65 protein-coding genes and 1 riboswitch (1 of these 66 cut by a window edge) are annotated in these 57,671 nt (G+C 28.3%); of the genes, 30 read left to right on the top strand and 35 right to left on the bottom strand.

The annotated features are described in order from the left end of the window. Positions 1-1,833, top strand: partial view of an ABC transporter permease gene (locus KGF36_RS08120; protein ID WP_227854663.1) — the 3' portion only. 714 nt of this gene lie to the left of the window's left edge; 1,833 of the gene's 2,547 nt are visible here — the last part of the coding sequence; its start codon lies off the left edge, out of view; its stop codon occupies positions 1,831-1,833. Positions 1,834-2,062: 229 nt separating this feature from the next. On the opposite strand, the gene KGF36_RS08115 is transcribed toward KGF36_RS08120, so the two are convergent. Beyond that, a complete protein-coding gene (locus tag KGF36_RS08115; RefSeq protein ID WP_255611304.1) occupies positions 2,063-2,551 on the bottom strand; it encodes a prolyl-tRNA synthetase associated domain-containing protein in 489 nt (162 codons plus the stop codon). A gap of 49 nt (positions 2,552-2,600) precedes the next feature. Beyond that, positions 2,601-2,658, bottom strand: a riboswitch (cyclic di-GMP riboswitch). Positions 2,659-2,943: 285 nt separating this feature from the next. Between KGF36_RS08115 and KGF36_RS08110 the strand changes: the two genes are divergently transcribed. The 3 genes from KGF36_RS08110 (at position 2,944) to KGF36_RS08100 (ending at position 4,447) form a co-directional block, all read left to right on the top strand. Then, the gene (locus KGF36_RS08110) at positions 2,944-3,327 is read left to right on the top strand and encodes a PBECR2 nuclease fold domain-containing protein (protein ID WP_227828071.1); all 384 of its coding nucleotides are present in this window, start codon (positions 2,944-2,946) and stop codon (positions 3,325-3,327) included. A gap of 380 nt (positions 3,328-3,707) precedes the next feature. Continuing rightward, positions 3,708-4,091, top strand: coding sequence for a YtxH domain-containing protein (locus KGF36_RS08105; RefSeq protein WP_227828070.1), 384 nt, complete (start codon positions 3,708-3,710; stop codon positions 4,089-4,091). Between the two features lie 2 nt (positions 4,092-4,093). Then, positions 4,094-4,447, top strand: coding sequence for a hypothetical protein (locus KGF36_RS08100; protein WP_227828069.1), 354 nt, complete (start codon positions 4,094-4,096; stop codon positions 4,445-4,447). Between the two features lie 176 nt (positions 4,448-4,623). Here KGF36_RS08100 and KGF36_RS08095 read toward each other — a convergent pair whose 3' ends face one another. From KGF36_RS08095 to KGF36_RS08075, 6 genes are all read right to left on the bottom strand, one after another. Further along, positions 4,624-5,415, bottom strand: a complete 792-nt coding sequence (locus tag KGF36_RS08095) for an N-acetylmuramoyl-L-alanine amidase (RefSeq protein WP_227854662.1) — start codon at positions 5,413-5,415, stop codon at positions 4,624-4,626. A 124-nt stretch (positions 5,416-5,539) separates the two neighbouring features. Beyond that, positions 5,540-5,983 (bottom strand): deoxycytidylate deaminase, encoded by a 444-nt coding sequence (locus KGF36_RS08090; RefSeq protein ID WP_227828067.1) that lies wholly within the window; start codon positions 5,981-5,983, stop codon positions 5,540-5,542. 222 nt (positions 5,984-6,205) lie between these two features. Then, positions 6,206-6,340 (bottom strand): hypothetical protein, encoded by a 135-nt coding sequence (locus tag KGF36_RS20180; RefSeq protein ID WP_009889851.1) that lies wholly within the window; start codon positions 6,338-6,340, stop codon positions 6,206-6,208. Between the two features lie 550 nt (positions 6,341-6,890). Further along, complete coding sequence (locus tag KGF36_RS08085) at positions 6,891-7,691, bottom strand: ABC transporter permease (RefSeq protein ID WP_227828066.1); 801 nt, start codon at positions 7,689-7,691, stop codon at positions 6,891-6,893. Further along, positions 7,681-7,872 carry a hypothetical protein gene (locus KGF36_RS08080; protein ID WP_255287799.1) on the bottom strand — a complete coding sequence of 64 codons (192 nt, stop codon included), beginning with the start codon at positions 7,870-7,872 and terminating at the stop codon, positions 7,681-7,683. Before KGF36_RS08080 ends, KGF36_RS08085 begins: the two co-directional genes overlap by 11 nt. Positions 7,873-7,889: 17 nt before the next feature. Continuing rightward, positions 7,890-9,485 (bottom strand): recombinase family protein, encoded by a 1,596-nt coding sequence (locus KGF36_RS08075; protein WP_227828065.1) that lies wholly within the window; start codon positions 9,483-9,485, stop codon positions 7,890-7,892. 352 nt (positions 9,486-9,837) lie between these two features. Between KGF36_RS08075 and KGF36_RS08070 the strand changes: the two genes are divergently transcribed. The 20 genes from KGF36_RS08070 to KGF36_RS07980 all read left to right on the top strand — a co-directional run bounded on the left by KGF36_RS08070 (position 9,838) and on the right by KGF36_RS07980 (position 25,997). Further along, the gene (locus KGF36_RS08070) at positions 9,838-10,014 is read left to right on the top strand and encodes a hypothetical protein (protein ID WP_227828064.1); all 177 of its coding nucleotides are present in this window, start codon (positions 9,838-9,840) and stop codon (positions 10,012-10,014) included. A 218-nt stretch (positions 10,015-10,232) separates the two neighbouring features. Then, positions 10,233-11,363 carry a 1-propanol dehydrogenase PduQ gene (locus KGF36_RS08065; RefSeq protein ID WP_227828063.1) on the top strand — a complete coding sequence of 377 codons (1,131 nt, stop codon included), beginning with the start codon at positions 10,233-10,235 and terminating at the stop codon, positions 11,361-11,363. 241 nt (positions 11,364-11,604) lie between these two features. After that, entirely contained in the window at positions 11,605-11,955 is a 351-nt protein-coding gene (locus tag KGF36_RS08060) for a BMC domain-containing protein (RefSeq protein WP_169466896.1), read from the top strand. Positions 11,956-11,962: 7 nt separating this feature from the next. Beyond that, on the top strand, positions 11,963-12,412 hold the full coding sequence (locus tag KGF36_RS08055; protein ID WP_227828062.1) for a EutP/PduV family microcompartment system protein: 450 nt from the start codon (positions 11,963-11,965) through the stop codon (positions 12,410-12,412). 145 nt (positions 12,413-12,557) lie between these two features. Continuing rightward, a complete protein-coding gene (locus KGF36_RS08050; RefSeq protein ID WP_227828061.1) occupies positions 12,558-13,133 on the top strand; it encodes a response regulator in 576 nt (191 codons plus the stop codon). Then, positions 13,126-14,523 (top strand): histidine kinase N-terminal domain-containing protein, encoded by a 1,398-nt coding sequence (locus tag KGF36_RS08045; RefSeq protein ID WP_227828060.1) that lies wholly within the window; start codon positions 13,126-13,128, stop codon positions 14,521-14,523. The genes KGF36_RS08050 and KGF36_RS08045 overlap by 8 nt, the downstream gene beginning before the upstream one ends. Before the next feature lie 192 nt (positions 14,524-14,715). Further along, the gene (gene eutA, locus KGF36_RS08040; protein ID WP_227828059.1) at positions 14,716-16,149 is read left to right on the top strand and encodes an ethanolamine ammonia-lyase reactivating factor EutA; all 1,434 of its coding nucleotides are present in this window, start codon (positions 14,716-14,718) and stop codon (positions 16,147-16,149) included. Between the two features lie 17 nt (positions 16,150-16,166). After that, positions 16,167-17,531 (top strand): ethanolamine ammonia-lyase subunit EutB, encoded by a 1,365-nt coding sequence (locus KGF36_RS08035; RefSeq protein WP_227828058.1) that lies wholly within the window; start codon positions 16,167-16,169, stop codon positions 17,529-17,531. 12 nt (positions 17,532-17,543) lie between these two features. Then, positions 17,544-18,425, top strand: coding sequence for an ethanolamine ammonia-lyase subunit EutC (gene eutC / locus KGF36_RS08030; RefSeq protein ID WP_227828057.1), 882 nt, complete (start codon positions 17,544-17,546; stop codon positions 18,423-18,425). Between the two features lie 19 nt (positions 18,426-18,444). Next, positions 18,445-19,098, top strand: coding sequence for an ethanolamine utilization microcompartment protein EutL (gene eutL, locus KGF36_RS08025; protein WP_003423987.1), 654 nt, complete (start codon positions 18,445-18,447; stop codon positions 19,096-19,098). Between the two features lie 9 nt (positions 19,099-19,107). Beyond that, positions 19,108-19,815 carry a BMC domain-containing protein gene (locus tag KGF36_RS08020; protein WP_227828056.1) on the top strand — a complete coding sequence of 236 codons (708 nt, stop codon included), beginning with the start codon at positions 19,108-19,110 and terminating at the stop codon, positions 19,813-19,815. A gap of 2 nt (positions 19,816-19,817) precedes the next feature. Beyond that, a complete protein-coding gene (locus tag KGF36_RS08015) occupies positions 19,818-21,287 on the top strand; it encodes an acetaldehyde dehydrogenase (acetylating) (RefSeq protein ID WP_227854661.1) in 1,470 nt (489 codons plus the stop codon). A gap of 79 nt (positions 21,288-21,366) precedes the next feature. Further along, entirely contained in the window at positions 21,367-21,654 is a 288-nt protein-coding gene (eutM, locus tag KGF36_RS08010) for an ethanolamine utilization microcompartment protein EutM (RefSeq protein ID WP_003423991.1), read from the top strand. A gap of 126 nt (positions 21,655-21,780) precedes the next feature. Continuing rightward, positions 21,781-22,542 (top strand): cobalamin adenosyltransferase, encoded by a 762-nt coding sequence (locus KGF36_RS08005; RefSeq protein WP_227828054.1) that lies wholly within the window; start codon positions 21,781-21,783, stop codon positions 22,540-22,542. 12 nt (positions 22,543-22,554) lie between these two features. After that, a complete protein-coding gene (gene eutD / locus KGF36_RS08000) occupies positions 22,555-23,184 on the top strand; it encodes an ethanolamine utilization phosphate acetyltransferase EutD (RefSeq protein WP_227841651.1) in 630 nt (209 codons plus the stop codon). Between the two features lie 107 nt (positions 23,185-23,291). Beyond that, positions 23,292-24,017 (top strand): TIGR02536 family ethanolamine utilization protein, encoded by a 726-nt coding sequence (locus tag KGF36_RS07995; protein ID WP_227841650.1) that lies wholly within the window; start codon positions 23,292-23,294, stop codon positions 24,015-24,017. A gap of 12 nt (positions 24,018-24,029) precedes the next feature. Beyond that, complete coding sequence (locus KGF36_RS07990) at positions 24,030-24,302, top strand: EutN/CcmL family microcompartment protein (RefSeq protein WP_227828051.1); 273 nt, start codon at positions 24,030-24,032, stop codon at positions 24,300-24,302. Continuing rightward, positions 24,295-24,420 carry a hypothetical protein gene (locus KGF36_RS20175; RefSeq protein WP_255287800.1) on the top strand — a complete coding sequence of 42 codons (126 nt, stop codon included), beginning with the start codon at positions 24,295-24,297 and terminating at the stop codon, positions 24,418-24,420. The genes KGF36_RS07990 and KGF36_RS20175 overlap by 8 nt, the downstream gene beginning before the upstream one ends. 10 nt (positions 24,421-24,430) lie before the next feature. Beyond that, complete coding sequence (gene eutH / locus KGF36_RS07985) at positions 24,431-25,522, top strand: ethanolamine utilization protein EutH (protein ID WP_227854660.1); 1,092 nt, start codon at positions 24,431-24,433, stop codon at positions 25,520-25,522. A 1-nt stretch (position 25,523) separates the two neighbouring features. Then, positions 25,524-25,997, top strand: coding sequence for a cupin domain-containing protein (locus tag KGF36_RS07980; protein ID WP_227841648.1), 474 nt, complete (start codon positions 25,524-25,526; stop codon positions 25,995-25,997). Positions 25,998-26,086: 89 nt separating this feature from the next. Here the strand turns inward: KGF36_RS07980 and KGF36_RS07975 are convergent, their stop codons facing one another. Both KGF36_RS07975 and KGF36_RS07965 read right to left on the bottom strand, forming a co-directional pair. Next, entirely contained in the window at positions 26,087-27,685 is a 1,599-nt protein-coding gene (locus KGF36_RS07975; protein ID WP_227828048.1) for a peptide chain release factor 3, read from the bottom strand. Between the two features lie 403 nt (positions 27,686-28,088). Then, on the bottom strand, positions 28,089-28,688 hold the full coding sequence (locus KGF36_RS07965; RefSeq protein WP_227482658.1) for an ABC transporter ATP-binding protein: 600 nt from the start codon (positions 28,686-28,688) through the stop codon (positions 28,089-28,091). Between the two features lie 169 nt (positions 28,689-28,857). Between KGF36_RS07965 and KGF36_RS07960 the strand changes: the two genes are divergently transcribed. The 3 genes from KGF36_RS07960 to KGF36_RS07950 all read left to right on the top strand — a co-directional run bounded on the left by KGF36_RS07960 (position 28,858) and on the right by KGF36_RS07950 (position 32,332). After that, entirely contained in the window at positions 28,858-30,216 is a 1,359-nt protein-coding gene (locus KGF36_RS07960) for a hypothetical protein (RefSeq protein WP_227828047.1), read from the top strand. Next, entirely contained in the window at positions 30,209-30,841 is a 633-nt protein-coding gene (locus tag KGF36_RS07955; RefSeq protein ID WP_227828046.1) for an OmpA family protein, read from the top strand. Before KGF36_RS07960 ends, KGF36_RS07955 begins: the two co-directional genes overlap by 8 nt. A gap of 327 nt (positions 30,842-31,168) precedes the next feature. Next, entirely contained in the window at positions 31,169-32,332 is a 1,164-nt protein-coding gene (locus KGF36_RS07950; protein ID WP_227828045.1) for a ComEC/Rec2 family competence protein, read from the top strand. Positions 32,333-32,478: 146 nt separating this feature from the next. Here KGF36_RS07950 and lexA read toward each other — a convergent pair whose 3' ends face one another. The 10 genes from lexA to KGF36_RS07900 form a co-directional block, all read right to left on the bottom strand. Continuing rightward, positions 32,479-33,114, bottom strand: a complete 636-nt coding sequence (gene lexA / locus KGF36_RS07945) for a transcriptional repressor LexA (RefSeq protein WP_227828092.1) — start codon at positions 33,112-33,114, stop codon at positions 32,479-32,481. A gap of 102 nt (positions 33,115-33,216) precedes the next feature. Then, positions 33,217-34,344 (bottom strand): tyrosine-type recombinase/integrase, encoded by a 1,128-nt coding sequence (locus KGF36_RS07940; protein ID WP_227828044.1) that lies wholly within the window; start codon positions 34,342-34,344, stop codon positions 33,217-33,219. A gap of 376 nt (positions 34,345-34,720) precedes the next feature. Continuing rightward, the gene (locus KGF36_RS07935; RefSeq protein WP_227828043.1) at positions 34,721-35,566 is read right to left on the bottom strand and encodes a hypothetical protein; all 846 of its coding nucleotides are present in this window, start codon (positions 35,564-35,566) and stop codon (positions 34,721-34,723) included. Positions 35,567-35,595: 29 nt separating this feature from the next. Next, positions 35,596-35,967: an ACT domain-containing protein gene (locus tag KGF36_RS07930; protein ID WP_227828042.1), complete on the bottom strand. Its 372-nt coding sequence runs from the start codon at positions 35,965-35,967 to the stop codon at positions 35,596-35,598. 153 nt (positions 35,968-36,120) lie between these two features. Beyond that, positions 36,121-36,381: a stage V sporulation protein S gene (locus KGF36_RS07925; protein WP_003424039.1), complete on the bottom strand. Its 261-nt coding sequence runs from the start codon at positions 36,379-36,381 to the stop codon at positions 36,121-36,123. Positions 36,382-36,569: 188 nt separating this feature from the next. Then, entirely contained in the window at positions 36,570-37,514 is a 945-nt protein-coding gene (locus KGF36_RS07920) for an acetyl-CoA carboxylase carboxyltransferase subunit alpha (RefSeq protein ID WP_227828041.1), read from the bottom strand. A 20-nt stretch (positions 37,515-37,534) separates the two neighbouring features. Then, entirely contained in the window at positions 37,535-38,389 is an 855-nt protein-coding gene (gene accD / locus KGF36_RS07915; protein ID WP_227828040.1) for an acetyl-CoA carboxylase, carboxyltransferase subunit beta, read from the bottom strand. A gap of 14 nt (positions 38,390-38,403) precedes the next feature. Beyond that, a complete protein-coding gene (gene accC, locus KGF36_RS07910) occupies positions 38,404-39,765 on the bottom strand; it encodes an acetyl-CoA carboxylase biotin carboxylase subunit (protein ID WP_227828039.1) in 1,362 nt (453 codons plus the stop codon). 15 nt (positions 39,766-39,780) lie between these two features. After that, positions 39,781-40,233 (bottom strand): acetyl-CoA carboxylase biotin carboxyl carrier protein, encoded by a 453-nt coding sequence (gene accB / locus KGF36_RS07905; protein WP_227828038.1) that lies wholly within the window; start codon positions 40,231-40,233, stop codon positions 39,781-39,783. Positions 40,234-40,501: 268 nt separating this feature from the next. Then, positions 40,502-40,948, bottom strand: coding sequence for a hypothetical protein (locus KGF36_RS07900; protein ID WP_227828037.1), 447 nt, complete (start codon positions 40,946-40,948; stop codon positions 40,502-40,504). Positions 40,949-41,218: 270 nt separating this feature from the next. Here KGF36_RS07900 and KGF36_RS07895 point away from each other — a divergent pair, with 270 nt between their 5' ends. After that, positions 41,219-41,497 (top strand): hypothetical protein, encoded by a 279-nt coding sequence (locus KGF36_RS07895; protein WP_227828036.1) that lies wholly within the window; start codon positions 41,219-41,221, stop codon positions 41,495-41,497. Positions 41,498-41,643: 146 nt separating this feature from the next. On the opposite strand, the gene KGF36_RS07890 is transcribed toward KGF36_RS07895, so the two are convergent. The 10 genes from KGF36_RS07890 to KGF36_RS20395 all read right to left on the bottom strand — a co-directional run bounded on the left by KGF36_RS07890 (position 41,644) and on the right by KGF36_RS20395 (position 47,954). Next, on the bottom strand, positions 41,644-42,375 hold the full coding sequence (locus KGF36_RS07890; protein ID WP_227828035.1) for a hypothetical protein: 732 nt from the start codon (positions 42,373-42,375) through the stop codon (positions 41,644-41,646). A 148-nt stretch (positions 42,376-42,523) separates the two neighbouring features. Continuing rightward, positions 42,524-43,168: a tRNA (guanosine(46)-N7)-methyltransferase TrmB gene (gene trmB, locus KGF36_RS07885; RefSeq protein ID WP_227828034.1), complete on the bottom strand. Its 645-nt coding sequence runs from the start codon at positions 43,166-43,168 to the stop codon at positions 42,524-42,526. Positions 43,169-43,307: 139 nt separating this feature from the next. Next, on the bottom strand, positions 43,308-43,628 hold the full coding sequence (locus KGF36_RS07880; RefSeq protein ID WP_227435162.1) for a Fe-S cluster assembly protein HesB: 321 nt from the start codon (positions 43,626-43,628) through the stop codon (positions 43,308-43,310). A 350-nt stretch (positions 43,629-43,978) separates the two neighbouring features. Further along, on the bottom strand, positions 43,979-44,665 hold the full coding sequence (locus tag KGF36_RS07875) for an ABC transporter ATP-binding protein (protein ID WP_227828033.1): 687 nt from the start codon (positions 44,663-44,665) through the stop codon (positions 43,979-43,981). 26 nt (positions 44,666-44,691) lie between these two features. Beyond that, complete coding sequence (locus KGF36_RS20420) at positions 44,692-45,018, bottom strand: FtsX-like permease family protein (RefSeq protein ID WP_413840351.1); 327 nt, start codon at positions 45,016-45,018, stop codon at positions 44,692-44,694. A gap of 7 nt (positions 45,019-45,025) precedes the next feature. Next, the gene (locus KGF36_RS20415) at positions 45,026-45,919 is read right to left on the bottom strand and encodes an ABC transporter permease (RefSeq protein WP_413926882.1); all 894 of its coding nucleotides are present in this window, start codon (positions 45,917-45,919) and stop codon (positions 45,026-45,028) included. Positions 45,920-45,933: 14 nt separating this feature from the next. Further along, positions 45,934-46,551, bottom strand: a complete 618-nt coding sequence (locus tag KGF36_RS20410) for an ABC transporter permease (protein WP_413926881.1) — start codon at positions 46,549-46,551, stop codon at positions 45,934-45,936. After that, positions 46,548-46,952 (bottom strand): hypothetical protein, encoded by a 405-nt coding sequence (locus tag KGF36_RS20405; RefSeq protein WP_413894747.1) that lies wholly within the window; start codon positions 46,950-46,952, stop codon positions 46,548-46,550. Before KGF36_RS20405 ends, KGF36_RS20410 begins: the two co-directional genes overlap by 4 nt. 195 nt (positions 46,953-47,147) lie before the next feature. Beyond that, entirely contained in the window at positions 47,148-47,555 is a 408-nt protein-coding gene (locus tag KGF36_RS20400) for a sensor histidine kinase (RefSeq protein ID WP_413840357.1), read from the bottom strand. Positions 47,556-47,600: 45 nt separating this feature from the next. Then, the gene (locus KGF36_RS20395) at positions 47,601-47,954 is read right to left on the bottom strand and encodes a hypothetical protein (RefSeq protein ID WP_413840359.1); all 354 of its coding nucleotides are present in this window, start codon (positions 47,952-47,954) and stop codon (positions 47,601-47,603) included. A 497-nt stretch (positions 47,955-48,451) separates the two neighbouring features. Between KGF36_RS20395 and KGF36_RS07860 the strand changes: the two genes are divergently transcribed. Continuing rightward, positions 48,452-49,312, top strand: a complete 861-nt coding sequence (locus KGF36_RS07860) for a YitT family protein (RefSeq protein ID WP_227828032.1) — start codon at positions 48,452-48,454, stop codon at positions 49,310-49,312. 168 nt (positions 49,313-49,480) lie between these two features. On the opposite strand, the gene KGF36_RS07855 is transcribed toward KGF36_RS07860, so the two are convergent. Beyond that, positions 49,481-50,035 carry a GNAT family N-acetyltransferase gene (locus KGF36_RS07855; protein WP_227828031.1) on the bottom strand — a complete coding sequence of 185 codons (555 nt, stop codon included), beginning with the start codon at positions 50,033-50,035 and terminating at the stop codon, positions 49,481-49,483. A gap of 260 nt (positions 50,036-50,295) precedes the next feature. Beyond that, positions 50,296-51,183, bottom strand: coding sequence for a LysR family transcriptional regulator (locus tag KGF36_RS07850; protein WP_227828030.1), 888 nt, complete (start codon positions 51,181-51,183; stop codon positions 50,296-50,298). A 118-nt stretch (positions 51,184-51,301) separates the two neighbouring features. Between KGF36_RS07850 and KGF36_RS07845 the strand changes: the two genes are divergently transcribed. Continuing rightward, on the top strand, positions 51,302-52,501 hold the full coding sequence (locus KGF36_RS07845; protein ID WP_227828029.1) for a coenzyme F420-0:L-glutamate ligase: 1,200 nt from the start codon (positions 51,302-51,304) through the stop codon (positions 52,499-52,501). A gap of 139 nt (positions 52,502-52,640) precedes the next feature. Here KGF36_RS07845 and KGF36_RS07840 read toward each other — a convergent pair whose 3' ends face one another. From KGF36_RS07840 to KGF36_RS07825, 4 genes are all read right to left on the bottom strand, one after another. Then, a complete protein-coding gene (locus KGF36_RS07840; protein WP_227828028.1) occupies positions 52,641-55,196 on the bottom strand; it encodes an FtsX-like permease family protein in 2,556 nt (851 codons plus the stop codon). Then, a complete protein-coding gene (locus tag KGF36_RS07835) occupies positions 55,193-55,879 on the bottom strand; it encodes an ABC transporter ATP-binding protein (RefSeq protein WP_227828027.1) in 687 nt (228 codons plus the stop codon). The genes KGF36_RS07840 and KGF36_RS07835 overlap by 4 nt, the downstream gene beginning before the upstream one ends. 83 nt (positions 55,880-55,962) lie before the next feature. Then, positions 55,963-56,871, bottom strand: coding sequence for a sensor histidine kinase (locus KGF36_RS07830; protein WP_227828026.1), 909 nt, complete (start codon positions 56,869-56,871; stop codon positions 55,963-55,965). 1 nt (position 56,872) lies between these two features. After that, on the bottom strand, positions 56,873-57,544 hold the full coding sequence (locus tag KGF36_RS07825; protein ID WP_227828025.1) for a response regulator transcription factor: 672 nt from the start codon (positions 57,542-57,544) through the stop codon (positions 56,873-56,875). Between the last annotated feature and the right edge of the window lie 127 nt (positions 57,545-57,671).

Raw genomic sequence — 57,671 nt, 5'->3', positions numbered from 1 at the left:
AGAAACACTGGAGACCATGCTTACGTTTTAAATGATAATGTGTTACGTTTTATGGGCATTTCCGACAACAACTTGTTCAATATGCTTTTGTACTCAGTTGGGGGTATTGTGGTCGCCATCATCATGCTCGGCTCGATTTTTCTAATCTATAATTCGTTTAACATGTCGTTGAACGAACGCACACAGCAGTTCGGAATCCTTTCATCTGTTGGAGCAACAGCAAAGCAGCTACGTAATTCGGTGCTGTTTGAGGGTCTTTGCATTGGTGCTGTTGGAATACCGATTGGTGTTGCGGTTGGTATAGTCAGTATTGGGCTTGTGATTTCTGTTATCGCAAAAAATTTCGCAAATGTTCTCTACACCAACGTCTCTTTGACCTTGACGTTGTCCATCCCCGCAATCGTCGTTGCGGTAGTGGTCAGCATGGTTACCATCTTAATCTCGGCTTATATTCCGGCCAGAAAGGCCGCTAGCAAACCAGTGATGGAGTGTATTCGCCAGACGAACGAGGTAAAAATCGAATCCAAAGCCGTGAAGATATCAAAGCTCGCACAGCGTATTTACGGTCTGGAGGGAACTCTTGCACTGAAAAATTTTAAAAGAAACAAGAAACGCTATCGTAGCATTGTGTTGTCGCTTGTTTTAAGCATAGTGCTGTTCATATCAACTAGTGCTTTGGTAGCAGATCTGAAACGGGTTTCAAATCAGGCGTCAGAGGTTACTGACCAGGACATCATTTTTTCCACACAGGATATGAATGACAGCAAAATGCTACAGCTTTACGATAAACTGAAGACTGCCAATGGTGTTTACGAAGGCTTGTATCAAGAACTTATGACCTATTCATGCGTTGTTAAAGTAAGTGAACTTACAGATGATTACTTGAACTATGAGGGTTCACATTCGCCACATGAAACGGTTGATATGCCAGTAGATATACAGTTTCTTGATGACAGTACTTATCTCAATATTATCAAAGATTTGGGGTTGCCAAAAGAAGAATATACTGGGCAAAATGCAAAAATGATTGCCGTTTCCATGATGGTGGAGGATGACCATACTATTGATATCTTCACAAATTCTTCTACGAATGTTGACCTTACTCCTGAAACCAATGACGATTCAAAGGTGTCCAAGAGACAAAACGTAAACATTACGTTTGTCAAAACCGTGCCACCAGATTCTCCCCCAGGCATCAGAAACTTCAAGATGAGAAAAGCCTCCTTCAGAGTGCTGGCACCTTATTCTGTCAAAGATGCGTTTGAGACTCCAAATGCTTCTACAGGAATTAAAAGTCTGAGCTTTCAATCAAAGAATCCCACTCAGTCAGTTGCAGAAATAGAGAAAATCATCGAGAGTGAGGGGATTACAGCCGAGTACAACCTGTACAATATGTATGGAATGATGGACGAAAACCGCAATTACATCTTCATTGCCAACGTGTTCGCCTATACTTTTATCATTATGATCTCACTGATTGCAGTCGCCAATGTGTTCAACACAATTTCCACAAATATTAAGCTGCGCCGTCGTGAGCTTGCCATGCTTCGCTCTGTGGGAATGTCTGAACGCGATTTCCAGAAGATGATGAATTTTGAGTGTGCCTTTTATGGAATGAGGGCTCTGCTCTTTGGACTTCCTATAGCGGTAATTTCTTCCTGGCTAATTCATAAAGGAATGGTCACGGATGATATAGATTTTGTACTTCCATGGGCCAGCATCGGAATCAGCGTATTTGTCGTTCTCTTTATAGTGTTCATTACAATGTTGTATGCCATTAGTAAGATAAAAAGAGAAAATATTATTGATGCACTTAGGGATGATATGACTTAATAGAAAATTAAAGAAACATCTGTGTGATTGAGTTCAAATGATTCACAATCGTTCCGAAAGGCGATTTAGACATTGAAAATACAGAATTCATAATATAGAAGTAATGTGAATTAGATTAGGGGTTCTTATGAACCCCCTTTCTATTTTTTGTATAAAAAAGGAGATAATTCAAATTTTTATTTTGAGACATCCCCTTTATCTATTTTTTATTATATGTAAAATAATAAACTTATACTTCTACATAGTATATTTCATTTCCATTTTCTTCTATAAGCTTTTTTAAATCTTCAAACTTTAAAAATACAGTAGCAGTATTGTCATTTGGATGTATACCTATTTTATCCATTTTTAATAAATCTTTATCAAATACAATTTTTACAATAGCATCGGTATCATTTAATATACCAAAAGGTGTTACAGCTCCCTTAGTAAGTTTTAGATATTTTTCAAGTCTTTCTTCAGAAGCAAAACTAAGAGGTTTACTATCAATTTTTTGGCGTATATCCTTTAAATCTGCTTTTTTATCCTTACCTAAGACAACTAAAAAGTGCTCTTTACCCTTAGAATCGCGAAGGAATAAATTTTTTACAACAAACTCCATTTGTAGTGTTTTTAATTGTTCCATTTCATCAATTGTATAGACTGCAGGATGATTTACAATTTCATAAGATATATTTAATTCATCCAATTTTTTATATACTTCTTGTTGAGCGTTCATAATTTCCTCCTATTGGTAATTTATTTGATATATAAAAATAATATTATCAAATTTTAGCCCCTATAGCTTTGCGTCACTAGATTTCCCTAGTTTTGCCTAATTTCATTTTAATTCTTACTATTATAATAATTCAGAATATATATTTTTTCAAGTAAAAAATTATATATATATATATAATATAAGCTTTAAAAACTAAAAATTTTCCAAAAATAATTTGAAAATAGAGACTTAGTTACCATTTATAAATCATATAAAAAGAGGTTATATAAAGTCAGATATGAAAAAACTATATTATACTATCTTTTCTTTTTGGAATAAACTATACTTTAAATATAGATATTTAATTTTAATAATTTTAGCAGTAAATTATCTTAGAAAGGAATGTGCTTTATATGTCTACAGACAAAGTTGTTGGAATCATAGATGAAGAATTAGCTGAACTTGCTGGAATTAAATATACTGGTAAAATTTATGCTTCTTCTGGTGTTATAAAACATATAAAGAAAAAACATAGAGGTCAATTAAGTAAAGACATTTTTAACGATATACTAGAAACTATAAAAACAGTGCTCAAATCTCCTGAGTATATAGGAAGTCATCCTAAAAAACCTGGTAAAAGTGTAGAATTTGTAAAAAAACTTGATAATTATATATTAGTTGCTACAGAACTAGATACAAAAAAAGGATATCTATATGTCTCTTCATTATATGCCATAAAAGAAGCAAAATTAGAAAGTAGAATTAGTAGTGGAAGAGTATTACAATATGATGGTTAACATAATATTATTAATTTTTCCTAAAGCATTGAAAAATATTGTCAAATAGCTTATAATATAAATATATATGTAAATATTTATTAATTAGATTTGAGGTTGGAAAAGGCACCCAATACGCTACTTATAGAGTAGTTAATAGAGATGCAGGATACGCCGCCCTGCCAAGTCTAATTAAATTTAAAAGAGAGGATTAATTCCTCTCTTTTTGTTTTTTAAAATTAATTTATTTAAAAGGGTGAAAAAATATGGAGATATTTAGCACAAAAGAAATACTAGAAAGAATTTTTTATTAGTTTTTAAAAATTTAGTTAGAAACTATATCATTATGGAAAAAAATGTATTATAATATGTAGAAATATTATAATAAGGAGCGATTGGATATGAGTTTATCAAAAAAAATAGAAGATAAAAGAAAAGCTAAACAAAGAGCTGAAAAAGCCAAACAAGCTAAAATTGCAACAGCTGGTGTCGTATTAGGAGCTGTTACTGGTGCAGTTGGAGGAGTATTACTAGCACCTAAATCAGGAAAAGAAACAAGAGAGGATATAAAGGATGCATCTCAACAAATTGCTGATAAAATAAACATGAAAACAGTGGATGCAAAAGGTAAAATATCTGAAAAATTAGAAGACAGAAAAGGAAATTTCATTGAATCAAAGCAAAAAATAAGAAATTATATAGATAATAAAAAACGAGTTGAAGATTCTAGCGAGGAAGATAGAGTAATAGACATTATTGAGCCAGTAAGTGCCACTGAGGAATAATAATGAATAACACAATAACAATTAATATTAGTATAATATATGTATTATTAGCTATACTTGGGTGTATCGCTTTAATTTATTTAATTATTGTACTTGCTAAATTACATAAGATTTTAAACAATGTTGGAAATGTATTAAATGAAAATACTCAAAATATAAATACAACTTTAAATAATCTTCCTAGTGTTGTAGATAGTTTTGGAGAAGTAGGCGAGAATATGAAAGATGTAACAGAAGCTGTTACTGAAGTTACAGCAGACTTTCTTGTTACTAAAGATAGTGTCAAATCAAACATGGATGTCATAGTTGATATATTAACTATAATTAAAAATGTTTTTTCAGATAAAAAATATTAATACTATAAGCTTTAGTATTTCTGTAAATTTAAAACCTTACTAAACTAATTTTTTAGAAAATATTTTATAAAGTATGAATAAATAAAGATGTATCTATTGATGAATAAACATAATAAGTAGATACATCTTTTTATTATATTTTTTGTAAAATAAACAATATTTAAATATTATTTATTTTATAATTTACCTATTTGTCTTAATGCTAATTTTACAGTTTCATATCTATCAGCACCATTTATTATTACATCACCTTTTACAAGATTATTAGCTTCTCCACCTACAACATAAACTTTTTTGCCTAAGCCTTGTTTATAGCTAGATGCTTCTACTACTAAAGCATCTTTCAATTGCCAGTATAAAATTTGAGCAGCAACTTTATCAGCGTCACCCTTATAAACTATTACATTTTCATACACTTTATCTCCCCCTTGAGAATTTGATATAGATTTATTTAATATTCCTTCTGCTATTAATTTAGCAACTTTATCTTTATTATTAACATAGTAATCTGTATCTACTTTACTATCTACAAAGCATACTTCTATTAATATTGCTGTTGCGTTAGTGTGATTAAGCCAATAAAGACCTCTAACATCAGCCTTTGCACCCCTATTTTTAAATACCGTAGCTAATTTAGAATTTACTTTTTCTGCATATGTCTTTCCATTATTGCTTTTATATATTGTTTCTGTACCTTCTGGAACTGAAGTTATGACATTTGCATTAAAATGAATTTGAACAGCTAAATCAGTTTCTTGCTTATTTGCTATAGCACATTGGTCAGCTAAATGATTATCTGACTTATCAACCCTTCCTGTATAAACAGTAGCCCCGCCTAATTTAAGCCATTTAACTACTAAGTCACTTATTATTCTTGTCTCTTTACCTTCGTTTATATATCCAACAGCTCCTGTGCCTTTTCCAGTTAAAGTGTGCCCTGGTATTACTACTACCTTCAAATTATACATCTCCTTTATGATTAAATTTAACTTCTATTTAATATATGCGCTATTTAAAATTTTGTTTCTTTTTATACTTTAATTATCTAATATAAAGTATTTTGTAAAATTATAGAATAATAGGTAGTAAGTATTAAAATTGCAGTTTTGTATATAATACATTGCTTGATTGTAATAATCTCAAGGCATATTCATCCATCCTATATCCAGTTTTATAGTAGATATGTTTAATTCCAGATTGAATTATAGCCTTAGTACAATTTAAACAAGGAAAATGAGTTACATAAATAGAACAATCTTTAACTGGTATACCTTCTTTTGCACAATAATAAAGTGCATTTTGTTCAGCGTGAATGGTTCTGATGCAATGTCCATCTCTCATCTCGTGACCAACTTCACTACAGTGATTATCTCCAGATATACTACCATTATATCCAGTAGATACGATTCTATTTTCTGAATTGACGATTATTGCACCCACATAAGCTCTATCACAAGTACCTCTTTCAGCTACTGTCTCACATAATCTCATAAAATACTCTTGCCATGAACATCTATTTTCAAGTTTATTTTCCAAACTAAATACCTCCAAATCTTATATTTAATATATAAGATTTATACCTTAAAAATAGTATTAAAAACAAATTTATTTTATAGCTAAAAGTATAAAAGATAAAATAAACTTCAAATTATTTTTTTAATAATTAAATTCTATTACATTAAACTTTTTTATAAAAATTTCATCATAAAGTATGAAAACTGTCTCAATAAAATCAAGACAGTTTTTTATAATCAAAATTTATAATACAAGTTCATATTTTTCTTTAAACTCTTTTACAGCTTCAGGCCATGCCTTTTGTTCTGTAATACCTTTTTCTTTAGCTATTTTAATTGCAATTTCTCTTATCATTGCAGCTCCTTCTAATATTCCCATTTTCAATCTCCCTTCAAATATCTTTTTGTATAGAATATAAATAGTGCTGAAATTTCTTACATATTACATCTACAATATCTATACAACATATAACTTATGAATTCCTTTTATTTTCATACGCCTTTAACCGACATATAATTATATGCATTAATACTTAAAATTATGAATTTGATAGTAATTATTTTTTGTCTTTCATACACAATTGTGTAAGTTTCAAAATAGGGTAATTGGTATTTTAATTGTTCTATTACTTTACAATATACTCAATAAAAAATAAGATTGTATGACATATCTCCAGATATTATAGAAAGATGAATTGTACTATTGGATTTAGTGTATAAAATCAGTGAAAATCTAACTTGTTTTACTGATTTTATACACTAAAAACTGTAGGTAAATTTGTTTTATATTTCTCACAAATATTCCTACAGTTTCAAATATTAAAGTTATACAGTTATAATTTTTTGATTGTACAATTAAAGTGCTTCTAAAAAACTATCCTATAGTATAAATACTAGGATGATTAAATTTACTAAACAAGATTTTTTATTTATCTAGAATTGTATATTTTTTCGATAATGTTGACTACAGCATACATTGCCCATGCACAAATAGCTAATACAAATACACCCATCATTACCAAATCTAGCTTAAATACTTGACTACCATAAACTATCAAGTATCCTATTCCATATCTTGATACCAAAAATTCTCCTACTATAACACCTACCCAAGCCATACCAATATTAATCTTAGTTAAGTTTATTAAATTTCCTGTATTTGCAGGTAATATAAGTTTAAATAGGATTTGTGATTTGCTAGCTCCAAAGCTCTTTAACATCTTAATTTTTTCTTCATCTATATTAATAAAGTAATTATAGGCTGAAAGTATGGTAACAACAACAGAAATAGTTACAGCTGTTACTACAATTCCTTCTATTCCAGCACCAACCCAAACTATAATTATAGGAGCTAAAGCAGTCTTAGGAAGAGCATTTAAAACTACCAAAAATGGGTCTAATATTTTTGATAATTTTTCTGACCACCAAAGAGCAATTGCTACTAGAATACCTAAAACAGTTCCTATAACAAGACCAAGAACTGTTTCATATACAGATACTCCAATATGTTTAAATAGTTGGCCACTAGATGCATATTGAATAAACAAATTGTAAATATCACTTGGTTTACTGAATAGAAAAGTATTTATAACATTTAAATCAGCTAAAATCTCCCAAATTATAATAAAACCAATTAAAATTAATAGTTGATAAAATAATACATTTCTTTTTTCTCTTTTTACACCTTTAATATAGTTTATATATCCTTCAGATCTTTTATTAAGCCTCATGTGTATCTAGCTCCTTCCATAATATGTCGAAATACTTTTGAAAATCGGGAACTTTACGTGTTTTGAGAGGCGTTTTTGTTCCATCCATATTAAGTTCAATGTCATAAATATTTTTTATAGTAGCTGGTCTTTTAGATAGTATTGCAACTTTATCTGATATGCTTATTGCTTCTGCCATCACTACAGAAGTGCGACCTATCAGACAACAGAAACTAAGTCATCCATGTCAGCACCCATATAAACAATACTAAGAGTACCACTAGAACTATCCCAAACTATAGAATCAACAAGAGTAGAAAGCAATAACTTCTTATTATCCAGATTAGCATTATCAACCATATCATTAAACTTTTCTAAATTACTAACAACAATATCTAAATTAACACTGGCATTTTTAATATCAACACTTTTATCTTCTAAGTTTCTAAACCTAATCCTTAATTCTTCAATTTCATTATTTAAACTTTCAATCTGAGAGATAATATAATCAGAAGCAACACTACCAGTATTTTTAGCAAGCTCCATAACCAAATTCCCAATGCTCTTTTCCTTATCCTCAATAGAATTCCTAAATAAATCAATCTCATTTTTAACGCTATTTGATACATCATCAACTTTAATCTTATTTTCATGAAAAGCATCTATAATAGATTCAACATTACAATTTTTAATTCTTTCAATAATAATATCTTCAACTAAAGGCCCATTAAGATTTTTACAATTACAGGCATCAACACCGAGATTCTTTTTAGTACCACATACATAATAATACTTTAATTCTTCATCAGTTCGTTTACCTTTATAAGTAATTCTCATATTAGAACCACACTTAGAACATTTTAAAAGTCCTGATAATAAAGCAACTTTACCAGTAGCAGTTCTTGGACTCTTATCACGATTAGCATCAAGTAAACCTTGAACTTCAAGCCAAGTAGTAGAATCTATAATTCCTTTATGTTTAGCAATAGCTGCTATAGGTGTAGATGTATTTTTAGCATAAGTAAGTATTCCACATTCATTATCAGGAGTACCGATAACTTCCATATTGTTATTTCTAAGATATTCTACAACAACATCATTAGCTTTCACATAAGCAGGACTTCTAAGTATACCAGATAATGAACTAGGGTCAAATTTACCACCACGAGGACCCTTTATTCCATTGTGATAAACATATTTGTATAATTGAGATAGAGACCTAAGTTCTAGATACTTAGCATAAACTATTTTAACAACTTCCATTTCACCATCACTAACTTCTAACTGATACATGCTTCTTTCTTTTAGGTTTTCATCTAAGTATTTAATCTTTTTACTGCTAAATCCATGAGGAGTTTTGCCACCTAGCCATCTTCCAGTACGAGCAAGTTCATACATATTATCTTTTATACGTTCAGCTATTGTTTCTCTTTCAAGCTGTGCAAATACACTAGATATAAACATCATAGCTCTTCCCATTGGGGTAGAAGTGTCAAATTGCTCTTTGATAGATATAAAAGATATATCTAGTTTATTTAGTTTTTCTATTAAAGTAGAGAAGTCAGATACATTTCTTGATATTCTATCTAATCTATAGCACACAAGATAATCAAACTTTTTTGCTTTCGCATCTTGCATCATTTTCTTAAATTGAGGTCTATCTATATTACCACCGCTAAAGCCTTCATCTTCATATATTAAAAAATCTTTTATACCAACAGACTTAGCATAGTCCATACATAGTTGTATTTGATTTTCTATAGATTCACCTTTACCAGTAAACTTTGATTTTCTTGAATAAATTGCAGCTTTCAAAATTAAAACCTCCTATAAGTTAGGTAGTTATTTATATTGTATTCAATGCTAAAAAAATACCATAACTTTTAACAATATCATAAATCTATTCTTTATAATATATGACTATTTATTTCTTTTATTTCTTTGCTTTTTAAATTCTAAATCAGTTTTATCAGTCTCTTAGATTTTACTTCTATATCACGAAAAATCTAGTAAATAATCAGCAGATACATTAAATTTAGTACTTAGTTGTATCAGGACAAATCTATAACTTCATAAACTAATATAAAAAGTTATAATCTAAATGATTTTATAAGGAAGAATTTTTAAAATTAAGCCTTATAGCAAAAACTTTGTAGGAGGTTTGTGTATGGAAATCAAAGTTATAGAGATTTTTCCTAAAGATGAGGCTAAACTTAATGAAATAGAAATGGCTAAAGCTAGATGGTTTGTAAATATAGTAAGCAAAAAATATTCTAAAGAAGTTTTGGATAAAGCTTTTAATACTTTAGAAGAAGACTTAAAAGTAAGTAAAACTGATGCATAAATTTCGATTATTGATTTAGAAAATTAAAGATTAAATATAAAAAAGAGATATACAAATGAGAAAATATCTAGATGTATTTTATATACTATTAACTTGACATTAGATTAATCAAATAGTATATTTTAATATAACACAATGAAGTGTTAAAAGAGCAAAGGAGCTCCATAGATTTTATCTATGGAGCTTTTTTGTGCATTGAATTTAAGGAGGAGATAAATTTGAATAACTTTGAAATTAAAACCAAAATAAAATTTGGAGAAGGAGCATTAAAAGCACTACAAGAATTAAAAGATAAACATGTATTAATAATAACAGACCCATTTATGGTTAAATCAAAAACAATAGATAAAATAACATTTAACTTAATAAATTCAACATATCAAGTTTTTGAAGAAATAGTACCAGACCCACCAATAGAAACAATAGTAGCAGGAGTAGAAAAATTTAAATCTATGAATCCAGATATAATAATAGCATTAGGAGGAGGTTCTGCTATAGATGCTGCAAAATCTATAATGGATTTTTCTAAAAAAATATTAAATGCTAATGATATAGAATTTATAGCAATACCAACAACAAGTGGAACAGGTTCAGAAGTAACATCATTTTCTGTAATAACAGATAATCAAAAAGGGTGTAAATATCCATTAGTAAGTGATGATTTACTTCCAAATATGGCAATACTAGACCCAGAACTTGTAAAAACTGTACCAAATTTTATAACAGCAGATACAGGTATAGATGTATTAACACATGCAATAGAGGCTTATGTATCCACAAATGCTAATGATTTTTCTGATGCACTTGCTGAAAAAGCTATAAAATTAGTATTTAAGTATTTATTAAAAGCATACAAAGATGGAAATGATATAGAAGCTAGAGAAAAAATGCACAATGCATCTTGTTTAGCAGGTATGGCATTTAACCAAACATCACTTGGTATAAATCATTCTATAGCGCATGTATTAGGCGGAAAATTTCATATACCACATGGAAGAACAAACTCAATATTACTTCCACATGTTATAGAATATAATTCATCAATAATAGGATATACCAACATAGCTTACTCAGATACAGCTATAAAATATGCACAAATAGCAGAATTAGTAGGGTTTGGTAATGGTAATATAAGAATAGCTGTTAAAAACTTAGTAAATGAAATAAAGAAACTGCAAAAAGAAATGAATATGCCAACTAAATTGACACAGTGTAAATTAAGTCTAGAAGATATAATTAATGAAGAGAGAGAAATAGCAAGGCTTGCCATAAAAGATACTTGTACATTAACCAACCCTAAGGTACCAACTGAAGAGGATATAATAAACATATTAAATAATATTAAATAACTACATTTTATTACATGTAAACATAATATTATACAAATAGGGAAAATGTTTTTAAAAATATAAATTATATATTGACAAATATAAAGCAGAAAACTATAATAAAGGTATCACAAAGGTGTGATATTTTAGTAAAAAAGCAATGGAGCTTCTTAGGAATATTAATATTATTCTTATGGAGCTCCTTTTATTTTTAGCAAGTAATTTTTTAATAAACTATACTTAAAGAAAGCAGGGAATAAATTTGGCTGAAGAATCTAAGCAAAGAGTTATTCAAGAATATGTTCCTGGAAAACAGGTTACATTGGCACATATAATAGCCAATCCTAATGAAGATATATATAAGAAATTAGGATTAGTGCTTGATAAAAAAGATGCGATAGGAATACTCACAATAACACCAAGTGAAGCATCAATAATAGCAGCAGATGTTGCTACAAAATCTTCAAATGTATCTTTGGGGTTTATAGATAGATTTAGTGGTTCTGTAGTAATATCAGGTGATGTAAGTTCTGTAGAATCAGCATTAAATGATGTTTTAGAAGTTTTAGGAAATATGTTGAACTTCTCATCTACTAAAATAACAAGGACATAATAATACAATGAAAAATATAATTTTTATGGGAAAAACAGGAAGTGGTAAAACCACTTTGTGCCAAAAACTAGACCAATTGGAATTGAAATACAAGAAAACCCAATCAGTAGAACTTTACAATGATGCAATAGACACTCCAGGTGAATATATGGAAAATAGAAGCTTGTACAATGCATTGATAACAACATCTGTAGATGCAAAAATTATAGCAATAGTATATGATGCTACACAAGAAGAAAATTATATAGCACCAGGATTTGCAAGTATGTTTTGTAAAGATGTAATAGGAATTATAACCAAAATAAATATGTCTACTGAAGATGAAATTAATATAGCTTATGAACGATTATCACTAGCAGGAGCAAGTCAAATATTTAAAATAGATACAATTGATGGTATAGGACTTGAAAAATTGTTTGAATATCTAGAAAAATCTAAAAAAATAGACGAAATTTAGGGGAAAATATTTTTTTAACTCAAAACTATGATAGAATTAAATTAAACAGAGAGTTAAATAAAATATAAATTTAGCATTTTATAAAAACATAAAAATATATATAAAACTATTTTAAGAAGATTTAATCTTTAAGTGAGGTAGGAACATGGGGAAAAAAATACTATTGGTTGATGATGAACCACTGTTAAGGATGGATATAAAAGATGTCCTAGAAAATAATGGTTATGAAATAATAGGAGAAGCATGCGATGGGTTTGAAGCTGTTGAAATGTGTAAAAAACATAAGCCTGATTTAGTTATAATGGATATAGAAATGCCAATTCTTGATGGTATAAAGGCAGGTAAAATAATATGTAAGGAAAATCTAGCAGGTGGAGTACTTTTATTAACTTCATTTGAAGATAAAGAATACATAGAAAAAGCTAAAAGTATAGGTGCTTATGGATATTTAGTAAAGACAGCAAGTGAAAAATCACTTATACCAACTATAGAAATGTGTTTAAATAAAGTAAATGAATTTGAAAGAATGAAAAAAGATTTAGAGAAAGTAAATTCTAAATTAAATGAAAGAAAGTTAATAGAAAGAGCAAAAGGTATACTTATAAGAGAGTTTAAAGTTTCTGAGGATGAAGCATACAATATAATAAGAAAATTAAGTATGGATAAAAGAACTTCAATGATGGAAATTGCTAAAATGATTATAATAGGGTACGATGATTAATACGATAAAAAAAATAGCAATTACACAAACATACTTAAATAAAAATGAAATTGAAAAAATTATAGAAGTATCAAAATCCTTAGATTTAATGGCTAACTTTTATGAGGCTGATGTTTTTATAGATGTATTAAGTAAATGTGATGATGAAGCAATTGTGGTGGCACATGGTAGACCTAAAGAAAAGTCATTATACTGTGAAAATGTTATAGGAAAAAAAGCTCTAATTGAAAATGAACCAGGAGTTATAAAGTGCTTAAAGACTGGAGAAAGAGCACGAGATATTAAGGCTTTAACACAAGAATATAAACTGGTTAAACAGAATATTCAACCAATAACATTGGATGACAAAATTCTAGCAGTATTAATAGTTGAAAAAGATATAAGTAGTGAAGTTAAAAATGAGTTTGACACTAACGAAGATGAAGAAAATAAAAATTCACATCAGTTTATAAAATTGATAGAAAATAATGACTTTTTAGTTGATAATTTAAATTCTGCTATACTTATATTTGATAAAAATGGAAAGCTGAAAATTAAAAATCGTATTGCAACTGACATGTATAAAAGTATTGGGTTTGAATGTGATATACAAGATATGCATTACAATGATTTATACATAGAGCATACAGTGTTTGAAGATATATTGATAGATGAGAATTATGATGAAACAAATGAAGTTTCAATAGGTAATATGTTTTTTAAAATAAAAACCATATACATCAAAGATGATGAATTTAAGGTTTGTAAAATAGTACAAGATATAAGTGATTTAAAACGAAAAGAAGAAGAACTAATTTTAAAAACAGTAGCTATAAGAGAAACTCATCATAGAGTAAAAAACAATCTTCACACAGTAATATCTATAATAAAAAAACAAAGTAGATTGTCTCAAAACGAGGAAGTTAAACAATGTCTAGATAATATAACAAATAGAGTGTTTGCAATTCTTTCAACTCATTACTTATTATCTAAGGAAATCGATAATAATATATCTATATTAGAAGGTATAAATTTATTAGTATCAAATATTCAAGGCGGATATCTGTTTAATAAAGATATCGATATATGTATAACAGGTGAAGACTTTAAAATTAGTGGAGAAAAAGCAACAGCCATACTTTTAGTTATAAATGAAGTACTACAAAACTGTTATGACCATGCTTTCAAGAATAGAGAACGTGGTAATATACAGATATTAGTAAATAAAGATAATGGTTTGAGAAATATCGCTATTATAGATGATGGAATTGGATTTGATAGTGATAATATAAATAAAAATAGTTTAGGAACATATATAATAGATAGTTATATAACTCAAATGCTAAAAGGAAGTATAAAAAGAAAGAGCAGTAAAAATGGAACCGAAGTGTTAATTACTATACCTACATAAATTAATATTAGATAATAACTCATCTACAAGGTAGTAGTTTTAATTGAGCAAAGAGGCTTAAAGTTATTAATAGATTAAGTTAATCAAATATATTTATAAAACTTATAAATATATTTGATTTAACAAATATTTATTATAGCTTTAAGCCTCTTTGCTTGTTTAAGACATACTTAAATTTTAGGAGGTGAGAAAATGAGAGAAGAATTATTAAGTGTTGGTATTGACATTGGGACAAGTACTACTCAATTGATTTTTTCTAAATTAATAGTAGAAAATACTGAATCAAATTTTTCGGTACCTAGGATAAGTATAGTAGACAAGGAAATTATTTATAAAAGTAAAGTTTATTTTACTCCTCTTATTTCAAACAAAGAAATAAATGGACAACAAATAAAAGAAATAGTTGAAAATGAATATAAAAAAGCAAATATATCTAAAGTAGATATACATACAGGAGCAGTAATAATAACTGGCGAAACAGCTAGAAAAGAAAATGCAAATGATGTACTTCATACTTTAAGTGGATTTGCTGGAGACTTTGTCGTTGCAACAGCAGGACCTGATTTAGAAAGTATAATATCAGGAAAAGGAGCAGGGGCTCATATTTATTCAAAAGAACATTCAACTACAATTGTAAATATAGACATAGGTGGGGGAACTAGTAACATAGCTTCATTTAAAAGGGGAGAAGTAACTGATACTGGGTGTTTGGATATAGGTGGAAGGCTTATAAAGGTAGATAAAGCAAGTAAGAAGATAACTTATATTTCGCCTAAAATAGATAAAATCATAAAAGATAATAACTTAAATCTTCAAGTAGGAACTGTAGCTACAATAGAAAATACAAAACCAATAGTTAATATAATGGTTAATTTATTAATGGAAAGTATAGGATTAAAATCTCAAACGCCTTTATTTGATTTTATAATAACTAATAAGTCAATAAGTATAGATGAAAAAATTAAAAATGTTTCATTCTCAGGTGGAGTAGCAGATTATATTTACTACAATGGAGAAGTAAAGAATTATTTTGAATATGGTGATTTGGGAATTTTACTTGGGCAAGCAATAAAAAATTGCGAATACCTTAAAAAAGTAAATGTAGTCAAATCAATAGAAACAATAAGAGCAACAGTGGTTGGTGCAGGTTCTCACACTACTGAAGTAAGTGGAAGTACAATAACCTACACTAGTGAGTCATTCCCAATTAAAAATTTACCAGTTTTAAAATTATCAGTTGATGAAGAGATTGGTACTTCAAAACAGATTAGTCAAGCCATAGAAAATAAACTTAACTGGTTCAAATTGGAAAATGATTTACAGAAAGTTGCTATAGCTATGATAGGCAAGAAAAATCCTACTTTTTTAGATATACAAGAGTATGCTAAAGGATTTGTAGATGGAATGAAACAAATTATAGAAAATAATTTGCCTTTTGTGGTAATCGTTGAAAATGATATGGCAAAGGTGCTAGGTCAAGCAATATATGCATTATTGAACTATAAAAAAGATATTGTTTGTATTGATAGTGTAAAGGTTGAAAATGGAGATTATATTGACATTGGAAAACCTATAGTTGAAGGTAAGGTTTTACCTGTGGTAATAAAAACATTAGTTTTTAATTAATAGAAGGGGGTAAGTAAATGATTTTAAAGACAAAATTATTTGGACGTACTTATCAGTTTAAAGGCTTATATGATGTAATGGCTAAAGCTAATGAAGAAAAATCAGGAGATAAATTAGCAGGTCTTGCAGCACAATCAGCTGAAGAAAGGATAGCAGCAAAAGTTGTTTTATCACATATAAAACTAGAGGATATAAGAAATAATCCTGCAGTAGCATATGAAGAAGATGAAGTAACAAGAATAATACAAGATGCTGTAAATGAAAAAGTTTATGCAGAAATAAAGGACTGGACAGTATCTGAACTTAGAGAATGGTTATTAGATTCAAATACTACAAGTGCTGATATAAGAAGAATATCAAGAGGGTTAACTTCTGAGATTATCGCAGCAGTTGCAAAACTAATGTCAAATATGGACTTAGTTTATGCTGCTAAGAAGATAAAGGTTACAGCCCACTGTAATACAACTATAGGAGAACATGGAACATTATCAGCAAGACTTCAACCTAATCATCCAACAGATGACCCAGATGGAATACTTGCATCGCTTCTTGAAGGTCTAACTTTTGGTATAGGAGATGCAGTGCTTGGATTAAACCCAGTTGATGACTCGGTTGAAAGTGTTACCAAAGTATTAAAAAGATTTGAAGAGGTAAAGCAAAAATATCAAATACCAACTCAAACATGTGTATTAGCCCATGTTACTACACAAATGGAAGCGATAAGAAATGGTGCTCCTGCAGATTTAATATTCCAATCTATAGCAGGTTCTGAAAAAGGAAATGAAGCATTTGGATTCAATGGCGATACTATAGAAGAAGCTAGACAATTAGCTTTAAAACACGGAACAGCTACAGGACCTAATGTCATGTATTTTGAAACTGGACAAGGTTCAGAATTATCTTCAGAAGCACATCATGGAATAGACCAGGTTACTATGGAAGCTAGATGCTATGGATTTGCTAAAAAGTATGAACCATTCTTAGTAAATACAGTTGTTGGATTTATAGGACCAGAATATTTATATGATGCTAGAGAAGTTGTAAGAGCAGGACTTGAAGACCATTTTATGGGTAAATTACATGGATTACCAATGGGTGTTGATGTTTGCTACACTAACCATATGAAAGCTGACCAAAATGATATGGAAAACTTAGCTATATTACTAACAACAGCAGGATGTACATACTTTATGGGAATACCTCATGGAGATGATGTTATGCTTAACTATCAAACAACAGGATACCATGAAACAGCATCACTTAGGGAAATGTTTGGACTAACAGCAATAAAAGAATTTGATGCTTGGATGGAAAAGATGGGATTCTCTAAAGATGGTAAATTAACAGATTTAGCGGGAGACGCATCTCTATTATTAGGATAGGAGGTATTTAGTATGAATGAGAAGGATTTAAAAGCATTAGTAGAACAGTTAGTTGGGCAAATGGTTGGAGAATTAGATACTAATGTTGTATCTGAAACTGTTAAAAAAGTGACTGAAGTTGTAATAGATAATGATGCTTGTATAGATGACATAACAGAAGTTGATATAAGAAAGCAATTACTAGTAAAAAATCCAAAGGACGCAGAAGCTTATTTAGATATAAAGTCTAAAACGCCTGCAAGAATAGGTATAGGAAGAGCTGGTACTAGATATAAAACAGAAACAGTTTTAAGATTTAGAGCAGACCATGCTGCTGCACAAGATGCTGTTTTCTCTTATGTAGATGAAGAATTTATAAAAGAAAACAATATGTTTGCAGTAGAAACTTTATGTAGTGATAAAGATGAATACTTAACAAGACCAGATTTAGGAAGAAAATTCTCTCCAGAAACTATAAATAATATAAAATCTAAACTTGGAACAAATCAAAGGGTTTTGATGTTAGTAGGAGACGGGCTTAGTTCAGCAGCTATAGAAGCAAACTTAAAAGACTGCGTGCCAGCTATAAAACAAGGTCTAAAAATGTACGGAATAGATTCAAGTGAAATTTTATTTGTTAAACATTGTAGAGTTGGTGCTATGGACCACTTAGGTGAAGAATTAGGTTGTGAAGTTATATGTATGTTGGTTGGAGAAAGACCAGGATTAGTTACTGCTGAATCAATGTCAGCATATATAGCATATAAGCCATATATAGGAATGGCAGAAGCAAAGAGAACAGTTATATCAAACATTCACAAAGGTGGAACAACTGCAGTTGAAGCAGGTGCTCATATAGCTGAACTTATAAAAACTATGTTAGATAAAAAAGCTTCAGGAATAGACCTTAAATAAAGTCGAGGGAGTGTAGAATATGAAAAACGATGTAATTCGTCCTAATATATTAGGAATTAAGATAATTTCAAATATAAGTCCAGAAATGGCACAAAAACTAGAACTAAAATCACATCACAAAAGTTTAGGTTTAATAACTGCAGACTGTGATGATGTTACATACACAGCTCTTGATGAAGCAACTAAAGCTTCAGAAGTTGATGTTGTGTATGCAAAATCAATGTATGCAGGTGCTGCAAATGCTTCAACAAAGCTTGCTGGTGAAGTACTAGGGATAATAGCAGGACCAAGTCCAGCAGAAGTAAGAAGTGGTCTAAATGCAGTAGTTGATTTTCTAGAATATGGAGCAACTTTTATAAGTGCAAATGATGATGATTCAATAGCATATTATGCTCACTGTGTATCAAGAACAGGTACATACCTTTCAGAAGTAGCAGGAATAAGAGAAGGTGAGGCATTAGCTTATTTAGTAGCACCGCCACTTGAAGCAATGTATGCGCTGGATGCAGCAATGAAGGCAGCAGATGTTAAGATGTGCGAATTATTTGCACCTCCAACTGAAACAAACTTTGGTGGAGCATTACTTACAGGTTCTCAATCGGCTTGTAAAGCAGCATGTGATGCATTTGCAGAAGCAGTAAAATCAGTTGCAGATAATCCAACAGGATTCTAGGATAATTAAATGGATGCTGTAGGCTTAATAGAAGTAATAGGATATGTTGCTGCAATCGAAGCTTCTGATGCTTGTTTAAAATCTGCAAATGTTAATATCTTAGAAATTGATAAGGTTGGAGCAGGCATTGTTACTTTAACAATATGTGGAGATGTTGGTGCTGTTGAATCAGCTCTAGAAGCAGGTGAAATAGCAGTTTCTAGAATTGGTACATTAAGAGCATCACATATTATACCAAGAATACATAATGAAGTAACCGATGCTTTATTTAAAAATAAAGAACCTAAAGTCTGTGAAGTTTCAGAAGATACAGAGGAAAACTTTGAAATTACATTAGAAATAACTGATAATGTATCGAAAAATTTATCGGAAAAAGATAATGTAATTTTAGATGGCACTGAAAATAGTGAAAATAATAATGAAAAACTATATAGTGATATAAATAAAATTAACAAAGAAATTGAAGTAGTTGATGATAGTTTAACAGAAACTAATGAGGAAAAAATAGAAAATACTAATGATAATAAAGAAGTATTAGAACAAGTCAAAATAGAAAATTCTGATTTTGATAGAGATGATTTATCAAAGAACAGCGTGAAAAAACTTAAAGCTATGGCTAAGAAATTAGACTCTTCAATAACTTATAAAGATTTAAATGTTCTTAAAAAAGAAGAATTGATAAACTTAGTTAAAAAGCTTAGCAGAGGGGATAGATAGTTATGACACTTTTAGATAAAGATTTAGTATCTATACAAGAAGTCAGAACTCTTGTAAAAAGAGCTAAAGTGGCTCAAGAGAAACTTTCTAAAATGAGCCAAGAGCAAATAGATAAAATAGTAAAAGCTGTTGCAAATGCAACATTTAATAATGCTACTAAATTAGCTAAAATGGCAAATGAAGAAACTGGGTTTGGAAAATGGGAAGATAAAGTAATTAAAAATACTTTTGCATCCATGGGAGTTTATGAAACTCTAAAAGATACAAAAACTATTGGAATAATTGGTGAAGATAAAGAAGCAAATACGATAGATATAGCTATACCAGTTGGAGTTGTGGCAGGTCTTATACCTTCAACAAACCCAACATCAACAGTAATATACAAAACTATAATATCTTTAAAGGCAGGAAATACTATAGTTTTCTCTCCACATCCAAATGCAAAAAAATGCATACTTGAAACAGTTAATATAATAAGTGATGCAGCTATAAAAGCTGGAGCTCCAGAGGATTCAATATTATGTATAACTAATCCAAGTATAGTTGGAACTAATGAATTAATGAAACATAAAGATACAAACTTAATATTAGCAACTGGAGGAGAAGCAATGGTTAGAGCTGCTTACTCTTCAGGAACACCAGCTATCGGAGTTGGACCTGGAAATGGACCAGCATTTATAGATAAATCAGCAAATGTTAAGTTAGCAGTCAAAAGAATAATAGATTCTAAAACTTTTGATAATGGTGTTATATGTGCATCAGAACAATCTATAGTAATAGAAAAATCTATGGAAGAAACTGTTTTAAAAGAACTTAAAAATCAAGGTGCGTATATTTTAAATGAAAAAGAAAGTGAGAGATTAGCAAAATTCATATTGAGAGCTAATGGTACTATGAATCCACAAATAGTTGGTAAGAGTGTTGAGGTAATATCAAATTTAACAGATTTAACAAATGTACCTAAAAATACAAAAGTTCTCGTTGCAAGAGAAAATAAAGTTGGTCATAATGTAGCCTATTCAAGAGAAAAACTTACGCCAATACTAGCGTTCTATGTTGAAGAAAATGTAGAGGCTATTATGAATAGATGTAGAGAAATATTAATAAATGAAGGTGCAGGTCATACCTTCTCAATGCATGCAAATGATGAAGAGTTGGTAAAGAGATTTGCTCTTAACATGCCAGTATCAAGAATACTTGTGAATACTCCTTCAGCACTTGGAGGAATAGGTGCATCAACAAACCTTGTGCCAGCACTAACACTTGGTTGTGGTGCAATAGGTGGAAGTTCAACTTCAAACAATGTAGGTCCACTTGATTTAATAAATGTTAAAAGAGTAGCTTATGGAATCAAAGAAATAGAAGAACTTGGAAGAGATACATCTCAAGTTGAAAAATCAATGTTTGACTCAATGGATAAAGAAGAATTAATAAATCTTCTAGTTCAAAGATTAGTCAAAGAACTAGCATAACTAAAACAAACAATGAAATTTATAGCTATAAATTTCTAAAAATAAAAACTATAAAATTAAATTTTTGGAGGATAAGATTATGGCAAGTGCAAACGCATTAGGAATGATAGAAACTAAAGGATTAGTAGGAGCGATAGAGGCAGCAGATGCAATGGTTAAAGCTGCAAATGTACAATTAGTAGGAAAAGAACAAGTAGGTGGAGGATTAGTTACTGTAATGGTAAGAGGAGATGTTGGAGCTGTTAAAGCTGCTACAGATGCTGGAGCTGCAGCTGCTGAGAGAGTTGGAGAACTAATATCAGTTCATGTTATACCAAGACCACATTTTGAAGTAGATGCTATATTACCAAAAGTATCAGCTGAGTAATATAAAAGCAATTTTAAAATTCAAATTTTGATTAAAAAAGAGGCTATCTCAAAAATGAGTCTTACTAATAAACTCAATGTATTTTGAGGTAGCCTTTTTTATACATCTAATAGGAGATGTGATAAAATGGGTGTTTTAACAGAAAACGAAATAAAAAGAAAAATAGGAAAAAACAAAGGCAATGTAACTGAATTCTATATAGAAAAAGGACAAATAATAACTCCTTCTGCAAAATCTTATTTAACTGAGAGAAGTATTGAACTCAAATATATTGATAAGCTTTCAGATATAAATAATGAGCCCAAAGAAGTTATAAAAGAAGTAGTTAAAGAGAAAACATATAAATATACTACTGTATTTGGTGCTAAATTAGATGAAAAACCAGAACATATGACTCAATTAAATGGAAATCTTTTAGTTTTTAAAGACCATAAAAGAATAATACTAAGAGGTAAAATAGATTCTCTTGAATCAGAAATACTAAAAGCACAAATTCTTTGCCAAAAACTAGGTATGCCAAAGCTTGTTAAGGAATTACAAGAGGTATTAGACTTTGTAAGAAATATAATGAGATGTGAGGTTTTAGAAGAAAAACTAGAAGATTTTAAACTTTTAGGATTGACTCCACAAGAACTTAGAGAACAATCTCACTATCCTAAAAAATACTTTGGTATAGGACATGAGTTCCCAAGTTATGAAATGGGAGAAGTAGTAGTAGCTATAAATAGTATAAGAAGCAATACACGAGAGGTTGAACTTGCAGCTTACGAAGCATTTAAAGGTGAGTACGGAAATGTTCAAAGAGAAGATTTAATAAAGGCACTTAATAGATTATCGTCAGTATTTTGGATAATGATATATAAAGTTAGAACTAATAAATATAAGTAGTTGGAGGACGCAATGGAGAGTCTATTAAATGAAATAGTAGAAGAAGTAATAAATAGAGTTAAAAAAGAAGCATTCATAGAAGTTGAGGCATCAGGAAGACACGTTCACTTAAATAGAGAAGATGTAGATAAATTATTTGGTAAGGGATATACTCTTACAAAATTAAAAGACTTATCTCAACCAGGTCAATATGCTTGTAATGAAAGAGTCACAATAACTGGTCCTAAAGGAAGTATAAAAAATGTAGTTGTACTTGGGCCATGTAGAAATGAAACTCAGGTAGAAATATCTTTAACAGATGGTTCAACTCTTGGATTAAAAGCTCCTATAAAACAAAGTGGAGACTTAGAAGGTACTTTAAGTATTAAAATATCAACACAACATGGTGAAGTTGAACTTGATAAGGGGTTAATGGTTGCTAAAAGACATATACACATGACTCCTAAGGATGCTGAACAATTCAATGTATGTGATAAAGAAATAGTTGAAGCTAAGGTAATGGGTCAGAGACCTTTAACATTTGATGATGTAGTAATAAGAGTTAGTGACAGCTTTAAAACTTACATGCACATAGATTATGATGAAGCCAATGCATGTGGCTATTCAAAAGGGACTGTTGCTAAAATAATAAAGAAAGCATAAATTAATTTAACTTCTAATTTCATTTACTATATACAATGTTGGAAGTATTAAAAATACATAAAAGTATGAAAGATGAATATAGAAAATACCTCTAGGGAGGATTAAATATGAATTATGATGACCTTGTAAATCTAATAATAGAAGAAGTTTATAAAAAAATAAATAATAATGAATTGAAAGTATCTAGTAAACCTAAAGCTGTAATTGTATTTGAACAGGATAGTAGTAAATTTAACTTATTAAAAGATGAATTTGAAATAGTTGAATTTGATAGAAGTACAAAAGAGTGTGAAATAGTGATAGTTTCGAAACTTTGTATGAGAGGATTATCAAACATAGCACTTGGGAATTCAACAAGTGAAGAAGAAAGATTTATACTAAAAATGATTATGAAGCGTAAAAAAGTATATCTCTTAGATGAAGGAATTGAATACAAAAAATATAAGGATACTGCACCAAAAGCATTATATAAGAAGTTTATGTCCTTTGAAGATGAAATATGTAAATTTGGTGTAGAAATTATAAAAGACTTAAATACTATAAATAAAAATAAGTTAAGTATAAAAAGTGAAGTATCAAGTGCTATAGTTTCTAAAAAAGAAAATACAAAAGCTTTAAATAAAGATATAGAAAGTCTAAACAATGTAGAAAATATGAAGATAGATACTGAATTTAGTTTAGATTTAAGAAATAAAAAACTTATATCAGAAGCTGACTTAAGAAAACCAACTATAAATGGAGTTAAAAATATACTAGTTAATAAAAAAAGTATAATAACTCCATTAGCTGTAGATTTTATGAAAATACACCATCTCAAACTAAAGAAAGTGTAAGGAGGTAATTTTATGGATATAGGAAAAGTTGTAGGTAATGTTTGGGCCACAAGAAAAGATGAAAAATTATGTGGTCAAAAACTTTTAGTTGTAAAAATTTTAAAAACTAAAGACACATACAAGGAAGGCTTCATGGTTGCAGCCGATAATGCAGGAGCAGGAAATGAAGACTTAGTTCTTATATCCAAAGGTTCCTCAGCTAGAGAATCGATTGAAAAAGCTCATGTTCCAGTAGATGCAACGATAGTTGGAGTAGTCGATTCATTTGAAGTGTTTGATGAATAAAAGTATAGGCACTATAGAGTTTAAAAGTATAGATAAAGGTATAGAAGTTAAATTCACAATATATAAGACTGTAATATCATCAGTAGATAGTCAAATAATAAAAAATCTAATAAAATAATGGGGGAACTATGAGTATAAATGAAATTATAATCTATGTAATGGTAGTCTTCATGGTACTTGGGGCTATAGATAAATGTATAGGTAGTAAATTTGGTCTTGGAGAACAATTTGAAGAAGGTATAATGGCAATGGGTTCACTTGCAGTTGCAATGGTAGGTGTTATATGTCTAGCACCAGTTCTTGCTGATGTATTAAGACCAATTGTAGTACCAGTGTTTGATATGCTTGGAGCTGACCCAGCTATGTTTGCTGGAAGTTTGTTAGCTAATGATATGGGTGGTGCACCACTTGCACTTGAGCTTGCAAAAGACCCTAATGCTGGATTATTTGGAGGATTAATAGTAGGTGCTATGATGGGACCTACAATAGTGTTTATAATACCAGTTGCACTTGGAATAATTGAAAAAGAAGACCAAAAATTCTTAGCAACAGGAATACTTGCAGGGATAATAACAATACCTATTGGAGCATTTGTTGGTGGATTAGTTGCAGAATTTGAAGTAATGATGGTTCTTAGGAACTTGATACCAATAATAATATTTGCAGTCGTTATAGCACTTGGATTATTGAAATTTGAAAATGCTATGATAAAAGGATTTACATATTTTGGAAAGGGTGTAGTGATAGTTATAACTTTAGGACTTGCTGCTGCAATAGTTGAAGCCTTAACAGGTATAGTTGTAATACCTGGAATGAAGCCAATAGGTGAAGGTATAGAAATAGTTGGAGATATTGCAATAGTTTTAGCAGGAGCATTCCCATTAGTATTTGTTATAACAAAGGTATTTAATAAACCATTAATGGCTTTAGGAAAAGTTCTTGGAATGAATGATGTATCAGCTGCAGGGCTTGTTGCAAGTTTAGCTAACTGTATACCAATGTTTGGTATGATGAAAGATATGGATAATAGAGGAAAGATAATAAACGTAGCATTTTCTGTATCAGCAGCATTCGTATTTGGAGACCACTTAGGATTTACAGCAGGATTTAATGCTAATATGATAACACCAATGATAGTTGCTAAATTAATTGGTGGTATAACAGCAGTCTTATTAGCTATGGTTATAGCAAGTAAGACATTAAAGAAGGAGAATGTATAAGATGGATATAGCAAATATAGATAAAAACTTAATTGAAACATTAGTAAGACAAATAATAGAAGAAAAAATAAATGGAACTAAAGATACTGTAGATTTTGTTAGAAATAAAGATGTTAGTGGAATAACTTCTATAAAATTACCAACTGTAAAGGTTAGTGAATCTGATAGATTAGATACAGGAAACCCAAGCGATGTAGTTTACACAAAAGATTTATTTACATTAGAGGAAAGCCCAAGATTAGGTTGTGGTATGATGGAAATGAAGGAAACAACTTTTGACTGGACTCTAAACTATGATGAAATAGATTATGTAATAGATGGAACTTTAGATATATTAATAGATGGAAGAAAGGTTTCTGCTTCTTCAGGTGAGTTAATATTTATACCAAAAGGAAGTAAGATACAATTTTCTGTACCTGATTATGCTAGATTTATATATGTAACATATCCAGCAGATTGGGCATCTCAAAATTAACAAGAAACTGAATTAAGTTAATAATAATCAAATAAATGTTAATCCCCCTACGTTTAAAAATAGACGTAGGGGGATTAACATTTATTTTTTTATAAAGAAGTTTCTCTTAAAACTAAATTTTCATTTCTCTCAATTAGATGTCTAATAGACCATTCATTTTGAAATAACAATACTGGATTGCTATTTTTATCTTCAACTAATATTGTATCCATTGGTGTTGAAAGCTTATCCGATTTAAAAGTATCAGGTTCAATCCAACGTATATAACGATAAGGTAGTGTGTTCATTATCATATCAACACCATATTCTTGTTTTAGACGATATTCTAAAACTTCAAACTGAAGAACTCCAACTACTCCTACAATAAGTTCTTCCATACCAAAATTAGGTTGTTTGTATATCTGTATAGTACCTTCTTCTGATAATTGTGTAAGTCCTTTTAAGAACTGTTTTCTTTTAAGAGCATTCTTTGTAGATACTCTTACAAAATGTTCAGGAGCAAATTGTGGTATGCCAGTGTACTGTAAATTTGATTTTTTTTCACTTAATGTATCACCAATATTAAATATTCCTGGATCATGTATCCCTATAATGTCTCCTGGATAAGCTGAATCTATTATAACACGGTCTTGTGCTACAAACTGTTGAGGTTGTGAAAGTTTAACCTTTTTGTTTCTTTGTACATGAGTTACTGTCATACCTTTTTCAAATTTACCAGAGCAAATTCTTAAAAATGCAATTCTATCTCTATGAGATTTATCCATATTAGCTTGAATCTTAAATATAAATCCTGAGAAGCTATTAGAATTAGGGTCAATATCACCTAAATTACTGCTACGAGGATTTGGCGGAGGTGTTATTTCTAGAAACGATTCTAAAAATGGTTCTACACCAAAGTTAGTAAGGGCACTTCCGAAGAACACAGGTGTCAATTCACCATTTAATACTCCGTCTAAATTAAAATTATCTCCAGCAATATCTAAAAGTTCAATATCTTCTAGTAGTTTTTCATGAAGAGCATCACCTAATAAAGTGTTAAATCTTTCGTCAGATATATCTCCAGTTGTAGACTTAGCAATAGATTGTCCATGGTTACCATCATCAAATAGTTCAACTTGATTTTTATGACGATTAAACACACCTTTGAACTCTTTACCAGAACCAATTGGCCAGTTTACTGGGCAAGAGCGAATTTCTAGAACATTTTCAATATCTTCAAGTAGTTCAAAGGGATCCTTTCCTTGACGGTCCATTTTATTTATAAAAGTAAAAATTGGTATTCCTCTCATTTTACAAACTTGGAATAATTTCTTTGTCTGATCCTCGACACCTTTAGCAGAGTCAATAACCATTACTGCACAGTCTGCTGCCATAAGAGTCCTATAAGTGTCCTCACTGAAATCTTGATGCCCTGGAGTGTCAAGAATATTTATACAAAAGTTATTATATTCAAATTGAAGAACACTTGATGCAACAGATATACCTCTTTGTTTTTCAATTTCCATCCAGTCAGATACTGCATGTTTTTGAGATCTTCTTGATTTAACCGATCCTGCTTCACGAATGGCACCACCATATAATAGAAACTTTTCAGTTAATGTAGTTTTTCCTGCATCGGGATGGGAAATGATTGCAAAGGTTCTTCTTCTTTTAACTTCATCAATCAAGCTTAAATTTTGTTCTGTCATTTTTTATCATCCTTTATTTTAATTTTACGATTATCCAAATATAAAAAATTATATTTATTAATAGTTTTAAAATGAACATAATTTTCCATATGCTATAAAAAACTACAATCCTATTAATATTATAACTTTATTGCAAAACTGTCAATATAGAAACCTTTATTTCACACTCAATTGCACTCTCAAGAGACTCATCTTTTTCAACTTTACCACCAGGAAACTCCCGCATATTTGGAAGACTCATTTATTGGGATATTAAAGCACATAATATTTCATTATATTCATTATTAAATCATGGAATAACCAGTATTAGAGCATTAAATCATTTGGAGTAAGAATAGAGGATAATATGATAAAAGAGTTAGAATCTAAATGGATGGATTTAAACAAAAAAATAGATTAATTTCTAAAGTTGCACTTTTATAGAAAGGGCATCACCAATATCATGCGTAACTAAAATAGTAGACTTATTTTCATTTTTAATAATACTATAAACATCATCACAAACCAACAATCTAGTTTGATAGTCAAGAGCTGAAAAAGGTTCATCTAAAAGTAAAACATCTGGATTTACAGAAAGTGTCCTAATAAGAGCAACTCTTTGTCTCATACCACCAGATAATTCTTTAGGATACATACTTCTGAAATCCCATAGTCCATAAGTCTTTAAAAGTTCTTCAACTCTATCTAAAGATTTTTTATCTTTTTTTCCTTGAATTTCCAAACCAATAGTTATATTATCCATTATATTTCTCCATTCAAGCAGATTATCTTTTTGAAACATATATCCAATATTTCCAGTAATCTTTACATCACCACTAGTTGGTTTTAAAAGATTAGTAAGAATATTTAAAATTGTAGATTTTCCGCTTCCAGAAGGTCCGAGTAATGTTAGTATTTCGCCTTCTTTCAAATTAAAATTGACATCCTTTAATACTTCAAGCTCGCCTTCCTTAGTGTAGAAGTTCATATTGATATTTTTAACTTCTACTATGTTGTCATTCATCATGCCACCCCCTATAACTTTTAGCTCGTATATATTATGTTATTAACATTACAACCTATTTGTACCATTTTTCATAAATATAATATAAATATTTTGTTTATTTACGTATTTTCTTAGTAACTTGTACGTATAAATTAGAGATAAATAAATTATAAGGTAGGGGATAAAATTGAGTAACATAATAACTAATTTGATAGAGTCAATATTTACTAATCCAATAACTATATTATTTTTACTTGCAATAACTTTGTATTCTATTTTTAAAATTATAGAAAACAACAAGTTGTATTTGTTTGTAGGTTCAAAACTAGAAGAAATCAACCGAGACTATAAAACGAGTGTGTTTTATAGCAAAATAAGGAATGATTACTATACATATAGTAAAGAAAATCCTTATGCTGATGTAAATATAACTTCATTTGTAGAAGAAGTTGTATCAGATTTAAAATATAATAACTTACCGATATTAGAAAAAATTAGAAGTATAAAAAATTCATCTTCAATAAGTATATTACTTGGAGTTTTAGGTACCTTTGTTGGACTTTCTACAATGCTTTTATGTGTTGATACTAAAGATATTATAAATTCACTTCCTTCGACTATTAGTAGCATGCAAACTGCATTTACAACTAGTATATTTGGAGTGGTATTTTCTCTAATTATAGGATATTTTACAAAGATAAAAGACTGTGAACATGTTTTGATACAAATAATGTTAAAATCTGAGAATCTACTGACATCTGAGGTAACTCATATTAAATCAGAAAGAATGGACTTAAAAGTAGAAGAAGTAAAAAATACAATAAAACAAATAAGCAAGTCTATAGAAGCTATTGAAAAATTTGATAAAATATCTAAAGACTTAAATGATTTTAATGATGAATTTATCAGTGGAATAGAAGCTTTAAAAAGTCTTTTAGAAGGCTCTCAAAGTTCTATTAAGACATTTGACCAAAGTGTAAGAAAATTAGATAAACAGTTTAATATTTTAAATGTAAAATTTGTGAAACTGTTTGATAAGTATGATAATCAAGATAATATAAATAAGGAAATTCTATTTGATATAAAAGAATCATCAAAAAATATATATAATTCCACTGAAAGCCAGCATAAAATTAAAGATTATATAAGAAATATAAATGCAGGATTTGCTTTATATGAAAGAAGTGCTCAAGATTTGTTAACTAAATTAATGACTCATGAAAACAAAATATCTCAAAATCAAAAAATTCTTTTAGATGAAAAATACACTCTAGACGATTCAATTAAGAATCTTTCAAGTATTATTGAGAACTTTTCTAATGACTTACAAACCAAACTAGATATAATGTTTGAGAATTCTTTAGACATTCAAGATAAGCTAGATGTTATGTTTAATAACTCCTTCATGCAAGATGAAGTTCCTCTTGATAGTGAAGATTTATTTGAAAATAATATTGATAGCATATTTAATCCTTTGAGTGAAGAAATTTATGAGATAGAAAAGAAAGAAATAAAGGCCATAGGTGAGGATGAGTTAAATGAATAATAAATATAGAAGAACTGTTAACAGAGAATTTGAAAAGAGTAGTTTCTGGCCAACATTTACAGATTTATTATCCACTGTGTTGATGGTTGTAATTCTTATCTTATTTAGTTCAGAAAGTATCTCAGGCTCAGTTGAACAAGATTTAGCTAAAAATGTGAATGCTTCTGTTGAAGAAACCTTTAAAAAAAGTGGTATACCTGTGAAAGTGGATAAGGCTAATGGTCAAGTAACTTTTGGTGAAAGGACAATGTTTGATGTAGATAGTGATGTCTTGAAACCAGAGGCTAAAGAGATGTTAAAAATGTTTGTTCCAAAGTACATAGAAACTATTTATAAAGATTATGGCGACTATATATCTAAAATAGTTATAGAAGGTCATACAGACGATGTAGGAAGCTATATCTATAACTTAGATTTATCACAAAGAAGGGCATATAGCGTTGCTAAATTTATAGTAGGAGATGAAATAGGTAATTATAAATATAAAGATGAAGTAACTAAACATATTATTGCAATAGGTAGGTCAAAAGCTGAACTCGTAAAAAATGGAGATAATAGTGTAAATAGAGATGCATCTAGAAGAGTAGAGCTAAAATATGAAATAAATATTAATCAAAATAAATAGTTAAAAAATTATAAAAAAAAAGAAGGCAGTTGGTGTGAGCTTTAAGCCTTCTTTAAGGAAAAAGTTTATTTATTTTTGTTGATATTTAATATATTATAAGTTTTGGAAGAATTTTGCAATATTTTAAACATAAATGGTCGTTTAAAATGCATAACTGGGTACTACTGATGTAAAATAATTCATTTTATATAATATAAAACTTATACAGTGTCAATTTTTTTTATTATTATTTTATAAATGCTAATTAAAATATTATGTAAAAAAATATCATAAAAACGCATATCATGTTATAATTACTAGTGTATTATGAAAATGGAGGCGTAGTTTGTGATAGAAAAAAATATAAATAACAAAAAAAATTCTAAAGTTAAATCCTTAATATTTCTGCTAATAATCTCTGTATCTATTTATTTAACTGGTTGTAGCAGTGCAACAGACAGTGAAAATAATCAATCAAATAACCAAGAAACTTTATCTAGTAGTATATCAAGTGATAAAAATGTAAAAATTCATTTTATTGACACTGGAAATAGTGATGCAATATTAATTCAAGAGGGCAAAACTTTTATATTGATAGATGGGGGAGATAACGATGATGAGAATTTAATGGTAGACTACCTAAATAATCAAGGGGTAAAAGATATTAAATATCTTATAGCTACTCATTCTCATGCAGACCATCTAGGGGGACTTGATTCTGTTGTAAAAAATTTCAATATAGAAAATGTTTTTGTATCAAATGGTTCAGCAGAAACAAAGAGTTACAGAGATTTTATAAATGCTTTAGCAAATAAAGATTTATCTCCAAGTGTACCTCTTGAAAATAAAAAGTTTTATCTTGAAGATTCCTATTTTGAAGTTCTAAATACAAATGGAGGAGATACTACTAATGAACAATCACTAGTACTTGCATATACTAATGGTAACGATAAAGCCTTATTTACAGGTGATGCTGAAGAAGGTACAGAAAAAGAAATACTATCAAAACTTGGAGAAGTAGACCTTTTAAAAGTAGCTCATCATGGTTCTCGTAGTAGTTCATCTCAGGCTTTTTTAGATAAAGTTAACCCTGAATATGCAGTAATTTTAGTTGGAAAAGGTAATTCATATGGTCATCCACATGAAGAAACAATGAACAAATTAAAAAAGATGGGTGTAAAAGTACATAGAAGTGACGAATGTTCAGATATAGTATTTGAATCTACAGGTGATGGAGTTTTTACAAGCTGTAAAGATGGAAGTTACAAAAAAGGTGTTAGAGAAGATGGAAGCTCCGAAAAGTCAAATAACAATACAGGCCAGAATGAATCCTTAAATAAGGAACAAAATGCATCGAATTTGTCAAAAATAGTGTATTTTACTCCAAAAGGGAAGAGTTATCACTCAACAAAAAATTGTAGTGGACTTTCAAGAAGTAAAAAAATATTATCAGGTTCAATTGCAGAAAGTAAGAAAAATGACCCATGTGATATATGTTATGGAAAGCAATAGTTAAAATATAGGAAATAATAAATAAAAAGCAAATAATACAAAATAGTAAATACATATAAAAATAAGCTATTCCAAATAGATAAAATAAAGAAATTAAGATATATTTTATCTATTAAATAGCTTATTTTTTTGATATTCTTTAATAGTTATTTTATAACTCTAAATACACCAGTTACAATACCTACAATTTCAACTTCTGAGTCTTTAAGCATAATTGGTTCCATAAAATCATTTTCTGGTTGAAGTCTTATCAAGTTTCCTTCTTTAAAGAATCTCTTGACCGTAGCAGATTCACCATTTATAAGTGCAACTACTATCTGAGAATTTAAGGCTGTATTTTTTTTGTCTACTACAACGTAATCTTCATCTAAAATTCCTGCATTAATCATACTTTCGCCTTTTACTTTTAATACAAAGTTATTACTGCCCTTTACTAAACTGGCAGGGAATGGAATATATTCCTCTATGTTTTGTTGCGCTAAAATGGGTTCTCCAGCTGTTATTTGACCTACTAAAGGAAGTTCTATTATTTCCTGGTTAGCTCCAGAAACATCATTGACTTTACTACGCTCCAAAACTTCAATAGCTCTTGGTTTAGTAGGGTCTTTTCTTATGTATCCCAGTTTTTCAAGTTTATTTAGATGAGAGTGCACAGTTGAAGTAGATCTTAACCCTACAGCAGTACATATTTCTCTTACAGCAGGTGGATAGCCTTTTAATATGATTTGAGATTTTATAAATTCCAGTATTAAAACTTGCTTTTCAGTTAGATCTAAATACATAACATCACTCATTTCCAAACATATTTTGTTTTTATTTCCATACATTTATATTTTTAATTATAACATAATCCATTTATATCTGCAAACATTTGTTCCTGATTTTTAATCATCTTCAATCCATTCAAAATTCTTAACTATATCACGTTTTACATTTTTTTTATGTGCAGCATAAAGTTGAGTAGTCGTGACATTATCATGGTCGAGTAAATTTTGAACATCGTATATAGAAAATCCTGTTTGAATCAGAGAGGTAGCAGCAGTTGCTCTTAATTTATGAGGGCTATATCCATTATCTCTAGTTGTATCTAGTGGAATAGATGTATATTTTTTTACAAGTGTTCTTATAGCTTTTGCTGTAATTCTTTTATTTTGAAGAGATAAAAATAATGCATCTTTAACTTCATCATTTAGTAAATCATCTCTTGTTCTTTCATTTTGCAAATAATCTTTTATTACATGTTCACAAGTATGATTTATAGGCATTAAGACTTCTTTTCCACGTTTTCTATATATTTTGAATTCACCTCTTGAAAAATTAAAAGAGGAGATATTAAGTTCTCTAAGTTCATTTAATCTAAGCCCATATGTAACAAATAGAGCTAATATAGCCTTATCACGTAATCTAGTTTTTTTCCAATAAACTTTTTCTTTTTCAGTAAGACCTTCACCAGTTTCTACTGATTCTAACATTTTTGCAACTTCATCTATTTCAAGACGTTTAATAGCATCTGGTTGTGGTTTAGGTAGCTTTATTGGATTAAATCCATCAGTTATGTTATTATCTATTTGAGAATTTCTATATAAAAATTTAAATAGAGTAGAGATGGATGATTTTTTTCTTGCCAGAGCTCTATTATTATTTTCAAAAATTAATGTGTTTTTTTCTGTATTTTTATAATATCTGCTGCAATAATCGCCTAAAAATAAGTTTATATCTCTTGATTTTATCATGTTAAAATCACTTTCTGTAATGTCTTTTATACAATCTGCACTTGTTAGTTCCTTTGTCTCAATCATGTATAAGCAGAAAAACTTTATATCTTCTAAATAAGCAAGTCGTGTAGAGACGGCAACAGAACCTTTTAGATATATAAAATAATCTTTCATAAATACAGGAAGTTTATTTTCCAAAAGTAGACATTTTTCTATAAGTTCATTTTCTTTGATGACAATATTATCAGGTTTATCAGATTTATTATGTACTTTTATAATTTTCTTATCATTATTCAAATTTAAACCTCCTAAAATTAAAATATGAATATTTGTAAGTTATTTTTATTAATAACTATGAATATTTGTAAGTTATTTTTATTAATAACAATGTAGCTATGTTAGCATAAATATTTAATTTAATCAATTAATGTATTTTTTAAGAGATTAGTAGCGCTCTAATTGGTTTTCGCACTAACTATTCCCTAAATCCACATTTAAAGACTAGTTCGATTCAAGTACTCTTTTTAAATTTCTCAATATATGTTTAATAAATATTTACTAAAATATATTGAGAAATTTTATGCTTTACTAAAATCTTTTTCAATCTTGAATTTTACTATCTTTTCAAGGAAACTAAAATAAGAAAACTAAAAATAGTATAAAATTTAGTATCTTAATTAAAATTTTTAAATGGACTTACCAAACTTAAAATATAAGATATTATCAGAGTTACTATTGAAAAAATAAGCCCTATCGTCATAAAAAAACTTACAAATATATTATACTTTACTATTAAACTAGATATATTTAAGCCATTAAGCCCAAATAAGTATGTAATTAGACTAATTGCAAATATAACTATAACTATAAAACTCAAACCCTTTAAACTGCTTTTCAAATCAGCACTACTAAGTGACATATGAGTGGAAATTGAATACATTAAAAACATAAATATAAAATATCTTAATGAATATATATCAGGTGTTAACAATATTGTTTTTACAAAATTAGAAACATCATCTAAAATAATCTGTATAAAACCCGCTATATTAAAATTATTAATCATACTTACATATAATTTTAAATCTATGTTTTGTGTTATTTTAATGTAACTATCTGGTAATAGTATTCTAAAAAGTACAATAATCATCATTGTTCCACCTATAATTGGAGCAATTCCTATAAAAAAATTTCCTATACTCTGATAAATATTATCTTTTTTATAACTATGATTTACATATCCTAATACTCCATCATTTTTACTTTCAATTGGTCTAAAGAATTTTACTGAATTTATTTTATGCATAAAAATCAAACACATTATTAAATGACTCAATTCATGTATAAAAGTTCCAACAGCTCCAGTTACAATGACACCAGTTTTTCCAAAAGATAAAAAGATAAATTTATTATTTAAATTTTCTATAATACTAAAAATTAATCCAAATACAATAAATATTCCTATAAAACAAAAGATATTTATTATACTTATTTTAAAAATCTCAACTATATGAATCATAAACTAGAACCTCGCATTTAAGTCTTCAACTACTCTATCTCATATCCATTACAGTTTAAAATTTTACAAGCATTTTTTATATCTTTTTCTTTTATTAAAATATAATCTGTATCATATGTAGAAATTGCAAATATACTTATTTTATTATCAGCTAATAACCCACTTATCTTAGATAAAATTCCTATAAGTGAAAAATCTAAAGGGCCTAAGATTTTAAGTATTCTCCATTCTTTTTCTGATTTAATATCAGAAGGGATATTGTTGTTTGAACATACAATGCTCAATTCATCATCAGTTTTAGTTATAGAGTAAAAATTTTCTGTATCTATCCATGTTGGTATTTCACTGTTATTATTTAATCTACATACTGCATACTCTTCTAAAAATAGTTTTAATTTCATAATCTACATCTCCTTCAAACTTATTTGTTTAATTAAGATTATACATTAAAAATTATATAAAATAAAATATATTAAAGTAAAAAAGGTTCACTACAGGACATCATTTCCATAGTCAACCTTTAAAACTTAATTAAATTCTAACAAAAAGATATATTATCTAGGTTCAATTATAAGTTTGATTGCAGTTTTCTTATCACCTTCGATTTCTATATCAGTAAATGCGGGAATACACACTAAGTCCATTCCACTAGGTGCAACAAAGCCTCTTGCTATTGCAATTGATTTTATTGCTTGATTTAGAGCTCCAGCTCCTATAGCTTGTATTTCTGCAATACCTCGTTCTCTCAGTACTCCAGCCAAAGCTCCAGCTACAGAATTAGGATTAGATTTTGATGAAACTTTTAGTACTTCCATTTCAACATCTCCTTGTTAATTTGTTAAAGTATCCATTACCTAAAGTACTAAATCACAATTGCCATTTACTAATTACAATCATCATTTAAAGTATACTTTTATAAAAATATACTTCTATAATAGATTTAAGAAAACCTTTATTTTTTAAAACCATTTTATAATGAAAAATCTACAAATTTCTTTATATTCTATAAGCATTTTCCAATATTTCTAAATTTATTATACCTTTGAGACATTATTTCTTCTTTAGGCATATCTTTATAATGATTTAATCTTTCTAAAATGTAAGACTTCATTTCCTTTGAAACAGCTTCTATATCTTTTTGTGCACCACCAAGAGGTTCTTTTATAATCTTATCTATTATTTTTAAATCATATAAATCATTACTTGTAAGTTTCATAACATCACAAGCTTCTTTTGCTTTAGATGAATCTTTAAATAAGATACTAGAAAGACCTTCAGGTGAAATTACAGAATAAACTGAGTGTTCTAACATACACACATCATTACCTACTCCGATTCCTAAAGCTCCTCCACTACCACCTTCACCAATTACAAAGGTGATTACTGGAACAGAAAGTTTACTCATTTCAAGTAAGTTTCTTGCAATAGCTTCTCCTTGTCCTCTTTCTTCTGCCTCTAAGCCACAAAAAGCTCCTGATGTATCAATAAATGTCACTATCGGTCTGTCAAATTTTTCAGCTTGTTTCATAAGTCTTAACGCTTTTCTATATCCTTCTGGATGAGGCATACCAAAGTTTCTTTTTATGTTTTCTTTAGTATCTCTTCCCTTTTGGTGACCAACTATAGTAACATTAAATTTTCCTATTTGCCCTATTCCTCCAACTATAGAAGGGTCATCTTTATAAAGCCTATCTCCATGAAGCTCTAAAAAATTAGAACAAATATGTTCTATGTATTCCAAAGTTGTAGGTCTTTTTATATCTCTACTTAACACTACCTTTTCATATGGTGATAGATGTGAAAAGGCATCTTCTTTAAGCTTTGCTAATTTTTCATTAAGAGAGTTTATTTTATCACTTAAATCTATATTATTTGCCTCAGAAATAGCTACTAATTGTTTAATATCATTTTCTAAGACTTTTATTTTATCATTATTATTTTCAATCAAAACAGTTCCTCCTTTATGCCCTATTTCTTGTGCATAGCAAGAATTTGATACAATACTTCCTTCATTTTTCTTCTATCTACTATCATGTCAATAAAACCTTTTTCAAGTAAAAACTCAGAAGTTTGAAATCCTTCAGGAAGTTTTTGATTTATTGTTTGTTCTATCACTCTTGGACCTGCAAAACCAATTAATGTATTTGGTTCAGAAATTATAATATCTCCGAGCATAGCAAAACTAGCAGTTACTCCTCCAGTGGTAGGGTCAGTTAAAACTGATATATATGGTAATGACTTTTCTTCAAGCTTAGCAAGTGCCTGAGAAGTCTTTGCCATTTGCATAAGAGATACCATACCTTCTTGCATTCTAGCTCCTCCTGAAGCAGAACAAATAATTATAGGTAAATTGTTTTTGGCAGCATATTCTATTGAGTAAGTTATTTTTTCCCCAACAATAGAACCCATGCTTCCCATCATAAAATCAGGATTCATTACACAAATAACTGTTTTAATTCCATTTAATCTTCCATAACCTGTGACAACAGCTTCTGACTCATTCGTTTTTTCCTTATAAGAGTCTACTTTTTCTTTATATTTAGGAAAGTTTAATGGATTTTGAAATTCTATATCAGAATTAAATTCCATAAAAGTTCCTTTATCAATCAATAAATTTATTCTATTTCGTACTCTTAAACCATAATGTCTTGAACATTTTGGACATACAAATGAATTTTCTTCTATGTCTTTTCTAAATACATGACTATCGCATCCTTTGCAATAAGTCCAAAATTTATCATCTACACTATTCTTTTTAAAGTTGTCATCTAAAGAAATCGTAACATACTTAGATTCTTTTGATGATAAAAATTTTTTTATCATAATCTATTTACTCCTTATAATGTAGCAAATTCCTTCTTCATAAAGACATCTTCTATAAATTTGGTATGATGAGTATCTTTTCTAAACTCTTCACTTGTTACAAGTGCCTTTTGGAATTCTACATTTGTATTAATACCTTCTACAATAATTTCATCTAGAGCTCTATAAATTCTATTTATACATTCTTCTCTAGTCTCAGCCCAACATATTAATTTACCTATCATAGAATCATATAAAGGTGGTATAGTATATCCTGTATATACAAAAGTATCAAATCTAACACCAAAACCTCCAGGTAAATTTAATGACTCTATCTTACCTGGTGATGGAGCAAAATTATTTGATGAATCTTCAGCATTTATTCTACACTCAATAGCATGGCCTCTAAAAATAACATCTTCTTGTTTAAAAGGTATTTCTTCTCCATTAGCTATAGATATTTGAAGTTTTATAAGGTCAAGATTTGTTACCATCTCTGTGACTGGATGTTCAACTTGTATTCTTGTATTCATCTCTATAAAATAAAAGTTTTTATCTTTATCAACTATAAATTCAATAGTACCAGCACCGATATAACCTACACCTTTTACTATATCCACTGCAATTTTATGAAGATTTATTCTTTCTTCATCTGAAAGGTATGGGCTTAAAGACTCTTCTATTACTTTTTGATTTCTTCTTTGCATAGAACAATCTCTATCACCTAAATGTATTGCATTTGAATGTTTATCACCAAATACTTGTACTTCTATATGTCTAGGATTTTCTATAAATTTTTCCATATATAAATCGCTATTAGAAAATGCTGCTAGAGCTTCTGAACTTGCCATATCAAAATTTGAAAAAAGCTCTTCTTCCTTTCTAACGATTCTCATACCTTTCCCACCGCCTCCACTTGAGGCTTTTATAATAACAGGATAGCCAATTTCTCTTGCAACTTCTAAAGCTTCTTCCTTAGTTTTTAAAACAGATTCTGAACCAGGAACAACAGGGATATTTAATTCCATCATAGTTTCTCTTGCTCTAGATTTATCTCCCATCAAAATCATTTGTTCTCTTGTTGGACCTATAAAAATAATATTATTCTCTTCACATTGTTTTGCAAATTCAGGGTTTTCTGATAAAAAGCCAAAACCTGGATGAATAGCATCACATTTTAATTTAAGAGCAAGGTATATAATATTTTCTATGTTATTATAACTCTTGCTTATATTATTTGGCCCTATGCAAATAGATTCATCAGCTATATATCTATGAAAACAATCTTTATCTATTTCAGAATAGATAGCAACAGTTTTTATGCCTAGTTCTTTACACGTTCTGATGATTCTAACTGCTATATCGCCTCTATTTGCAACTAGTATTTTTTTTATCAACTTAAATACCTCCTACTACAATGGTTTTATCTTAAATAAAGGTTGATTATATTCTACTAGTTCTTCATTATCAACTAATACTTCAATTATTTCACCTTTAATTTCACTTGTTATTTCATTCATAAGTTTCATTGCTTCTAATATACATAAAGTGTCACCTTCTTCAACTACATCGCCAACCTTGACAAAGCTTTCTGCATCTGGACTTGGAGAATCATAGAATGTTCCCATCAAAGGAGCTACTACTATTGATAAATTCTCATTAGATACTACAGGTGCCTCGTTTACAAATGGCTTTTCTAAAGAAAGATCTACTACCGATTCTTGTTGTACACTTAAAACAGGTGAGCTTGTAACTTCAGTTTTTTTAGATGCTTCTAATTTAAAATCGCTACTTTCAAGCTTTACATATTCTAAGTTAGTTGAGTCTATGACCTTTAATAATTCCTTAATTTCATTGATGTTCATGTTGTTACCCCCTTGTATTATTACCTGGTGCTAATATTATATCACAAAAAGCAAATTTATAAAAGAAAAAGTGCTGACTATAGAATCAACACATTCAGATATATTTTAATTTTAAATTAACAACCAGTAAATTCTTTTGTTTTAATTTTCCATTATTAATATAAATTATAAGTATAAAATGAATAAAATTCAATATATTTTGCAAAATATAATAAAATACAAATTAATACCTCGGGGATTTTTAAGACAAATACCAAAATTATGCAATTTAGACTTCACTTTCTTTCATATTAGTATCATTTTCTTTGTTCTTATATAGTATATCTTTTAATTTAGTGATTAAAATACTACTATATAAGTTAAAAGTCATTAAAATTGCAGGAATTATAAAATAAAATCTAGCACCAATAAATCCAAAAACTACTGTAACAAGTATTAATCTTTTATTTAAAGTAAAAAAGGGTATATCAAAAATACTTTTATCGGATGTATCTGGAGTATAAGAACGTATAATTCCAAAAACCAAAGTTATCATACAAAGTGGAAGTAATACATAGCTTGAAATTATTCCTAAAAATCCTATACTTTCAAAGTAACTGCTAGCACTATTTGTATAAACAAACATATATCCATTTAAATAAGCACATATACATGATATAATACCAAAAGTTCCTCCTAAGGATTGAGTGTACCAATTAAAAAATTTAGAATCCATATACCTCGCCTCCTAAAACTGTATATATAATGATATGCATTTAAATAATGAAATATATCTTTATATGCTCATGAACAAAATTTTATTAAATTTATTAATTTATATTTAAGAAATGCAAAGTATAGTGTAGTATATATTAATGTAGATAAAGTTTTATAGAACTTAATTAAATTATCTTATATGGATTTAGTACAAGTTTAAAAAGTTATATTAGGGTTTTATATTTGATTAAGCTGAAAAATTTATTATAAATGAAGGGATGTTTTCGCTTTGGTAGATACATTAGAGTTTGGTCTTAAAATTTTATTTTTTATATTATCGATAATTTGGATGGGGAAAATAATGATTTTAAGAACTGATAAGCAAATAGTAATTAATCCTTTGCTTATTGGTATATCTGCAGTACTTGTGATGTTGCATACCTCACAAAGTAATATTGAGTTTTTTGGACTAGATGTTCAGTATATAAGAATATTTTTGTATATAGTATATTCATTGATAATTTTAATAGGGATATGGGCTACTAACAAAAGAAATGGGATTTTTTAGATAATCTATTTATAGATATCTAAAGGTTGCTAGTAACAAAACATTAATATTAGTGCTTTGTTACTAGCAACCTTTGCTTTGATTTAATATTGAAATTAAAAATATAATAATTAAATAAGTTATATGAATATACACTTTATTTTATGTTATTTTACATTTACAGTGATTAAAACTTCTTGCGATATATTTAAATCATCTTTGTCATTTAGTATAACTTTCACAACTGCTTGCCCTTTATTATTACCCTTAATAATCATATCTTTACATGAAAGTATACTCTTATCACTTACAGATACCACAAAGTTTAAATCTTTTGGAAGGCTATTAGTTACTTCCCAATATTTGTAATAACTATCAATTTTCTTTGTAACTATTTTTCTCAAATCAATACTCTCACCTTTTGCTATGTCAACATTATGGTATTTAGAATCCAATTTATATTGATTGTCTTTTGTATCAATAAAATTCAAGTCGCAATTTACATCTACACCATTATTAGAAAGAGAATTGACTGTATTATCATTAATTAAATAATTATTTGCAAGATTAATTGAGTCCATATCTTTTAAACCTAGTATTTCTCTAGGAAGTTCCTTTATGTTATTGTTCCAAAAAATAAAATTGTCTATGTTTTCAAGATATGATATACCTTTTAAATTTGAAATATTTTCCCCTGTTGCATAAAATTCTCCATCCAAAGCCTTTATATTACTTATAGTCATTTCATCTGGATTTACATATCGTTTTACAACTGCTCTCAGGTTAGCATCAGGAAAAATATCTTTAAGTTGGTTTTCACTTAAAATCTTATCGTTTGAATTTATTGGATTTAAAGCCGTCGCAGAAATAAGAAATGGTATTAAATTAGCTAAATTCATAGCACCCTCCCACATAAAACAAAATTTTTTACATAGTAAATTAATTTCTATGAGAGGGCTCTGTTTCCTTGTTATATATGCCTACTTTCGTACACTTTATTAATATAAATTAGCATAAATTTCTACTATTAAACTTATAAACATATTACTAGTTACGTTTTTTAGCTTCACATCTAAATATTCGCATTCCTTGTGACATAAATTTATCCTCATACTCTGTTGTAACATTATTTTTATACTCACTACTGCTTAAATCAAGAGAAATATTCTTTAAGAGCCAATTATTTGCAGCAATTTCATTTAAACTAAACTCGAATAATTTTTCATTATCTGTTTTGAAATGAATTTCTCCATTATCTTCTAAAATATTATTATACATTTCTAAAAATCCAGAATGAGTAAGTCTTCTTTTACTCCATCTATTTTTTGGCCATGGGTCACAGAAATTTATATAAATCCTAGATAGTTCTTTAGATTCAAAATAATTTAGAATATCGCTTACATCCGCCCATAAAAATAATATATTATCTAAATTAGAATCATCAGCTTTTTCAACAGCCTTTAAGAGTACTTCTTCCTTTAATTCCATAGCAATATAGTTTATATCAGGATTTTGTTTGGCCAAGGTTGTAATAAATTGACCTTTTCCAGTTCCAAATTCCACATGTATTGGATTATCATTTCCAAACTTTATATTCCATTTTCCCTTTAATTTGTCTATATCTTCCCTTAAGACATATTCTGTATAACTTAAAAGTTTTTCATCTGCACCTTTTTTTCGTCTTCTTCTCACAATAAATTCTCCTTACATATAAAAATTAGTAAAATACATTTTTTATTATACATTATCTTACTTAAAAATAAAAAGAACTCTCTTAAAATAGAAAAGTATTTCTATCAAAGAGAGTTCTCAATATACTAAAAAATCAATTCTAGTGGCACCCTGAACAACCAGAGCATCCTCCTCCACCTTGATCTTTCATGTTTTCAGGAATTACTCTAAATCCAAACCCTGTATCTTCTATAATTATATCTCCATATTGACTGTATTCATCAGAGCTCATTACAAATTGTAATTCTCCAACTTCATAAGTTAAGTCATCTTCTTTTTTCTCATCTAAAGCTAATCCAAAAGAAGGACCTCCACAACCAACACCTGCAAAGTATACTCTTACATTGTTAGGTTTATCTTGATTGTCTTTTAGGATACTTTTTAAAGTATCAATAGCTGTTTCTGGTAAAGTAATTTTCATCAAATCATTCCCTTTCAAGTATTTTATTAAAACAATATCTATTATATACCCATATAACGTATATAATCAATTAGTTTTTGTATATTTTGCCAAAACTTCTATCAATTATTACTTAAACCTTTTAAATATTTCACTGTCTTAAATAAATACCCTGATAATATGTTTAGTAAACAGCAAATAAAATAATTCATATATACTATAATCTTTTATTCATTGCCTTAATATTATAACACATTTAACATAGTCTAATTCATATATACAAAATTTATACAATCTGAAAAGTATGGAAAATGTTTAAGAAAATCTTTAAATTTATTATGTAAAAATTAGCATAATGCATCTACCAATTATTATGCTATTACACCATCTAGAACTGTAATAATACGATTACTACTTTCAGCTGCTTTAGATGAATGAGTTACCATAATTATTGTCTGACCACTTTCTTGATTTATTTTACTGAGTAATTGAATTATTTCTGCTCCTGTCTTACTATCTAAGTTTCCAGTAGGTTCATCAGCAAATAAAATCTCTGGTCTTCCTATTAATGCACGTGCTATTGCAACACGTTGTTGTTGACCACCTGACAACTCACGTGGAATATGTTTACGTCTATCTGATAATCCAACAATTTCCAAAATTTCGTTTAATTGATTTTTATAATCATTCATTTTTTTCCCATCTAGTAATAGAGGTCGCATAATATTTTCTTCAACATTTAAATTAGGTATTAAATTATAGAATTGAAATACAAACCCTATATTTCTACGACGTATTATACTCATTTTATCATCATTAAAATGTGATATATCTGTTCCATTCATATATACATTTCCGCTTGTTGGAGTATCTAGCCCACCTAAAATATATAAAAGTGTACTCTTCCCAGAACCAGACTGTCCCATAATAGAAACGAATTCGCCTTTCATTACCTGTAAAGATATATCTTTTAAAACTTTAGTAGTTATATTACCAACTTTAAATTCTTTAATAATGTTTTTTGCTTCTATGGCTATACTCTTATAGCTTGTTTTCATGTGTTAGCCTCCATTTTTATTCAAATTTAATTTCTTCTACTAATTTCTTCTACTAATTTCATTTTCTTTCCTTTTATAATTGGTACTACTGAACCTATCAATGTTACTGTAATACCTAACATTCCAGTAAAAATGAATATTTTAAAATCTAAATCTGGTGTCATTGAAATCTTTGAACCTGCAACTATGAAAATAGTATTAATTTCTAATATAGATATTAATACTCCTATAACAGCACCAAATAAACCTGATGTAAATCCTTCAATTAAAGTCATTTTAATATTCTGTTTATCACTTTGTCCTACAGATTTATACATAGCTATAGTTCGTCGCTTTTGAATATAGTTTATCAATAGATTATTAACTATACCTACTGTAGCAAGTAATAAAATAGGTCATATTATTCATAGGAGATAAAAAGCTATTTATAGTATTTAAAGAGTCATTGTTGAATTCCTCAACAGTACGACTCCAATTAGATGTATCTCCAAACAAATCTCTTATCTGAATCATAATAGCATCTGGATTAACTGCTGTATAAGCTAAAAATCCATATGTAGTTTTATCGAAATCACTAACCGCATAACTAGATGGTATAACAGCTTCTACATCATTTGCACGAGATTTAAAACTTCCAACTATTGTGTAAAAAAACTCTTTACCACCATTAGATATATTTATTTTATCCCCTACAGAGAAACTTGTTTTTTTAAGTGTATCTTCATTCAAAATAATAGAGCGTTCTTTTTCAAAGGATTTAATTGTTACTTCCTCCATATAAGAATTAGTATAATTTATTGCAAACATAGAACTATACGATTTTATATTATCGGTTGCTTCTACTCTTGAAAATTTTATACTGTCACAAGCTATTTCATTGTTCATAACATAGATAGGTAAAACTTTTTTAATTCCATCCATATGTTTAACATCTTCAATAAATTCTTGATTCATCTTTCCATCTGCGAACCCCTGTAATTTGGCATCATGAAATACATCGCCTATATATGTCTTGACAAAACTTCCTACAACACTTATTGCAATTACAGCAGAAATACTTATAAATAATAATGTAATATTTTGTGTGACATTTTTATTATTTTTCATATTTCTGGCAGCTAATTTACCTTCATTTCCCAAAATCTTTTCATAAATAAATTCAAAGGCTACAGACATAGTATCAGTAAAAATAGGAATTAGAATAATAGTAGATAGAATCAACCCTAATAACGAAAATCCTCCAGCCAAATACAAAGTATTTTCAGTTGTTATTCTTGGAAGTAGAATAGATAAAAAAGTACTATGATACCTATACAAAATATAGTACGATTTGAAATATTCTTTTCTTCCACTGTTCCCAAAACAACATCTTTTATTGGCAACTGGCTAGTCTTTTTTATAGGTACATATGAACTAAGTAGAGAAACAATTATCGCTACTGCAAAAGAAGAAATAATTACTATGGGAGATATTACTGTTGGAATTGATATACCTTGTTCAAGAGAATTACCAAGACCATGAAGCATAAAATTTAAAACAACTATACCAATAGGAATCCCAAGTAATCCTCCAACACTTCCATACAATATACTTTCAAACAGTAAAATATTAGTTACTGTTTTTTTATTAGCACCAATACTTCGAAATGTTCCAATGATTGGAAGACGTTCTAATATAATTACCTTGTAACTACTATATATAATAAAAATACTCATAGTTAATGCAAAAAAACTTATTAGAAAAAATGGCATTGTTTTCTGTCTAGCATCTGCAATTATCTTAGCTTCATTTACAGTATTTGATACTTTATATTCTTCAGTTGAAATTTCTTCTGATAATTTATTTACCAAATTTTCTGTTGTTATATCGTCTTTTGGCTCTATCAAAATTTTTGTATATCCGCCATATTATTTCCATTTACCAATAGTGGCTTATTAATTTTGTTTAGTTGTGGTAAGTTTGCTGCTATAATATTGAATGATTCATAATATCCATCTTCATGATAAACAGCAGAGCTTTCTAATATTCCAACTTTTGATTTTATGGAACTTAAATCTGGTATATCTTCTAAACTAGTTAATTTATTTGAATCTGTACTTTGAACAGCTATTGTTGCAGTCCCAGCCATACCTCTTGCCATTTTTCGCTGTGCACTTTCATAAGACAATCCAATTGAAAAGGAAACGAAAAGTAAAACTGTTGATAAAATTATGGATAGCAACATAACTGCTGTTCTTATTTTTCCTTCTTTAATATTTGTTAAGATATACTTTAATATAATTTTCAAATTTACACCTACTTTCTTGATTTAATATAACTCTAAAGTTCATTAATGCTAATTAATATTCCATAAATAAAATCAGCTGAAAGAGTTTTTACTTATGTAATGATAATCATTAAATCTCCTCCTAAATAAGAAAAGGTTGATAACTACCATATAAATATGATAATTTATCAACCTTAATATATCTTTTACTTAACCTTAATTGATAGGAAAGGAAATATGAAATGTAGTTCCTAAAGATAAAATACTTTCAACTGATATAGTTCCTCCATGAAGTTCAATAATTTGCTTTGTTATTGCCAGCCCCAAACCAGTTCCTTCTATTTTTTGTTCTGTATTAGTGCCACGATAATAACGATTAAATAAATTTGATACTTCTTCCTCTGTCATTCCTTTTCCATTTCCATTATCTAAAACAGTTATATTAATTTTATCATCTACCATTACATTCAAAGAAACTTTGGTACCTTGACTTCCATGCACAAAAGCATTAATAATCAAATTACTAAATGCACGCTTTAGCAGTGTAGAATCAAAAGTAAATTTAATATTGTCAATGTTACTGTCAAATTCAATTATATTAGTTCCATATTCTGGATAATTCAAAATATCAATGGCTAACTCTTTCAAAAACCTTATCAAGTTGCTATTTTACTTATTCAACGGAATCATACCATTTTCTAATTGATACGTTAACTTTAAATCGTTAATAAGTGTATTTGTATATTCTATATTCTTAAGCATGATAGAAGCATATTTCTGTACTTGTTCATATGAAAGAATATCAGATTGTTTTATTTGTGGTTTATTATTTATAAATATAATTTGCTCAGTAAAACTTTCCATAAAGTTTTGAGGCCAGTCACTACGTATACTTTTTCCATTTGGATGTTGGACATTAATAAGTGATAATAAAATTCCTATTGCAGTTAAAGCCAGACAGAAAAGCACTAAGAAAAAAATAATGTACGAGTAAAATATTGTCTTATATCCAGACTTACGCATTTAATCAACTCTTTTCTTAAACTTATATATTTGTGTTTTTTAACTATTTTTAATGCAAATATTCTTAAATATGATACTTCTTAAATTATATGTGTATAGTTTCATATTATCAAGTTATCTGTTTTATTTAATAAAGCACTATGACAATATACAAAACAGTGACGATATATAAAACAGTTTAAAATTACTTATCAAACTATCTAAATCTGAATACAAAATAATATGTGTATATTAATGAAAATAGAAAAGCATATCATAGAACCACTTTTATAGGGGATACTTTAATAAAAGAATTAAAAATTATAACATATAAAAAATTTCCACTAAAAAATAATTGTGTTAGAAGAATGACAGAAAATCATGTATTTTAGAAATATTTTACAAATATTAAGAATAATAAAACACTTGAAATTGCTTATGTCAAGAAATTTTATATAATATAAACTGGTCAAATATGTTATAATATTAAATTGTGACAAGTTCATGGAGGTGTTTATATGAAAAAACAAAAGTCGCCAATTTTACTTGAAATGCTTGGGTTATTTTTTGGTTGTATATCAATGAGTATTGGTATAAATATGTTTTTAAAACCACATACAATTGCTCCTGGAGGGCTTAGTGGTCTATCTTTAGTATTAAATAAAGTTACAGGACTTCCAGTATCAGCTATCATGTTAATCATAGGTGTCCCATTAGTAATACTTGCCTTTAGAATTATGGGTACAAAAAATTCATTAAAAACGTTATTTGGGACAGTCGTATTCTCTGCTATAGTCCAATTGACAGACCCACTGTCAAAATTGAGATTAACTGATGACTTACTACTATCTGCTATTGCAGGAGGAATTTTGGTTGGAATAGGTTTAGGAATAATGTTTAAATCAGATGCTTCTACTGGAGGAACAGATTTAATTGCACTTATACTTAGTAAAAAGTTTCCAGGGATAAAAGCTACAAAATTTATGTCTTGTTTAGATGGAATGGTCGTTATATCTTCTGGTATAGTAAATCGTAGTATAGAAACGGGCCTTTACTCTGGGATAGCACTTTGTGTCTTAATAAAAATAGCAGACATGATAATGGAAGGATTTGATCATTCAAAAGCATTTTTTATTATTTCTGAAGAACCTGAAAGTTTAAGACAAGCTATAACAAAAGAACTTGATAGAGGTCTTACTATTCTTGATGGTAAAGGTGGTTATACTAGAGAAAATAAAGAAGTACTACTTGTTGTAGTTTCTAAAAAACAAGAACTTTATCTTAAGAGATTAGTTAAAAAGACTGACCCTACTGCATTTGTTATTGTTACGGATGTACATGAGGTTCTTGGAGAAGGATTTAAAAACTTAGAAAATTAATTAATAAGTTATTTTATAACTTTGTTTATATATTTTTTAATAACTTATAGACGCCAAAATCATATTATATTAAAGTGTGAGTATATTAATATACTAAACCTTTTTAGTGGATATAATATGATTTTGGCATTGTTTTTATCTAACTCTTATTAGAACACTAAATACTCATTATTTTTTTAATTCATACTGATAACAAGGGACATTTTTTATTGTGCTTCCAGTATGAATTTTTTTGATATATTTTCCTACACATTTAAAGCCCAATAAATCTAATGATTTTGTAGAATTTGTATTTTCTTCATAGGTTATCGCAATGATTTTATTTAGATTTAGCTCCCTAAATCCATATTGTATTACTCTTTTAGTTATTTCAGTAGCAAAATCATGCCCCCAATAATTTGGATTAATACATATGCCTATTTCTGCTTCCAATGCTTTTGGATTTATATTATTAAATCCCATATTCCCAATAACTTTATTATCTCTTTTGTATACTATTGCAAAGTGACCTATTTTTCCTTTTTTATATGGATTTAAAAAAAATGATTTTATAAATTTTCTTGTATCTTCTAAAGACTTATGCTCACTAAATGGTAAATGTTTTACTACTACTTTATTTTTATAACAATCAAAAAAATCTTCAGTATCATTTAATGATGCAGGTCTTAGTATACAGCTTCTAGTTTCTAAGGTTTTCATTTGAGGATATTCAGAATCAGACATTTCTAATCCTCCTTTATACATTAATCTAATATACTGTTCATATTTAAAATACGATATTAATTATATAAATGTGCTCAAATTAACCTTATTTCTAATTTTAATAATAATTAGCTTATTATAAATCTTTCAAATCTAAAACATTGTTAGTAATAATAGAAGCTCTATAGTAGTTCTATTTATTGTAAGATACATGTATATGTAGGTGTTTCTCATTTTAATTTATTTTTATTAAACTTATTTTAGAATTGCTAAACACAAATTTACATATTATTAGATATCATACTTAGAAACTCTTTCGTTGCTAGTGATAGAGATATATTTTTTAAATGGCAATAACCTATATTTCTCTTAGGTATTGGTTCTTTTATGTCTAATTTAAATAATTTTCCACTATTTAAGTAATCTATGCTAAATTCTTCTATAACACAAGATACTCCAAGATTTATATATGCAAATTCTAAAAGTAATTCATGAGAACCTAATTCTATATCTGGATTTAGTTTTATACCTTTTGATAAAAAATATTCATTTACATAAAGTCTTGAATTTGCTTTATTTTCTAACATTATCAAAGGAAACAAATTTAATTCTTCTAAAGATATTTGTTTTCCTTTGTATTCTATGTAATCATTTGCACATACAAATATGTCATGTATCTCAATACATTCGACGATATTTAATGTCTCATCTTCTATTGGCATATTTATGATTGCTATATCAATATTACCATCTTTAAGTAATGATATAAGTTCTCTACTAGTTCTATTTATTGTAGATACATGGATATGTGGGTATTTCTTATGAAAAATTTCCAAATACTTTAATAGAAAAAAACGTGCTGCTGTATCTCCTACTCCAATTTTTAATGAACCATATTCCAATTTTTTAAATTTATTTATTCTATCTTCTCCTGATGCAATTAAGTTTAATGCAGTAGCAACATGTTCGCTTAAAATTTTCCCTTCTGGAGTTAACTTTACACCTTTATTATTTCTATAAAATAATATTGTATCTAATTGTTCTTCTAATTGTTTAATTGACTGGCTTACAGCTGGCTGTGACATAAATAATTCTTTGGCAGCAAGAGAAAAGCTTTTATGACTTACAACTGCATTGAAAACTTTATATAATTCAAGTTTTACGTTCATACATAACTACTCCTTATATCAAATATTAGTATTATTTATTTTACTTATGATTATATTTGAATTATAATATACATGGTACTAATATGACAATATTAATTCTTTAGGAGGATTTTAAATAATGGATAGATTAGTTGGAACTGTTTCAAGAGGTGTTAGAGCACCTATTATAAGACAAGGAGATGACTTAGTTAAAATAGTTGTTGATTCTGTTTTAAATGCATCAAAGAATGAAAACTTTGAAGTTAGAGACAAAGATGTAATTGCTGTTACAGAAGCTGTTGTTGCTAGAGCACAAGGAAACTATGCTCATGTTGACAATATAGCAAAAGATGTAAAAGATAAATTTAGGGATGATACTGTTGGTGTTATATTCCCAATTTTAAGTAGAAATCGTTTTGCAATATGTCTAAAGGGTATTGCAAAAGGATGTAGAAAAGTTGTATTAATGTTAAGCTACCCTTCTGATGAGGTTGGAAATCACTTAATAAGTCTTGATGAACTTGATGACAAAGGAATAAACCCTTGGTCAGATGTGTTAACAGAAGAAAAATATAGAGAGCTATTTGGATATAATAAACATACATTTACTGGTGTTGATTATGTTGATTATTATAAAAATTTAATTAAAGAGTGTGGAGCAGAAGTAGAAATAATTTTTGCTAATAACCCAAAAACTATACTTAATTACACAACAAGTGTTTTAACTTGTGATATACATACAAGACAGAGAACAAAGAGAATTTTAAATCAAAATGGTGCTAAAAAAGTATATTCTCTTGATGATATAATGACATCAAGTGTAGATGGCAGTGGATATAATGACCAATATGGACTTTTAGGTTCAAACAAAGCTACAGAAGAAACTGTAAAATTATTCCCTATAAATTGTGATGAAGTCGTAAATAAAATTCAAAGCAGTATAAAAGAAATTACAGGTAAAAATGTAGAAGTAATGGTTTATGGAGATGGAGCTTTCAAAGACCCTGTAGGAAAAATATGGGAGCTAGCTGACCCAGTAGTTTCTCCTGCTTATACAAAAGGCTTAGAAGGTACTCCAAATGAGGTAAAATTAAAATATTTAGCTGATAATGACTTTGCTGACTTATCTGGAGATGAGTTAAAAGAAGCAATTTCAAAATACATAGTTGAAAAAGATAATAAATCTGATGATTTAACAGGAAATATGGTTTCTCAAGGTACTACTCCAAGAAGACTTACAGACCTTATAGGTTCTTTAGCAGATTTAACTTCTGGAAGTGGAGATAAAGGTACTCCTATTATTTACATACAAGGTTATTTTGATAACTATACAAAATAATATATTTTAAGGCATTTTATATAATTTATTTAGATTAAAAACTAATATAAACCTCTTAACTGATATAACTTTACTGTATATCAATTAAGAGGTTATTTAATATTTACATAGTTTAATTTATTAATCGTTATTAAAAATTTTAATCTCTATTTATTTCTGAAATAATATCACTCTTTAATATTTGTTTTACTGGAATGATAACTGCAATAATGCTAATAGTAATATTTAAAATAATCATACCCATGTATAGAGACATACTTATATTAAAGACTGGATTTATATATAAATATACGCGTTTTACTATAAAATAAATCATGGATTGCCCAATAATACTTCCAATTACCATTATAATACTTGCATATAATCCATATAAAAAACCTTCCCTCATCATCATAATCAAGAACTTATTATCTGTGATTCCCATAGCTCTTAAAATTCCAAATTCATGTCTTCTTGAAAAAACTAAATAACTCACTGTATTGATAATATGAAACAAACTTATGCTTAGAAGTACAAATACAATCCCATATATAAACAATAATTTCTGGTTTAAATAAATATTATTTTTTTCAATAGCAATGGTATAATCTGTCACAATACATCGTTTTATATTATGTATAACATTTTTTATTTCTTTAGCTACTTCCATGCTATTGCTTTCTTTCATCTTTTTTATACTGGCCATATTGTAATTTATGATATTAAAATTACTTTCCATTTGTTTATTTGTCATAACTATATCCATACCATAATCGCCAATAAAGTATATATTATTTGCCATTACACGTTTTATAGTAGCAGCAACTACAAATTCTTTTACTGTATAATTATTTTTATCTTCTTCTTTAAACTTAATAATCTCATCTGTAGGTTTCATTGTTTTTGGTACTTTAACTTTGATAGTATCTCCTGGCTTTACGTCAACTGCACCATATATACCAGTACCATCCATAGGAAGTCTAACAATCACTTTGTTGTTTTTAACCATGTCAGAATTATCAATTTTTCCATCAATAATATAAGGATTTAATCCTTTTAACATATCAGCATTATATCCATAGATATTTGTCTTTAAGAGATGTCCCCCATCACTTTGTTTAGTGCAAATTCCATTGAAAAAATTCTTTATTCTGTAATCTTTTTCAAGAGGTTTAAAGAAATTTTTCCAAAGTAATTGCTCATCTCTAATGTGTATACCTCCCAAAAAATACCTTACTGGGTAAATACTTGATACTCCTTCTACTTCGTTTAGTTTTGAAATTTTATCTTTTGGTATTCCTACATCAAAATCAGTTGTTTGCATAGCTATTTGATAGTCAGAATTTAAACCATCATCGGCTTTCATTGTAAGTTCATTATTATTTCTGGTAAGTTGTATAGAATAGCTAGAACATAGAAAAATAATTCCCCCAAGAGCTAATGAACACAAAATTCCTATAAACATTCCTTTTTTTTGAGTCATATATTTATGAGATAATACTGCTGTCATGTTAGAAAACTTTATGCTTTTTATATCTCTATTTTGTTTATTAGTAACTTCAAAATTTTTCATTGACTCAATACTAGAATATTTGTTTAGTTTATATACAACTTGTATAGTGATTAAAATTAACAATAATGCTAAGAATAAAAATCCTAAGTAAATAGATTTATCACTTATAAAAAATGACCCTGAAATAATATCGCTACCTAAGAATATATGAGGAAATTGTTGATGTATTGTTGAAGCTACTCCTATTCCTAAAATACACCCTATAGGAAAACCTACTATGAAAAGTAAAAATAATTCTAAAAACAATAGTAGTAAAAGTTGGTTATTATTAGCACCTAACACTTCTAAAACGCCATATTGTGATACTCTTTGAAGTATAGAAACATGGAAAATACTATATACTGCTGCTGCACTAAATATTCCAATAATTAAAATAATTGCATTTGTATTTAACTTTAAAGAATTTAAGAATTGAAATATACTATATCTTTCAAAAGTTATTGGAGGTTTTACACCAAATTCACTTGATAAATTCCAGTTTACATGGGAACTTTTTTTCGATATATTAAATTCTCTCATAAATCTAGAACTTTGTTTTTTTATATTTTTATTTTCATCAAATTTTACATAAACCATATAATTACCATTTTCTTCAGAAAATGTAGAACTATCTACAAAGCCCTCCAAAGTAGTTTCTGGATTTAAAAGATTAGATAAAATCCCACATAACTTATAAGTTTTTCCGTCTAATTTTATCTCCGTTCCAATTTTCTCTTTTAGATTTAAATTATTTAATGAATAGGTATCAAGCGCTATTTCTCCTTCTTTGCTAGGAAGCTTTCCTTTTAATAATTTTCTACCTGTCATATCTAAATAAGATGAATCCACATTTAAAAACTTCATAATGAAAGGTTCATCTATAGAACCTTTAGTATTTGTTATACCAAGTCTGTTTACAGTGTATTCATTTGATTTTTTGTTTTTCTTAATTTTTTGTAGTTGTTTATTATCTACCTTAAAATAAAAATGATAATCTCCATTATCTTCTCTTATTTTCTCAATTCTACTTTTATTTGCACTATATACTAGAGAACCAATTCCTGTTAATAAGGCTACTGATAGTACGATACTTAAAATTATAGATATAGATTGTTTTTTATAATGTTTAATATATTGAATTGCAAACTTCATTAAAGATATCATAGTATTTCACCGCCATTATTTACTACAATTCCATCTTCAATATGTATAATAGAATCGCATATTTGTGCTATATTTTCATTATGTGTTACCATAAGTATTGTTTGGTGAAATTTTGCACTACTTTCTTTTAATAAACATACTACTTCCATTGTGGTCTTACTATCAAGGTTTCCTGTTGGTTCATCAGCTAGTATAAGTGCAGGTTTATTTGATAAGGCTCTAGCAATTGCTACTCTCTGTTGTTGTCCACCAGAAAGTTCACTTGGAAATTTTAGACGCTTATCCCAAATTCCTAATGTATTCATTAACATTTCAATATAATCATGGTCCACATAACTTCCTTTATCTAATGTAACAGGAAGAGCAATATTATCATAGACATTTAATACTGGTATTAAACTGTAATTTTGAAATATAAAACCTATATTCCTTCTTCTAAATACAGTCAAATCCTTTTTTCTTAGTTTAGATATGTTTTTCCCTTTAATTATTACATCTCCTGATGAAGGGTTATCCAACCCACCTATAATGTTTAATAATGTACTTTTACCAGACCCAGAAGTTCCAACTATAGCAGTAAATGTAGCCTGTTCAATTTCTATGCTTACTCCATTTAGAGCATTGACCTTGTTTTCATCTTCTCCATAATGTTTTACTAAATGATTCATCACTAATATACTAATTTTATTTCTCCTTTCAACATAACTTAAAGTATAAGTTCTTATAAGATATTGTAAGTGACGATAATTACACCCATCCTACAAAGTTAATTTAAACTCTTACAATTTTGTAAGAAGATACTAAAACAACTTCCTCTTCCTAATTTAGATTCTACTATAATATTTCCATTTTCCTTTTCTAAAATTAATCTTGTAAGATATAGACCAATTCCTGTACCATTTTGATTTTCAACATTTTTACTTCTATAAAATCGTTTAAAAATATTGTTCAATTCTTTACTATCAATACCTATTCCTTCATCTTTGATTATAATTTTAGTATATAGTTCCATTTTTTCTACAGAAATAGTAATTATACTATCTGATGGTGAATATTTTATTGCATTTTCTAAGACATTTACAATTGCCTCTATAGTCCATTTCTTATTATGAAATAACTTTATATCTGAAAATGTTTCTAAATTTATTTTTATGTTTTTAGATTCTGCTTTATTAAAAACAGTACTGATACTTTGAACAATAGTATCTTTAATCATCAATTCTTCTGTTTCAAATCTAATAACTCCATCTTCTAATTTGGTCATCTTAAATAGAGATTCTAACAACCAGTCAATTTTAAAAGTTTGATTTTTCATTTTTTGTAAGAACTCCACTTTTTTTGATGTAGGAAGATTCATATTTTCTAAAAGTTCACAGTAAATGGTAATATTTGAAAGTGGTGTTTTTAATTGATGTGACATATTTGAAATTAAACTTTTAATTGCTTCTTTTTCTGATTTTGACTGCTCTACTTCTATTTCTATCATATCTTTAACTTTTTTTACTTGATAAGAAATTTTTGATACTCTTGTATCTTTTGTATCTGGATAAGAAACTTCTTTACCTTCCAATAATTGATTTAACATTAGACTCAATTCATCACATGTATTTTGACTTTTTTTAATAGTTATTATAGATATAATTATCATACATATCGCAAAAAATAGAACCAACATATTATTCTACCTCATTCCATAGATATCCCATTCCATAAGCTGTTTTTATATACTTTGGATTAGATGGATTATCTTCTACCTTCATTCTAAGTCTTCTTATATTTACAGATACAATATTCTCATCAACATAATTTTCTTCACTATCCCATATATGATTTAAAATTTGTTCTTTTAATAATATTTGACCTTTATTCTCAATTAAATAATTAATAAGCTTATATTCTACAGCACTAAGCTCCAAATCCACTTCATTTTTATATACTTTTAGTGAATTTTGGTCTAGTTTTATTCCATTAGAATATATCACTTTATTATTTGATTTTTTTCTTATTGCTACTTTAACTCTCGCTTTTAATACAGATAGAGAAAATGGTTTTGTGATATAATCATCTAGCCCTATCTCTAATCCTGTTACCTCATCGATTTCTGAATCTCTTGCAGTAAGCATTATAATTGGAATGTCTGATTTTTCACGTATTTGCTTACATACATCAAATCCATTTCCATCTGGCAAGTTACAATCTAAAATTATAAAATCTATATTTTTATTATTAAATACATGTAAGCCTTCTTGTTTTGTATAAGCTTTTAAAACATTAAATCCTTCACTTTCAAAAGCATAAAAAAGACCCTCATTTAAATTTGTATCATCTTCAATAATTAATAAATTCAAATTTTCTCCTCCTTATATTTTTATTTTTAAACTTGTAAAATAGTATTTTCTTGCTCTATCTTATTAAAAAATATATAGATACACTTATTTTACTAAAAAAACTGTAATTAAATTTATTTTTTCTCAA

This window comes from Clostridioides sp. ZZV14-6009 (assembly GCF_020658095.1).
Lineage (GTDB): Bacteria > Bacillota > Clostridia > Peptostreptococcales > Peptostreptococcaceae > Clostridioides.
The sequence above is the reverse complement of the archived record's forward strand: the minus strand, read 5'-3'. Positions and strand labels throughout refer to the sequence as shown.

Bases quoted from the DNA above. Each gene is read 5' to 3' on its own strand.
- KGF36_RS08115 (WP_255611304.1), bottom strand. From the start codon at position 2,551: ATGAACGCTCAACAAGAAGTATATAAAAAATTGGATGAATTAAATATA.
- KGF36_RS08110 (WP_227828071.1), top strand. From the start codon at position 2,944: ATGTCTACAGACAAAGTTGTTGGAATCATAGATGAAGAATTAGCTGAA.
- KGF36_RS08105 (WP_227828070.1), top strand. From the start codon at position 3,708: ATGAGTTTATCAAAAAAAATAGAAGATAAAAGAAAAGCTAAACAAAGA.
- KGF36_RS08100 (WP_227828069.1), top strand. From the start codon at position 4,094: ATGAATAACACAATAACAATTAATATTAGTATAATATATGTATTATTA.
- KGF36_RS08095 (WP_227854662.1), bottom strand. From the start codon at position 5,415: ATGTATAATTTGAAGGTAGTAGTAATACCAGGGCACACTTTAACTGGA.
- KGF36_RS20180 (WP_009889851.1), bottom strand. From the start codon at position 6,340: ATGGGAATATTAGAAGGAGCTGCAATGATAAGAGAAATTGCAATTAAA.
- KGF36_RS08085 (WP_227828066.1), bottom strand. From the start codon at position 7,691: ATGAGGCTTAATAAAAGATCTGAAGGATATATAAACTATATTAAAGGT.
- KGF36_RS08070 (WP_227828064.1), top strand. From the start codon at position 9,838: ATGGAAATCAAAGTTATAGAGATTTTTCCTAAAGATGAGGCTAAACTT.
- KGF36_RS08055 (WP_227828062.1), top strand. From the start codon at position 11,963: ATGAAAAATATAATTTTTATGGGAAAAACAGGAAGTGGTAAAACCACT.
- KGF36_RS08050 (WP_227828061.1), top strand. From the start codon at position 12,558: ATGGGGAAAAAAATACTATTGGTTGATGATGAACCACTGTTAAGGATG.
- KGF36_RS08045 (WP_227828060.1), top strand. From the start codon at position 13,126: ATGATTAATACGATAAAAAAAATAGCAATTACACAAACATACTTAAAT.
- eutA (WP_227828059.1), top strand. From the start codon at position 14,716: ATGAGAGAAGAATTATTAAGTGTTGGTATTGACATTGGGACAAGTACT.
- KGF36_RS08035 (WP_227828058.1), top strand. From the start codon at position 16,167: ATGATTTTAAAGACAAAATTATTTGGACGTACTTATCAGTTTAAAGGC.
- eutC (WP_227828057.1), top strand. From the start codon at position 17,544: ATGAATGAGAAGGATTTAAAAGCATTAGTAGAACAGTTAGTTGGGCAA.
- eutL (WP_003423987.1), top strand. From the start codon at position 18,445: ATGAAAAACGATGTAATTCGTCCTAATATATTAGGAATTAAGATAATT.
- KGF36_RS08020 (WP_227828056.1), top strand. From the start codon at position 19,108: ATGGATGCTGTAGGCTTAATAGAAGTAATAGGATATGTTGCTGCAATC.
- KGF36_RS08015 (WP_227854661.1), top strand. From the start codon at position 19,818: ATGACACTTTTAGATAAAGATTTAGTATCTATACAAGAAGTCAGAACT.
- eutM (WP_003423991.1), top strand. From the start codon at position 21,367: ATGGCAAGTGCAAACGCATTAGGAATGATAGAAACTAAAGGATTAGTA.
- KGF36_RS08005 (WP_227828054.1), top strand. From the start codon at position 21,781: ATGGGTGTTTTAACAGAAAACGAAATAAAAAGAAAAATAGGAAAAAAC.
- eutD (WP_227841651.1), top strand. From the start codon at position 22,555: ATGGAGAGTCTATTAAATGAAATAGTAGAAGAAGTAATAAATAGAGTT.
- KGF36_RS07995 (WP_227841650.1), top strand. From the start codon at position 23,292: ATGAATTATGATGACCTTGTAAATCTAATAATAGAAGAAGTTTATAAA.
- KGF36_RS07990 (WP_227828051.1), top strand. From the start codon at position 24,030: ATGGATATAGGAAAAGTTGTAGGTAATGTTTGGGCCACAAGAAAAGAT.
- KGF36_RS20175 (WP_255287800.1), top strand. From the start codon at position 24,295: ATGAATAAAAGTATAGGCACTATAGAGTTTAAAAGTATAGATAAAGGT.
- eutH (WP_227854660.1), top strand. From the start codon at position 24,431: ATGAGTATAAATGAAATTATAATCTATGTAATGGTAGTCTTCATGGTA.
- KGF36_RS07980 (WP_227841648.1), top strand. From the start codon at position 25,524: ATGGATATAGCAAATATAGATAAAAACTTAATTGAAACATTAGTAAGA.
- KGF36_RS07975 (WP_227828048.1), bottom strand. From the start codon at position 27,685: ATGACAGAACAAAATTTAAGCTTGATTGATGAAGTTAAAAGAAGAAGA.
- KGF36_RS07965 (WP_227482658.1), bottom strand. From the start codon at position 28,688: ATGAATGACAACATAGTAGAAGTTAAAAATATCAATATGAACTTCTAC.
- KGF36_RS07955 (WP_227828046.1), top strand. From the start codon at position 30,209: ATGAATAATAAATATAGAAGAACTGTTAACAGAGAATTTGAAAAGAGT.
- lexA (WP_227828092.1), bottom strand. From the start codon at position 33,114: ATGTATTTAGATCTAACTGAAAAGCAAGTTTTAATACTGGAATTTATA.
- KGF36_RS07935 (WP_227828043.1), bottom strand. From the start codon at position 35,566: ATGATTCATATAGTTGAGATTTTTAAAATAAGTATAATAAATATCTTT.
- KGF36_RS07930 (WP_227828042.1), bottom strand. From the start codon at position 35,967: ATGAAATTAAAACTATTTTTAGAAGAGTATGCAGTATGTAGATTAAAT.
- KGF36_RS07925 (WP_003424039.1), bottom strand. From the start codon at position 36,381: ATGGAAGTACTAAAAGTTTCATCAAAATCTAATCCTAATTCTGTAGCT.
- accD (WP_227828040.1), bottom strand. From the start codon at position 38,389: ATGATAAAAAAATTTTTATCATCAAAAGAATCTAAGTATGTTACGATT.
- accB (WP_227828038.1), bottom strand. From the start codon at position 40,233: ATGAACATCAATGAAATTAAGGAATTATTAAAGGTCATAGACTCAACT.
- KGF36_RS07900 (WP_227828037.1), bottom strand. From the start codon at position 40,948: ATGGATTCTAAATTTTTTAATTGGTACACTCAATCCTTAGGAGGAACT.
- KGF36_RS07890 (WP_227828035.1), bottom strand. From the start codon at position 42,375: ATGAATTTAGCTAATTTAATACCATTTCTTATTTCTGCGACGGCTTTA.
- KGF36_RS07880 (WP_227435162.1), bottom strand. From the start codon at position 43,628: ATGAAAATTACTTTACCAGAAACAGCTATTGATACTTTAAAAAGTATC.
- KGF36_RS07875 (WP_227828033.1), bottom strand. From the start codon at position 44,665: ATGAAAACAAGCTATAAGAGTATAGCCATAGAAGCAAAAAACATTATT.
- KGF36_RS20395 (WP_413840359.1), bottom strand. From the start codon at position 47,954: ATGCGTAAGTCTGGATATAAGACAATATTTTACTCGTACATTATTTTT.
- KGF36_RS07860 (WP_227828032.1), top strand. From the start codon at position 48,452: ATGAAAAAACAAAAGTCGCCAATTTTACTTGAAATGCTTGGGTTATTT.
- KGF36_RS07855 (WP_227828031.1), bottom strand. From the start codon at position 50,035: ATGTCTGATTCTGAATATCCTCAAATGAAAACCTTAGAAACTAGAAGC.
- KGF36_RS07850 (WP_227828030.1), bottom strand. From the start codon at position 51,183: ATGAACGTAAAACTTGAATTATATAAAGTTTTCAATGCAGTTGTAAGT.
- KGF36_RS07845 (WP_227828029.1), top strand. From the start codon at position 51,302: ATGGATAGATTAGTTGGAACTGTTTCAAGAGGTGTTAGAGCACCTATT.
- KGF36_RS07840 (WP_227828028.1), bottom strand. From the start codon at position 55,196: ATGATATCTTTAATGAAGTTTGCAATTCAATATATTAAACATTATAAA.
- KGF36_RS07830 (WP_227828026.1), bottom strand. From the start codon at position 56,871: ATGTTGGTTCTATTTTTTGCGATATGTATGATAATTATATCTATAATA.